The sequence below is a fragment of the Paenibacillus sp. Marseille-Q4541 genome (assembly GCF_018310695.1).
Classification (GTDB): Bacteria; Bacillota; Bacilli; order Paenibacillales; family Paenibacillaceae; genus Paenibacillus.
In genome coordinates, this window is sequence record NZ_JAGXCY010000005.1 from 57,672 (window position 1) to 115,342 (window position 57,671).

General features: G+C 42.1%; 58 protein-coding genes (2 of these 58 cut by a window edge). 43 read left to right on the top strand and 15 right to left on the bottom strand.

Annotated elements, in window-relative coordinates:
• Nucleotides 1-1,487: the 5' portion of an ABC transporter ATP-binding protein gene (locus KFT32_RS08150; RefSeq protein WP_211746654.1), read on the bottom strand. 304 nt of this gene lie to the left of the window's left edge; only the first 1,487 of its 1,791 coding nucleotides appear in the window; it begins with the start codon at nt 1,485-1,487; its stop codon lies off the left edge, out of view.
• Nucleotides 1,480-3,216, bottom strand: coding sequence for an ABC transporter ATP-binding protein (locus KFT32_RS08155; protein WP_211746655.1), 1,737 nt, complete (start codon nt 3,214-3,216; stop codon nt 1,480-1,482). Before KFT32_RS08155 ends, KFT32_RS08150 begins: the two co-directional genes overlap by 8 nt.
• Before the next feature lie 329 nt (nt 3,217-3,545).
• On the opposite strand from KFT32_RS08155, the gene KFT32_RS08160 reads away from it, so the two are divergent.
• From KFT32_RS08160 to KFT32_RS08235, 16 genes are all read left to right on the top strand, one after another.
• Entirely contained in the window at nt 3,546-5,039 is a 1,494-nt protein-coding gene (locus KFT32_RS08160) for an alpha-N-arabinofuranosidase (RefSeq protein WP_249435749.1), read from the top strand.
• Between the two features lie 9 nt (nt 5,040-5,048).
• Nucleotides 5,049-5,345, top strand: coding sequence for a DUF6171 family protein (locus tag KFT32_RS08165; protein WP_211746656.1), 297 nt, complete (start codon nt 5,049-5,051; stop codon nt 5,343-5,345).
• Nucleotides 5,346-5,485: 140 nt separating this feature from the next.
• Entirely contained in the window at nt 5,486-6,067 is a 582-nt protein-coding gene (locus tag KFT32_RS08170; RefSeq protein WP_211746657.1) for a DJ-1/PfpI family protein, read from the top strand.
• Between the two features lie 64 nt (nt 6,068-6,131).
• A complete protein-coding gene (locus tag KFT32_RS08175; protein WP_211746658.1) occupies nt 6,132-6,584 on the top strand; it encodes a DinB family protein in 453 nt (150 codons plus the stop codon).
• A 200-nt stretch (nt 6,585-6,784) separates the two neighbouring features.
• The gene (gene thyX / locus KFT32_RS08180; protein ID WP_211746659.1) at nt 6,785-7,510 is read left to right on the top strand and encodes an FAD-dependent thymidylate synthase; all 726 of its coding nucleotides are present in this window, start codon (nt 6,785-6,787) and stop codon (nt 7,508-7,510) included.
• A gap of 38 nt (nt 7,511-7,548) precedes the next feature.
• Nucleotides 7,549-7,971: a GNAT family N-acetyltransferase gene (locus KFT32_RS08185; protein ID WP_249435750.1), complete on the top strand. Its 423-nt coding sequence runs from the start codon at nt 7,549-7,551 to the stop codon at nt 7,969-7,971.
• 50 nt (nt 7,972-8,021) lie between these two features.
• Nucleotides 8,022-8,252, top strand: coding sequence for a hypothetical protein (locus KFT32_RS08190; protein ID WP_211746660.1), 231 nt, complete (start codon nt 8,022-8,024; stop codon nt 8,250-8,252).
• A gap of 162 nt (nt 8,253-8,414) precedes the next feature.
• The gene (locus KFT32_RS27425; RefSeq protein ID WP_211746661.1) at nt 8,415-8,747 is read left to right on the top strand and encodes an SdpI family protein; all 333 of its coding nucleotides are present in this window, start codon (nt 8,415-8,417) and stop codon (nt 8,745-8,747) included.
• Nucleotides 8,748-9,082: 335 nt separating this feature from the next.
• Nucleotides 9,083-9,919, top strand: a complete 837-nt coding sequence (locus KFT32_RS08200; RefSeq protein WP_349304881.1) for an inositol monophosphatase family protein — start codon at nt 9,083-9,085, stop codon at nt 9,917-9,919.
• A 69-nt stretch (nt 9,920-9,988) separates the two neighbouring features.
• Nucleotides 9,989-10,465 (top strand): NUDIX domain-containing protein, encoded by a 477-nt coding sequence (locus KFT32_RS08205; protein WP_211746662.1) that lies wholly within the window; start codon nt 9,989-9,991, stop codon nt 10,463-10,465.
• Nucleotides 10,466-10,706: 241 nt separating this feature from the next.
• Nucleotides 10,707-11,408, top strand: coding sequence for an SAM-dependent methyltransferase (locus KFT32_RS08210; protein ID WP_211746663.1), 702 nt, complete (start codon nt 10,707-10,709; stop codon nt 11,406-11,408).
• Nucleotides 11,409-11,545: 137 nt separating this feature from the next.
• Nucleotides 11,546-12,202: a ribonuclease H gene (gene rnhA, locus KFT32_RS08215; protein WP_211746664.1), complete on the top strand. Its 657-nt coding sequence runs from the start codon at nt 11,546-11,548 to the stop codon at nt 12,200-12,202.
• 71 nt (nt 12,203-12,273) lie between these two features.
• On the top strand, nt 12,274-13,056 hold the full coding sequence (locus KFT32_RS08220; RefSeq protein ID WP_211746665.1) for a Cof-type HAD-IIB family hydrolase: 783 nt from the start codon (nt 12,274-12,276) through the stop codon (nt 13,054-13,056).
• Between the two features lie 175 nt (nt 13,057-13,231).
• Nucleotides 13,232-13,450 (top strand): hypothetical protein, encoded by a 219-nt coding sequence (locus KFT32_RS08225; protein ID WP_211746666.1) that lies wholly within the window; start codon nt 13,232-13,234, stop codon nt 13,448-13,450.
• A gap of 176 nt (nt 13,451-13,626) precedes the next feature.
• Entirely contained in the window at nt 13,627-14,115 is a 489-nt protein-coding gene (locus KFT32_RS08230) for an NUDIX domain-containing protein (RefSeq protein ID WP_211746667.1), read from the top strand.
• A gap of 106 nt (nt 14,116-14,221) precedes the next feature.
• Nucleotides 14,222-14,854: a LysE family transporter gene (locus KFT32_RS08235; RefSeq protein WP_211746668.1), complete on the top strand. Its 633-nt coding sequence runs from the start codon at nt 14,222-14,224 to the stop codon at nt 14,852-14,854.
• On the opposite strand, the gene KFT32_RS08240 is transcribed toward KFT32_RS08235, so the two are convergent.
• Complete coding sequence (locus KFT32_RS08240) at nt 14,835-16,262, bottom strand: amino acid permease (RefSeq protein WP_211746669.1); 1,428 nt, start codon at nt 16,260-16,262, stop codon at nt 14,835-14,837. The genes KFT32_RS08235 and KFT32_RS08240 overlap by 20 nt on opposite strands.
• A gap of 178 nt (nt 16,263-16,440) precedes the next feature.
• Here KFT32_RS08240 and KFT32_RS08245 point away from each other — a divergent pair, with 178 nt between their 5' ends.
• The 4 genes from KFT32_RS08245 to KFT32_RS08260 all read left to right on the top strand — a co-directional run bounded on the left by KFT32_RS08245 (nt 16,441) and on the right by KFT32_RS08260 (nt 20,191).
• On the top strand, nt 16,441-17,310 hold the full coding sequence (locus tag KFT32_RS08245) for a GNAT family N-acetyltransferase (RefSeq protein ID WP_211746670.1): 870 nt from the start codon (nt 16,441-16,443) through the stop codon (nt 17,308-17,310).
• A 20-nt stretch (nt 17,311-17,330) separates the two neighbouring features.
• Nucleotides 17,331-17,753, top strand: coding sequence for a VanZ family protein (locus tag KFT32_RS08250; protein ID WP_211746671.1), 423 nt, complete (start codon nt 17,331-17,333; stop codon nt 17,751-17,753).
• 207 nt (nt 17,754-17,960) lie between these two features.
• Entirely contained in the window at nt 17,961-19,418 is a 1,458-nt protein-coding gene (locus KFT32_RS08255) for an N-acetylmuramoyl-L-alanine amidase family protein (RefSeq protein ID WP_249435751.1), read from the top strand.
• 125 nt (nt 19,419-19,543) lie between these two features.
• Nucleotides 19,544-20,191 carry a hypothetical protein gene (locus tag KFT32_RS08260; protein ID WP_211746673.1) on the top strand — a complete coding sequence of 216 codons (648 nt, stop codon included), beginning with the start codon at nt 19,544-19,546 and terminating at the stop codon, nt 20,189-20,191.
• Between the two features lie 62 nt (nt 20,192-20,253).
• Here KFT32_RS08260 and KFT32_RS08265 read toward each other — a convergent pair whose 3' ends face one another.
• The 4 genes from KFT32_RS08265 to KFT32_RS08280 form a co-directional block, all read right to left on the bottom strand.
• Nucleotides 20,254-21,888: a type 2 periplasmic-binding domain-containing protein gene (locus KFT32_RS08265; protein ID WP_211746674.1), complete on the bottom strand. Its 1,635-nt coding sequence runs from the start codon at nt 21,886-21,888 to the stop codon at nt 20,254-20,256.
• 70 nt (nt 21,889-21,958) lie between these two features.
• Nucleotides 21,959-22,828: a carbohydrate ABC transporter permease gene (locus tag KFT32_RS08270; protein ID WP_211746675.1), complete on the bottom strand. Its 870-nt coding sequence runs from the start codon at nt 22,826-22,828 to the stop codon at nt 21,959-21,961.
• Nucleotides 22,829-22,843: 15 nt separating this feature from the next.
• Nucleotides 22,844-23,806: an ABC transporter permease subunit gene (locus KFT32_RS08275; protein WP_211746676.1), complete on the bottom strand. Its 963-nt coding sequence runs from the start codon at nt 23,804-23,806 to the stop codon at nt 22,844-22,846.
• 397 nt (nt 23,807-24,203) lie between these two features.
• A complete protein-coding gene (locus KFT32_RS08280) occupies nt 24,204-25,400 on the bottom strand; it encodes a MalY/PatB family protein (RefSeq protein WP_211746677.1) in 1,197 nt (398 codons plus the stop codon).
• A 97-nt stretch (nt 25,401-25,497) separates the two neighbouring features.
• Between KFT32_RS08280 and KFT32_RS08285 the strand changes: the two genes are divergently transcribed.
• The 4 genes from KFT32_RS08285 to KFT32_RS08300 all read left to right on the top strand — a co-directional run bounded on the left by KFT32_RS08285 (nt 25,498) and on the right by KFT32_RS08300 (nt 27,984).
• Complete coding sequence (locus KFT32_RS08285; RefSeq protein ID WP_211746678.1) at nt 25,498-26,574, top strand: undecaprenyldiphospho-muramoylpentapeptide beta-N-acetylglucosaminyltransferase; 1,077 nt, start codon at nt 25,498-25,500, stop codon at nt 26,572-26,574.
• Between the two features lie 102 nt (nt 26,575-26,676).
• The gene (locus KFT32_RS08290) at nt 26,677-27,153 is read left to right on the top strand and encodes a DinB family protein (RefSeq protein WP_211746679.1); all 477 of its coding nucleotides are present in this window, start codon (nt 26,677-26,679) and stop codon (nt 27,151-27,153) included.
• Nucleotides 27,154-27,174: 21 nt separating this feature from the next.
• Nucleotides 27,175-27,468 carry an antibiotic biosynthesis monooxygenase family protein gene (locus tag KFT32_RS08295; RefSeq protein ID WP_211746680.1) on the top strand — a complete coding sequence of 98 codons (294 nt, stop codon included), beginning with the start codon at nt 27,175-27,177 and terminating at the stop codon, nt 27,466-27,468.
• A gap of 57 nt (nt 27,469-27,525) precedes the next feature.
• Nucleotides 27,526-27,984 (top strand): GNAT family N-acetyltransferase, encoded by a 459-nt coding sequence (locus tag KFT32_RS08300; protein WP_211746681.1) that lies wholly within the window; start codon nt 27,526-27,528, stop codon nt 27,982-27,984.
• Between the two features lie 117 nt (nt 27,985-28,101).
• Here KFT32_RS08300 and KFT32_RS08305 read toward each other — a convergent pair whose 3' ends face one another.
• Complete coding sequence (locus KFT32_RS08305; protein ID WP_211746682.1) at nt 28,102-29,187, bottom strand: Gfo/Idh/MocA family protein; 1,086 nt, start codon at nt 29,185-29,187, stop codon at nt 28,102-28,104.
• Between the two features lie 232 nt (nt 29,188-29,419).
• Here KFT32_RS08305 and KFT32_RS08310 point away from each other — a divergent pair, with 232 nt between their 5' ends.
• From KFT32_RS08310 to KFT32_RS08325, 4 genes are all read left to right on the top strand, one after another.
• Nucleotides 29,420-31,147 (top strand): ABC transporter ATP-binding protein, encoded by a 1,728-nt coding sequence (locus tag KFT32_RS08310; protein WP_211746683.1) that lies wholly within the window; start codon nt 29,420-29,422, stop codon nt 31,145-31,147.
• 581 nt (nt 31,148-31,728) lie between these two features.
• Complete coding sequence (locus tag KFT32_RS08315; RefSeq protein WP_211746684.1) at nt 31,729-34,620, top strand: 2-oxoglutarate dehydrogenase E1 component; 2,892 nt, start codon at nt 31,729-31,731, stop codon at nt 34,618-34,620.
• 6 nt (nt 34,621-34,626) lie between these two features.
• Nucleotides 34,627-35,886, top strand: a complete 1,260-nt coding sequence (gene odhB, locus KFT32_RS08320; protein WP_211746685.1) for a 2-oxoglutarate dehydrogenase complex dihydrolipoyllysine-residue succinyltransferase — start codon at nt 34,627-34,629, stop codon at nt 35,884-35,886.
• 107 nt (nt 35,887-35,993) lie between these two features.
• Complete coding sequence (locus KFT32_RS08325) at nt 35,994-36,524, top strand: YfiT family bacillithiol transferase (protein ID WP_211746830.1); 531 nt, start codon at nt 35,994-35,996, stop codon at nt 36,522-36,524.
• 77 nt (nt 36,525-36,601) lie between these two features.
• Here KFT32_RS08325 and KFT32_RS08330 read toward each other — a convergent pair whose 3' ends face one another.
• From KFT32_RS08330 to mnmL, 4 genes are read right to left on the bottom strand one after another with little or no spacing between them, the layout of a single operon-like run.
• Nucleotides 36,602-37,537, bottom strand: a complete 936-nt coding sequence (locus tag KFT32_RS08330) for an alpha/beta fold hydrolase (protein WP_211746686.1) — start codon at nt 37,535-37,537, stop codon at nt 36,602-36,604.
• A gap of 44 nt (nt 37,538-37,581) precedes the next feature.
• Nucleotides 37,582-38,562, bottom strand: coding sequence for a type I phosphomannose isomerase catalytic subunit (locus KFT32_RS08335; protein ID WP_211746687.1), 981 nt, complete (start codon nt 38,560-38,562; stop codon nt 37,582-37,584).
• Between the two features lie 56 nt (nt 38,563-38,618).
• Nucleotides 38,619-39,203, bottom strand: coding sequence for a tRNA 5-(aminomethyl)-2-thiouridylate-methyltransferase MnmM (mnmM, locus tag KFT32_RS08340; RefSeq protein WP_211746688.1), 585 nt, complete (start codon nt 39,201-39,203; stop codon nt 38,619-38,621).
• Between the two features lies 1 nt (nt 39,204).
• Complete coding sequence (gene mnmL / locus KFT32_RS08345) at nt 39,205-40,158, bottom strand: tRNA modification radical SAM protein MnmL/YtqA (RefSeq protein ID WP_211746689.1); 954 nt, start codon at nt 40,156-40,158, stop codon at nt 39,205-39,207.
• A 304-nt stretch (nt 40,159-40,462) separates the two neighbouring features.
• Between mnmL and KFT32_RS08350 the strand changes: the two genes are divergently transcribed.
• Entirely contained in the window at nt 40,463-40,660 is a 198-nt protein-coding gene (locus tag KFT32_RS08350) for a hypothetical protein (protein ID WP_211746690.1), read from the top strand.
• 150 nt (nt 40,661-40,810) lie between these two features.
• The gene (gene trmB / locus KFT32_RS08355) at nt 40,811-41,542 is read left to right on the top strand and encodes a tRNA (guanosine(46)-N7)-methyltransferase TrmB (protein ID WP_211746691.1); all 732 of its coding nucleotides are present in this window, start codon (nt 40,811-40,813) and stop codon (nt 41,540-41,542) included.
• A gap of 72 nt (nt 41,543-41,614) precedes the next feature.
• On the opposite strand, the gene KFT32_RS08360 is transcribed toward trmB, so the two are convergent.
• Both KFT32_RS08360 and KFT32_RS08365 read right to left on the bottom strand, forming a co-directional pair.
• A complete protein-coding gene (locus tag KFT32_RS08360; RefSeq protein ID WP_349304882.1) occupies nt 41,615-42,748 on the bottom strand; it encodes an MGDG synthase family glycosyltransferase in 1,134 nt (377 codons plus the stop codon).
• 55 nt (nt 42,749-42,803) lie between these two features.
• Nucleotides 42,804-43,331: a phosphatase PAP2 family protein gene (locus KFT32_RS08365; protein ID WP_211746693.1), complete on the bottom strand. Its 528-nt coding sequence runs from the start codon at nt 43,329-43,331 to the stop codon at nt 42,804-42,806.
• 560 nt (nt 43,332-43,891) lie between these two features.
• Here KFT32_RS08365 and KFT32_RS08370 point away from each other — a divergent pair.
• The 9 genes from KFT32_RS08370 to KFT32_RS08410 all read left to right on the top strand — a co-directional run bounded on the left by KFT32_RS08370 (nt 43,892) and on the right by KFT32_RS08410 (nt 52,339).
• Entirely contained in the window at nt 43,892-45,130 is a 1,239-nt protein-coding gene (locus KFT32_RS08370; protein ID WP_211746694.1) for a glycosyltransferase family 2 protein, read from the top strand.
• A gap of 264 nt (nt 45,131-45,394) precedes the next feature.
• The gene (gene infC, locus KFT32_RS08375) at nt 45,395-45,889 is read left to right on the top strand and encodes a translation initiation factor IF-3 (RefSeq protein ID WP_211746831.1); all 495 of its coding nucleotides are present in this window, start codon (nt 45,395-45,397) and stop codon (nt 45,887-45,889) included.
• 30 nt (nt 45,890-45,919) lie between these two features.
• Nucleotides 45,920-46,120, top strand: coding sequence for a 50S ribosomal protein L35 (rpmI, locus tag KFT32_RS08380; protein WP_160032822.1), 201 nt, complete (start codon nt 45,920-45,922; stop codon nt 46,118-46,120).
• Between the two features lie 75 nt (nt 46,121-46,195).
• Nucleotides 46,196-46,555 carry a 50S ribosomal protein L20 gene (gene rplT / locus KFT32_RS08385; RefSeq protein WP_211746695.1) on the top strand — a complete coding sequence of 120 codons (360 nt, stop codon included), beginning with the start codon at nt 46,196-46,198 and terminating at the stop codon, nt 46,553-46,555.
• Between the two features lie 443 nt (nt 46,556-46,998).
• Entirely contained in the window at nt 46,999-48,030 is a 1,032-nt protein-coding gene (locus KFT32_RS08390) for a BMP family lipoprotein (protein ID WP_211746696.1), read from the top strand.
• Between the two features lie 137 nt (nt 48,031-48,167).
• Nucleotides 48,168-49,706, top strand: coding sequence for an ABC transporter ATP-binding protein (locus KFT32_RS08395; protein ID WP_211746697.1), 1,539 nt, complete (start codon nt 48,168-48,170; stop codon nt 49,704-49,706).
• The gene (locus tag KFT32_RS08400) at nt 49,699-50,778 is read left to right on the top strand and encodes an ABC transporter permease (protein WP_211746698.1); all 1,080 of its coding nucleotides are present in this window, start codon (nt 49,699-49,701) and stop codon (nt 50,776-50,778) included. The genes KFT32_RS08395 and KFT32_RS08400 overlap by 8 nt, the downstream gene beginning before the upstream one ends.
• Nucleotides 50,779-50,780: 2 nt before the next feature.
• A complete protein-coding gene (locus KFT32_RS08405; protein WP_211746699.1) occupies nt 50,781-51,755 on the top strand; it encodes an ABC transporter permease in 975 nt (324 codons plus the stop codon).
• Between the two features lie 152 nt (nt 51,756-51,907).
• Nucleotides 51,908-52,339 (top strand): hypothetical protein, encoded by a 432-nt coding sequence (locus KFT32_RS08410; protein WP_211746700.1) that lies wholly within the window; start codon nt 51,908-51,910, stop codon nt 52,337-52,339.
• A 3-nt stretch (nt 52,340-52,342) separates the two neighbouring features.
• Here the strand turns inward: KFT32_RS08410 and KFT32_RS08415 are convergent, their stop codons facing one another.
• The gene (locus KFT32_RS08415) at nt 52,343-52,795 is read right to left on the bottom strand and encodes a GNAT family N-acetyltransferase (protein WP_211746701.1); all 453 of its coding nucleotides are present in this window, start codon (nt 52,793-52,795) and stop codon (nt 52,343-52,345) included.
• A 577-nt stretch (nt 52,796-53,372) separates the two neighbouring features.
• Here KFT32_RS08415 and ilvB point away from each other — a divergent pair.
• The 4 genes from ilvB to KFT32_RS08435 form a co-directional block, all read left to right on the top strand.
• A complete protein-coding gene (gene ilvB / locus KFT32_RS08420; protein ID WP_211746702.1) occupies nt 53,373-55,118 on the top strand; it encodes a biosynthetic-type acetolactate synthase large subunit in 1,746 nt (581 codons plus the stop codon).
• Nucleotides 55,119-55,121: 3 nt separating this feature from the next.
• On the top strand, nt 55,122-55,604 hold the full coding sequence (gene ilvN, locus KFT32_RS08425) for an acetolactate synthase small subunit (RefSeq protein ID WP_249435753.1): 483 nt from the start codon (nt 55,122-55,124) through the stop codon (nt 55,602-55,604).
• A gap of 278 nt (nt 55,605-55,882) precedes the next feature.
• Entirely contained in the window at nt 55,883-56,875 is a 993-nt protein-coding gene (gene ilvC / locus KFT32_RS08430; protein ID WP_211746703.1) for a ketol-acid reductoisomerase, read from the top strand.
• 115 nt (nt 56,876-56,990) lie between these two features.
• Nucleotides 56,991-57,671 carry the beginning of a 2-isopropylmalate synthase gene (locus KFT32_RS08435; RefSeq protein WP_211746704.1) on the top strand. The gene runs 861 nt beyond the window's last position, so only the first 681 of its 1,542 coding nucleotides appear in the window; it begins with the start codon at nt 56,991-56,993; its stop codon lies beyond the right edge, outside the window.

Genomic DNA, 57,671 nt, shown 5'->3' on the forward strand with positions numbered 1-57,671 from the left:
CCGTGACTTAGATTACTTCCTTCTGTGCTTAGTAGCGTTTCATATCCCATGGGAAGGCGCTTTATAAAGTTGTCCGCATTCGCGAGCATAGCTGCCTGTTCTACTTCCTGATCAGTTGCATCCAGTTTGCCGAAGCGGATATTTTCTCGAATCGTTCCAGAAAAGACATGCGCGTCCTGAAGCACCATCCCGATGAGTCTGCGGAGGTGGTCTTTGTCGATCTGCCGTATATCCTCGTTATCGATCGTGATGACTCCATCCTCAATATCGTAGAAACGGGTTAATAGATTAACAACAGACGTTTTGCCAGCTCCCGTAGGTCCAACGAGTGCGATTTTTTCGCCGGGCATTGCCTCAAAACTAATGTCTCGTAAAATGGGCTTTTCGGGTTGGTATTGGAAAGATACATGGTTAAAGCTTACGGCCCCACGAGTTTCAGTCACTCGTTTTCCGCGATCTCCCTCGTACTCAGAAGGCATATCCATAATTTCAAACACCCTTTCTGCACCAGCGACAGCAGATTGAATCATATTGTACTGGTTAGCGAGTTCGGAAACAGGACGGCCAAATTGACGAGAATAACTCAAGAAACTGACAACTATGCCGACCTTGGTCAAGTCTTGAAAGACGAGCCAGCCACCGACAGCAGCAATGAGTGCAAAGCTGAGATTATTAATGACATTCATGAACGGTCCCATCATGCCAGACATCATTTGTGCCTTGATTCCAACTTGGTTTAGTCGCTCACTAATCTCCCTGAAGCGATGAATTTCTTTTCCTTCTTGGCGATACAGTTTCACGACTTTTTGTCCGCTAATGGTTTCCTCAATCATACCGTTCAGTTCCCCAAGATGCTGCTGTTGATCTTTGAAGTATTTTCTTGTGAACTTGGCAATGTTCCTAGTTGCTACAAGGGCAAGCGGAATACTAAGGAGAGCCACGAAGGTGAGCGGTACATTTAAACTAATCATGATGACAAGTGAACCTACTAGCGTAATGATACTGTTCAATAGCTGGGTAACACTCTGATTAAGTGTATTAGAGACATTTTCAATATCATTGGTTGCGCGGCTCATCAGTTCACCATTACTGCGCTGATCAAAAAAAGGGATGGGCAGTTGCTGGTATTTAGCGAACAGGTCTTTTCTCAAGTGAAGAACTGTTTTCTGTGAAAGGCCTGTCATGACATAGGCTTGCACCCAAGTCACTAGCGCACCGATTACGTGAATACCAAGCATGATGAGGCAGATTTTAATAAGTCCTTCATAATTTCTAGGGACGATATAATCATCAATTGTTACACCAATAAGGTAGGGACCCATAAGAGCAATAAGAGAACTTAGTATAGTGAAAACATAAACCATCAGCAGCGCAGAACGTTGTCTATTCAAGTAATTCCATACTCGTCTTATGGTAGCTCCTGTGTTTTTGGCTCTTACTTTAGGCACTTGATGCATGGGACCGCGGGCGGGACTCTGGTTAGACATGAGAGGTATCCTCCTTACGCTGCGAACGATAAATATCTTGGTATACCGAACTCGTACGCAAAAGTTCTTCATGTGTACCTTTTGCAGCCATAACACCATCACTCAGGACGAGAATGAGGTCGGCTTTTGTTACCGATGATATCCGCTGTGCAATGATTAGTTTGGTCATCCTTTTTGCCTCTGTTTCAATCGCCTTTAAAATTTTAGCTTCTGTCTTTAAATCTACGGCGCTGGTGCTATCGTCAAGAATCAGGATCGAAGGCTCAGTAACCAGTGCTCTGGCAAGTGAAATCCGCTGCTTCTGTCCACCAGACAGGTTCACCCCTTTTTGACCGAGGATCGTGTCATAACCTTGCTCCAGTTGTTCGATAAAAGAGGCGGCTTCGGCAGCCTTCGCTGCAGCAACAATTTGATCATCGGTAGCGGAGGGGTGTCCGTAACGAATATTATCTTTGATCGTTCCGCTGAACAGAATGGCTTGTTGCATGACCACTGCAACCTTGCTTCTAAGCAGATCAAGATCATAGTCCTGCAATAGAACACCATCTACCCGAATTTCTCCACTATGTACTTCGTATAGTCTTGGAATCAGATGAACAAGAGTTGTTTTACCAGCACCTGTAGCCCCTAGTATCGCTACCGTTTGTCCAGGTTCTGCTGTAAAACTGATATCTCTTAGGACAAGATCATCCGCACTATTACTATAAGAGAAGGAAACATTCGAAAATTGAACAGAACCTTCATGAGATGCAGGAACATTTTCAGGATGAAGAGGGTTTACAATTTCGGAATGGGTATTCAGGACTTCATTTACGCGATCTGCAGATACTTTAGCTCTCGATACGAAGACTAGCATGTTGCTTAGCATCAGCATCGACATCAGAAGCTGGGTCACATAGTTAATAAAGGCAATCAGTTTGCCGATCTCAAGACTGCCCTCAAAATACTGCAGACCTCCAAACCACAAAACTGCAACGATACTTGCATTCAAAACGAGTGTCATTAGCGGCATACTGAGTGCCATAAGCCGATTTGCACGAATCGCTGCTTGAGTATAGTCTTCATTTGTCCGATTGAACCGCTCTTGCTCATAGTCCATTCTAACAAATGCTTTAATGACCCGAACGCCAGAAAGGTTTTCTTGAAGCACGGTATTAACACTGTCGAGCTTGGTTTGCATTTTGGTGAACAAGGGAAAGGAACGCTTTGTTAGTAGATATAGAATGAAAAAAAGTACAGGTACGGAAACAAGCAAGACTGTTGTTAGATTCGGACTTAGCAGAATGGCCATGATCAAGCTTCCGATAAGTAGTAGCGGAGTTCGGACAAAAGTCCGCAGAATCATCTGCACAAAAGTTTGTAGCTGCACCACATCATTCGTTAAACGGGTAATAAGGGAACCTGTCTTTCGTTCATCCAGATTGCGAAAAGAAAAAGACTGTATTTGTTCGAATAAACGAATCCGAAGGTCTTTGCCAAAGTGCTGCGAGGCGATACTCGAAAATATTGTACATCCAGCTCCGCCAAGCAGACCGATGAGTGCAACTCCGATCATGAGAAGGCCAGTTTCTCGAATATGGGAAAGATCGTTTTTCATAATTCCTTCGTCTACGATACTTGCCATAAGTCTTGGTTGTAGCAGATCCATGGAAACCTCCAGCAGCATAAGAAGAGGGGCGAGTAAACTAGCTAATAAATAAGGCTTAAGAAATGGGAACAGTTTCGTCATTAGGACAAGGACACCTTTCAGTAAGTGATATGGAGATATTCGTGAAAGTCAGGCTTGTTGTTAACTTAAATGTAGGATGGAAAACTTGTCAATTGATTCCTTCCGGAACTTGTTTGTCTTAATTGGTAATGGAGTTAAACTGATGTTTATATGAATTAATGTTTTTATTATTTCTATAAAATCACAAAAAAGCGTTTACACGGATATTGTAATAGGTTTATTATGTAATTATTGAAAAGTGATTAAATAGAATTTATATTATGATTAATTCATTAGTTTTAGAAAGATATGGGAAACCACTACATTTCATTCATCCGGAGGTAATCATTATGGTTAAAGTTGTCGTACATACGGAGACTCGCAAAAGCAAAATCAACAAAAATATTTACGGGCAATTCTCTGAACATCTAGGACGCTGCATTTATGAAGGAATATGGGTTGGAGAAGATTCGCCGATTCCCAATACCGATGGAATACGTAATGATGTTATAGAAGCGTTGAAACAATTAAAAGTACCTGTTTTGCGCTGGCCAGGTGGCTGTTTTGCTGACGAATATCACTGGGAAGATGGAATTGGCCCCCGTGAGAATCGTCCACGTATGCTGAACACGCACTGGGGCGGCGTTGAAGAAAACAATCATTTTGGTACCCATGAATTTATGCGTTTGTGTGAATTGATCGGAGCAGAACCTTATATCTGCGGAAACGTCGGCAGCGGTACGGTTTACGAAATGCAGCAGTGGGTGGAGTACATGAATAACGGCGGTCAGTCGCCGATGGCGAGTCTTCGTGCGGAGAACGGGCAAGAAGAACCGTGGAATGTAAAATATTTTGGCGTCGGAAATGAGAGCTGGGGTTGCGGAGGAAATATGCGCCCTGAATATTATGCAGACCTGTACCGCAGATATTCGACTTATGTACGTAATTACAGTTCCGAGCCAGTATATAAAATCGCCTGCGGCCCGAATACCGCTGATTATCACTGGACCGAAGTTCTCATGCGCGAAGCTCATCATCTCATGAACGGGCTAAGTCTTCATTATTACACGACAGGAACGGGACTATGGGAGAAAAAAGGCAGTGCAACAGGATTCTCAAGTGAGGATTGGTTTACTACATTAAAAGCAACCCTTTACATGGAAGAACTGATTGTGAAGCACTCAGCCATTATGGATAAATATGATCCTGAGAAAAAAGTGGGGCTGATCATTGATGAATGGGGAACTTGGTTTGACGTAGAACCAGGAACCAATCCTGGATTTTTGTATCAGCAGAACACACTTCGAGATGCGCTCGTAGCGGGAATTAACCTCAACTTGTTCCACGAACATGCAGATCGCGTACAGATGACGAATATTGCGCAGATCGTGAACGTGCTACAAGCGATGGTTCTAACTGAAGGCGCAAATATGGTACTGACACCTACGTATCATGTTTTTGATATGTACAAAGTGCATCAAGATGCCGAGCTACTCGAAACTCATTTTGTCAGCCCATCCTATACGATGGGAGCGGAGGAGATTCCACAGCTTAGCTTATCTTCTTCTGTAGACAGTACAGGTCATATTCATGTATCTGCCTGTAACCTTAGTCATGCGGATGCTCTGAACATTGAGCTTGATCTTCAAGGTTTGGTGAAAGCGGCAGTCAGCGGTCAAGTGCTGGTTTCTCCTAATGAGCTGGATGCGCATAATTCATTCGACAACCCGAACCAAGTTGCTCCGAAAGTGCTGGAAGGAATTGTAGCTGAGCAGGGAAGTGTGAGCTTTACTTTGCCAGCTGCTTCTGTTGCAGTACTTACCATTGTGCCAGAGAAAGGCTAAGGAAGAGGAATGACGACAAGGTCAGATAACGAGTGCAAAGGTTGCACGGCGAGTGTGCATGTCAGCGAATCTCAACTGGCTTCACTGGAATATGAAGCATCATTGAATTCATCAGCTTTATCAGATGGAAGTATGTCGGCTCAAGCTATTCAAGAGCTGTACAAAGAACGATTAGCGATATGCCGTACATGTGACGGGTTTAAGTATGGTACGACATGCAAATATTGCGGATGTCTGATTCCCCTCAAAGCCAAGGTAGCTGATGCCACCTGTCCGTATCCTTTTGAACCTAAATGGATTAGATAGTAGAGGCATGGTATCCGTTGAAAAATGCATCTTCCTTTTATTAAGGGGGGTGCTTTTTTCACATGAAATCACTTCCAAATTATTTTATAATAGAGAGAAGATTCAACTGAAAGATTCCTATTAGAAGAGAGGCGCTTCCTATGAAAATCGCTTTTGTAGTCTTTGACGGGATTACGTTTCTGGATTTTGTCGGGTTTTATGATGTTATCACGAGACTTGCCTATTTTCCTGAAACGAAGGACACGACATGGGATATATGCGGATTGCAGGAGGAAGTAACGGATGAACTTGGGTTGACACTCAAGGTAACTAAGGTAAAGCCCGATCTCTCGGCCTATGACATGTTGTTTATACCTGGCGGCATGGGAACAAGAAAGCTTCAGTATGATGATGAATTTATCGAGTGGCTTAAGCGTGCAGAAAATGTGAAATTTAAGATCTCTGTATGTACAGGTTCGTTACTGCTTGGAGCCGCAGGTTTTCTTGCAGATAAGCGGGCAACGACACATCCGATGCAGTATGATCTACTTGTACCTTACTGTGCGGAAGTGGTGAAATGCCGTCTTGTTCGAGATAAAAATGTATTTACCGGCGGTGGCGTGGCCACATCGATTGATCTGGGACTGTATGTCGCCGGTCTGTTCTTAGAAGACGAAGATATACAGCATATTCGCCAGCAAATGGATTACCCGCATCGTCATCACGATATTGTTACGATTTGATTATTATTTATGAATGAAGTAAATAGCACGCTACCTGTTTCCCAAATAAAGGAGGCGATAGTTCTTGAAGATGCTATTTGAATATAACTGGCAAGTTCGTGAGGACTGGTTCAACTGGTGTGAGCAAGTCGATGAAGAAGAGCTTACTACGATTCGGGAAGGGGGACTTGGTAGTATCCTTAGGACCTTGTTTCATATCGTAGATATAGAACAAGCTTGGATGCGTGGGCTTCAAGGAGTTCCTGAGTTTCATTATTCTTATGATGATTATCCTTCCTTAGCGGCGATAAAAGCATTATCGGATCAGTGCCGACCGGATGTACAGCGAATGGTTCAACATTGGTCACATGATACCGACCAGAAAATGTTTTTCAATTTCACTTATGCTGAAGTGGTCCGCCACGTTATCGCTCACGAGATTCATCATATAGGACAACTATCTGTTTGGTCACGTGAGATTGGGCGTAAACCGGTTAACGCAAATTTGATTTTACGAGGACTTACCTTGTCGCTTTAATGTAGTAAGGATCAGCTGGGTATCTGACTGATATGTCCATCAGGCGTCGGAAATAGAAAAAATGAGGGAATGCTTCTTTTGTGTATGCAAAAGAAGCATTTTTGATATGGATACCGGACAGATCTATTGGCAAACGGATGGACACATTTTTGGGAAATACAGTAAAATAGTGAGATTAGAATAAAAGGGGTGGAATCAACATGTCTTTTGAAAAAGTGCTGGATAAAGGGTATGTTCGTCTGGTTAATCATATGGGTTCGGATCTCACAGTAGCCAATGCAGCTAGAGTGTCCTATGCCAAGGAATCCGTAGAATTGACAGAGAGAGATAGAAAACTGATTCGGTTTCTTGCTAGAGAAGGTCATACCTCGCCATTTCGTCATGTAATGGTTCAATTTGAAATTTATGCGCCGCTGATGGTAGCAAGACAGTGGTGGAAATATATTATTGGCTCAAGCCATATGGAAGGTACGGGAGATAGTCTAGAAGCGTGGAATGAGTCCAGCCGCAGATATATAACGGAAGAACCTGAATTTTATATTCCTTCTCATAGTGAATGGAGAGGAGCGCCTGCACATTCAAAACAAGGGAGCGGAGAACCACTTCCTCAAGAGCAAGGAGAGAAACTGAGCAAGGAGTTAATAGAGTATATAGAAATGGGTATGGATAAATATGAAGCTGCTCTTGAGGCCGGTGTATGCGCAGAGCAGGCTAGACTATTTCTCCCTTCCTACGGCATGTATATCCGCTGGTATTGGACAGCGTCTTTGCAATCGGTGTGTCACTTCTTAAATCAACGGCTGATGCATGACGCCCAGAAGGAAATTCAAATGTATGCAAAAGCGGTACTCACCTTAAGTGAACCTTTATTTCCAGTTGCGGTGAGTGAAATGGTGAATGGTAAGGAAGAAGCTTTGATAGGATAAGATAGCACATTGATTGACCATAGGGGGAGGCCAAGATATTGGATTATCGGGAGATGGATGCAGGAGATTATGAACCTTGCATTGCTTTGTGGAGAAGGACAGAAGGCATGGGGATCAGCAATGCTGATTCCAGGGAAGCCATAGAGGATTATCTTGCACGTAATAAAGGATTTAGTCATGTAGCGGTACAGGATGGAAATATCGTAGGAACCTTGCTTGCTGGTCATGATGGAAGAAGAGGTTACCTATATCATTTGGCGGTGGAATCAGACTACCGTGGACAAGGGGTAGCAAAAACGCTCGTGCACACATGCCTTAACCGATTGAGGGATGCAGGCATAGAGCGCGCTCATATTATGGTAATTGGTACGAATGAGGGCGGTAGAGCATTTTGGTCGAATCTCGGATGGATTCAACGGGGAGATATTTTGCTATTTTCCAGTGATACGAATGTGACATAGATTCACGGAAGGAATGAACTTATGCAGCCTTCATTAGAGTACGAGGCTGTTTGAACAGAATGTACTATCCTGGCAAACTGAAGAGTCTTGCCTATACGCTGAGTCAGATGACGATCAAACCAGATAACGCAGAAGCTAGAATGATGAATCTATGGCAAGTACAGGGCAAAGAATCAATAGATATACTGGTCGACTTAATTAAAGATACTTTTGATCTGATTGAATTGCATAGAGTGGATATTATGGTTACTCAAGCACGTCAGGAATTTGAAATACTATGAAGTAGAGGATAATCTGATTGCGACGATGGGGGATGACGGTGTTCTAGATATGCGTTATCATCATGTATGAACAAGAAGTTTAATGCTAGATCTTCTACCAAATGAAAAGGAATTCCGAAGTGTGATCAGATGATCGTAAAGTTGGATTGAGGAGGGGAACCTATGGATTTGGATAATTTGGTAGTGTTCAGCTTTGTAGGGATCGTTTTCGTTATCATCGGTGTGGCAATGAAATGGAAACCTCCGAAAAAAATAAACAGCTTTTACGGGTATCGTACAAATCGTTCAATGAGCAGTCAGCGAATGTGGGAAGAAGCCAATCGTTATAGTGCGATGTGGATGATCTACGTAGGGATTTTTTTTATTTTCATCGGATTTATCGTAGCTAAGTTTGTTCAGGATATACAAGGTCTAGGGATTTTGGTAGGTGTATTCCTGACGGTGCATCTTTTATTATATGTAATGGTAGAGCGAAGGCTGAAGGAGTTAGAATGAAGCGTATGTATAAAATCGCTTTCATTTTATAACTGAAATTCATCTAAATACGAACATTTATATAATGTTTAATTTTAATGTATGTATTTAATAAATGCGAAAAAGAAGCTTTGTACTCCACTTAGCTTCTTTTTTTATCCATAAAAAACATAATATAGATTATTTCAGGAGGAAAATTGAAATTCGTAAAAAAAATCTTTCGAAAATCAAACTATTTGATCGCGAAGCTTGTTATTATAGTACTGACGTTGAATTTTGTTCATTTATGTATAGAAATATTGATATGATAAGTAAACTAATCGCGATTTCTAATATGGTGATGAAATGAGGTTTGCATGAATTATATGGATGAAAAAGTCATGCAGCAGGCACGTAAGGTGGCAATCCTAGCAGCACAGGAAGCCGGAGCTATCATCCGCGAACATTTTGACAAAAATGTGACAGCAGAAGCAAAAGACGAACATGGCGATATTGTTACTTATGTAGATTTGCTTGCGGAAAAGGTCATATTGAGCAGAATCAAGCAGGCATTTCCCGATCATCAGCTGATTTCAGAGGAAAGTGGCAACAATAAACTAATCTGCGACTGGTTGTGGATGGTTGATCCGCTCGATGGGACGAATAATTATGCGATTGGGCTTCCGGTTTTTTCTTGTTCAATTACGTTATTGTTTCAGAAAAAACCTATGTTAGCTGTTATTTATGAGCCCATGGTAGATCGTCTATATGTTTCTATTCGCAATCAGGGTGCAACGTGTAATGATGTGCTAGTACACATGGGAGAAGAAGCAAGAACGTTTACAAAAGCTACGGTAGGGTGGATTCAAGGCCATATAGTGCAAAATGACGACAGAGCCGTTCGGTTAAGACAACACGTGGATATACATACGAGACGGATGATGCGTCTATTCGCACCAACCTTGCAGTGGACAATGCTGGCAAGAGGACAGCTAGATGCAATTATATTGTACAACTCAGAAGGAGAGGATCTGTATTCCGGAATTTTGATGGTTCAGGAAGCAGGTGGCGTTGTTGTTCAGTATGATGGACATCCTTTTAAGGAGATGGAATCGGCTCCTTACCTCATCGCTTGCCACCCACATAAGCTTGACTATTTTATGAACATGGTAAGAGAAGGATTAGGGGAAGCTATTTCTGGACCTGCCAATTGAATGAAGTGATTTAGTGTATACAAGATAAAAGTAAAATGAGCATTGGACTGTATTTAAGGAGGAATAGTGATGATGATATCCTACAACCATGAATCCATCGAGTATCACACAACTACAGGGGGGATAATTATTCAGGATGGCAAAATTTTGTTACAACGAGAACAAAATCAGCCGTATTGGTTTTTGCCTGGAGGCAGTGTCGAAGCAGAAGATACACCTGAATATACGATTGCCAAAATGATATATGAACAGCTGGGTGTACCTGTAATTAGTGAGCAACAAGTATGGATGATTGAGAATATCGTCGAATTGCCGTTGGGTCCTAACATGCGGGTGCATGAGACGGGAATGTTTTTTGTTCTTGAACTCCCCTATCCACACCCAATCTTCAAGAAAGATAGTGAGTTCTTGGGCACAAATAAGAACTACATATATAAATGGATTGATCTGCATCTCCTTGATCAGCACCTGGTCGTTCCGGGATTTGTAGTTCCTGAACTGCATGTGCTTGAAGTAGGTAAGGGTGTAAAGCACATCGTGAGCTAGGGGTACCCTTAAGCTTCATGTGTTATTAGAAATTGAGCAGAGCGTTATCAAGTCCTTCTCCCTTATATATATGAGGGAGAAGGACTTTTTTCGTTAGAGAGAATTAGTCATATTTACAGGAATTGTTATAAGAATGAAGAAATAAGATAATAGCTTCACGTCTTGAATCCATAAATATAGGAGAGCTGAGCTGAGTAGAGTAGAGTGGTATTCATTTTAATGAGAGTGAGCTGAGAATAGGATGGAAGTCAAAAAAGGGCTTGAACTGGATCGAATTATTTTTATTGGACGTACTTTCGAGGAGTACTGTTCCATGTTCCACATTACACCGGAAGAAATAGCGTCGCTGCGGATTTTGGATTGTCCAGGAGGAGCTTGTTCTTTTACGGCTACGGCTAACAGTCAGGGAGGACGGGTCGTTTCGGCGGACATAGCTTATGCTTATCCATCTCAAGAGCTATACGAGAAGGGGAAACGCGATATAGATCATGCCATTGATCAAATGTCCAAAGTGAAAGATCGCTATGTATGGAGCTATTTCTCGGATTTGCAAGAGCTCTCTGTACATCGAAATGAAGCTCTTGAACTCTGTACCCATGATATGATTGAACATCCGAACTGCTACGTAGAGACTGAGCTTCCTAGCCTGCCATTTACGGATCAGCAGTTTGATCTTGTATTATCGGCCCATTTTTTGTTTATGTACAGCGATAGACTTTCTCAGGCGTTTCATCTAGCAACCCTCACGGAGCTAATGCGCGTAGCTAGACAAGAGATTCGAATATATCCTATTACACAACTGGATGGAGACAGGTCTTTTCTAGTTGAAACGATCATAAATTATGCGAAGCAGATGGGCTGGAAATCAGAAATTATTCCTATTTCGTATGAGTTTCAGCGGGGTGCGGTTCATATGCTGAGCCTAACGAATGCAAATGAATAGTTAAAATATGACGACACCTGAACCTTTATATTCAGGTGTTTTTTTATGAGAGAACATCAGATGACTTTGCATCTTTTCCTTTGAAAAGGTATTGTAGAAAGTAATGTGAATGGTATGTATGGAGGGAATCAGGGAATATGGCAAAGCAAAAGTATTATGTGGTTTGGGAAGGCAAGACTCCCGGAATTTATACAAGTTGGCCAGCATGCCAGCAGCAGGTAAACGGGGTCAATGGTGCCAAATATAAAGCCTTCGAATCCAAAGCCGAAGCGGAAAAAGCCTATACTACCGGCTGGAAGGGCTACTGGGGTCAAGGCGGATCACAGAAGTCTGCAGGAAGTTCCAGCTTCCGTAAGGTAGCTGCTGCAACTACGGATTCGATTGAACCAGTAGACTACAACAGCATATCGGTTGACGTGGGAACCAGAGGGAATCCAGGACCTATGGAGTATAAGGGTGTTGATACGAAGACAGGAGAAGTGTTGTTCAGTGTCGGACCTATTCCTAATGGTACCAACAATATCGGTGAATTTCTTGCCATAGTTCATGCGCTAGCCTACCTTCAAGAGCAAGGAAGCGACAAGACGATTTATAGCGATTCCGTTAATGCAATGAAATGGGTTAGACAGAAAAAAGCGGCCACCACACTCAAAAAGGATGCTTCAACCCGTCAAATTTGGGAATTGGTAGATCGTGCGGAAGAATGGCTCAGAACCCATACGTATCGTAACAAAATCGTGAAATGGCAAACAAAGCTATGGGGAGAAATCAAAGCAGATTACGGAAGAAAGTAAATGTACACGGACCATACTGGAGAATGTTAAAGAGATCGTGACATGGATTGAGATAATGGAGGGAATTGATTATGACGTATAAAGCTGTATTTTTTGATATCGATGGAACGTTAGTGAATGATGAGAAGGTCATTCCACAAGACGCAGTAGAAGCTGTAAACCAGCTGAAAGCACGTGGGATCGATGTGTTTATTGCGACGGGAAGAGCACCCTACTATATTACAAAATATTTATCTCAGCTTGACCTTGATTCATTCATCTGTCTGAACGGGTCTTATGTGGTCTATAAAGGAAAGCCAGTCTATGAGGCTTCCATTGCTACTTCTACAATGGAGAAACTGGAGAATACGGCTCTAAGCCACAATCATCCGATTGTAATGCAAGGAGCAGAGGCGAGCTTTTCGAACGTGGAGCTTCATGACTTTATTGCAGAATCTTTCCAAACCCTTCGTGTCGAGGTCCCGGGTTATCGAACTTCTTACTGGAAGGAAGCGCCGATCTATCAAGCGCTGCTCTATTGTCAGGAGCATGAGGAACATCTGTACACTTCGGAGGAATCCGGTTTTCAAGATCTTCAGTTCGTTAGATGGCATCCCTATGCAATGGATGTAATTCCTGCTGGTGGATCCAAGGCAAAAGGTATTGAAGCGGTGATCAAGCACTTGGGTATTACAAAAGATGAAGTTGTTGCTTTTGGAGATGGGCTCAATGATGTGGAAATGCTGTCTTATGTGGGACTAGGGATCGCAATGGGAAATGCCAACGATGAAGTTAAATCATATGCGAAACATGTTACAAGCTCCGTAGATGAAAGCGGAATTCGCAAAGGGCTGGAGTATGCTGGCCTGCTGTAACAGAAATATGGGTTCATAAGTCGAAATTTATATGTCTTGATAATCCATTCAGTTAAAATACACAATGTTTACAAAGGGATGATCTGCAGATCATCCTTTTTTGCTATTTTTTTAAAAGGACTTCTGTCTTGTATATAGATTCACATAAAAAAATACAGAACAGGAGAACCAAAACATGAAAAAACGGATATATATGGTATTATTGGTAGTGTGCCTATGCTTTTTTCTACAAGATAAACTGGTTCAGCCTCAGGAATACCTGAATGATCAAATGGAACAACAGTTCAGAAATGCAAATAGAGATCAATTGGAACTGGCCTTATTTACTCGGATCAGCAAGATACCAGATTCCATCAGGTATTCAGATCATTACAGCATGTTTGTGTTTGTATAAGGCAATAAAGCAGTAAAATATATGAACGTACCTAGAGAAATAGCGAGTTTTGCAGTGAACGATAAGGAGGAAATTCGATCCTCGGAGGCTGTGTTTAGGAAAGATGCAGACACCAACCTGTTGGTACTTGAGAACCGTAAGATGAATCGGGAGTTTTCCTGTGAGGAGGGACGTCCATGTTTTATGTTAATGCGAGAGCTTTTATAGAAAGAGAAGGTAAACAAGGAACAGAGCTGGTCATTCAAACACGTAATAAGCCAGGGGAGGAATCTCTGGAACTTCCAGGAGGACGGATTGAGCAATATGAGTCTGTACACAAAGCGTTAATCAGGGAAGTGGAAGAAGAAACCGGACTCCTTGTTAACCGCATTGAGGGCGCTTCCAAAAGGATAGATACATCAGGTATCAACCCGGATTTCGAGGTCGAATGTATCGAGCCTTTTTGTGTGTATCAGACATTGAAAGGTCCTATTGATTCCATTGGTATGTATTTTATATGTAAAGCGGAAGGGAAGTTGCTCGAACAAGGTGATGAAACTACGGGAGCCGTATGGAAAACGGTGCAAAGTCTTCGTGCCATGATGGAACAAGATCCGCTGCAGTTCAGTGATGTAGACCGTGCTGGCCTTAAATACTACTTAAAGCACAGAGTTGTCCGGGATTAAGTGTCCCCCCGAATGTTCTGCGCCTTTCTTTTTCTGTCGTACATGCCTTCTCTACTGAATAAGATGAACTAAGGGTTGTCTTTTTATTCAAGGAGGAGGAGGCGTTATGATTACAAGTGTTTTTCTGGGATACATACTGCTGGGCGTATCTCTTGCTGCACCCATCGGTCCACTGAATGCGGCACAGCTCAATATTGGCATCAGGCGTGGTTTTTTTCATTCCTGGTTTTTTGGACTTGGCGCTGTGCTCGCTGATATGGTGTACATGCTTCTAGTTTATTTAGGAGTGGTTCATTTCCTGGAGGCCCCGTTTATTCAAACATTTCTATGGTTGTTTGGTTTTTTTGTACTTACCTACACAGGAATAGAGAGTATTCTGAGTCGTGGTCAGATTAAGGAGACGGAGCTCAATGAAAGAGAGCCTTTGGGTAAATCATTTTTGTCCGGCTTCTGGATGTCACTGTTTAATCCGATGTCGATCCTCTTCTGGCTTGGTATATACGGATCGGTTCTTGCCAAAGAAACCGGCTCAGGCAGTTTATGGCATCTCATCGTATTTAGCTCCGCTATCCTGCTTGGTATCTTTATGTGGGACCTGACGGTCGCCACGATGTCCAGTTTCTTTCGCCGTTATCTGAGTCCTGTTCTTTTAAAAACCATTTCTGTCGTTTCTGGACTTTCCTTACTTGGCTTTGGGCTGCATTTTGGTATACAGGCAATTAAGGTTTTATTTTTTTGACGGTTCCAGGAAAGCGATGCCTGTTTAACTTTAAATTTTGGATGAGTTTTCGGTCAGGTTTTACTCGTTTGTTCCCACCTGATTTCCATACCTTTTTCTGCATATACAAGGTCACTATGCCAATACAAGCAATGAACAGAAAACTGATCCAAAATCCCGGTCTGCTCGCTTTATGAAACAGTGTTCCTGTTACAGCCAGCAGAATTAGAGTAAGACCCGTATATTTTTTGACTTTCCCAAACGTCGTCATTTGTAATAGTTTGCCTGATGTAACAAGAATAAAGGACCAGTTGTACAGCAGCATAAGCCCTGCAGCGGTTGTAATATACTCATAGATGGTTTCGGGCACGAGCAGTGCTGTCACAATAGAGATGATAAGTAACACTGCGTTTAATCCATACGCATAAATTGGGAAGCGTTCCTTCACTTTTCTAGCGAAAAGGGGAGGGGCGTCTTTGTCTTGAGCAAGGGTGACCAGCATGGTTGTAACAGCATAGAGAGATGCAACCATCGTTGAAAATCCGGCTACAATAAGCACACCGTTGAACAGGTGGGGAATAAAAGGCAGTTTATAGGTTGCCAGAGCCTGCACAAAAGGACTTTCTTTGGTTCCATAACTTTGCCAAGGAGCAATAGTAACAACAAGAAATAAAGACACGATATAGATCACGGCAAGCAAAATAATCATAATTCTGCCGGCTTTGGGAGCCTCTTGTGGCTGCTTCAGGCGAACGGCCATCAGTCCCATCACTTCCACTCCTCCATAAGCGTAGAAGGAGAAGAGTAAGGCTGACCATGCGCCAGTTATCCCTGAAGGGAATAAGGCTTGAATGGAGAGCGGAGCATTCGGTTTGATACCGCCGGATAACCAGCCAAATAATCCAGCTGCTCCAAGCGCGATGAACATGAAGATCGCTGCAATTTTAATAATGGCTGCGGCACTTTCCAGCGGATCAAACAACTTATTGCCTATCATAATGACGATGAGTCCAAGCAGTGCATATCCAGCTGCAAACACCCACATGGGGATTCCAGGAAACCATAACCTTGTGAAGAGGGATAAGGCTGTCAGTTGACTCCCCATGATGAGCAGTTCCGAAGAAAAATAGCCCCATCCGCTGCTAAAGCCTGCCCATCGTCCGTAGGCTTGTTTGGCATAGGACCGAAATGAACCTTGTTCCGGAGAAGCAGCAGTCATGCTGGCGAGTGCATTAAACACACAGTAAGTACCTAAGGCAGCTAGCAAAAAAGTGAGCAAAACGGAAGGTCCGCCTACTTGTATGGCAAGAGCAGAACCTAAAAAATAGCCTGTCCCAATCGTACATGCGACGCCAAGAAGAGAAAGCTGCCACCATTTCAGATCCCCTTTATTTTGAGAGGTAATATTATGAATTTTATTATTGCCCATCTTTGTTTGTACCTCATTCATGTCATATTTTCATCTAGATTAATATAAGAAAGGCGACATAAAATGATACATACATATTTTGTTATAAAATGTTTAGAAAGAATTGGCAAAATATTGGTCTTGGACTATGATAGAACAAAGGCGAAAGTGAGCAGAAAAAAGAGGAAGGTGTCAGAACATGCGGAGACATGTATTGGATGTACCTGTTGCCGAGCGCTTGGAACGTTCCGAAATCGAATATATGACAGACCGAATGAGGGCAATCGAGGAACGTCAGGGAAATCCAATGGGAATCGAGATTCGTTTTTTTGGAGAAGCTGTCGCTTTTTATAGTAGGGAGATGCCTTGGCCGCAGTTTAATACAGTGAAAGGGATTGGCCTGCAAGAGGAGCCCCATCTTACCGAAATTATTGACTTCTATCGTTCAAGAGATCGTAATCCGCATATGGAGTTAACGCCTTTCAAGTCAGAACCAACTTTGTTGAAATCTCTTGCTGGGCACGGATTTTTCCAATCTTCCTTTCACTCTACTTTGTACGCTGTATGTGCTGAAGAAGATCGAACTTATGAGTTTCCAAAGCGTTCTTTGCACAAGGAGTTATTACAAAAGGAAGTATTACAAATTAAAGAAATTCATCTAGATCAATTTGATGATTATGCCACTGTCCACTGTTTGGGTACAGGCTTACCGATCTCTGGTAAACAGCATGTTGCAGATAACAATCGTATCCTTCATGGAAGACAGGGCTGGAAATATTACGTAGCATATGTGAACAATGAACCAGTTGGTTCAGCAGCATCATATATAAAAGGAGATACGGCTTCACTAACTTTTGCAGCCACATTGCCATCCTATCGAAACAGAGGAATTCAGTCGCTGCTCATCGAGCGGAGAATGAATGATGCAGTTCAGGCTGGATGCTCTCTCATTGTAGGACAAGCCACGTACCTATCTTCGAGTTTCCGCAACATGCAGCGTGCTGGAATGCAGCTCGGCTACACAAGATCCACATGGAGCAGCCTTGAGCCTCTTAATGGTCTCTTATAGAGAGAAAGGAGGCGTAGTGCATGCAGAGACAAACTTTCATTCGATGTATACTCTTTCTTTACCTGGTAATGTTGGCATATTTTATGTTTGCTGGGTTTCATCGCTCTGTTCATAGCAACTATCGTTATAATCTGATTCCATTACATACCGTCTCAGCCTATGTGAGGAACCTTGGTCCAGGCAATATGGTAGACACAGCAATAAATCTCATTGGAAATATCGCTGTTTTTATTCCGCTCGGTTATCTTCTTCCAGCTTCGATGTTTCGCCCATGGTCTTATGGAAAGTTTATATTGTTCTTTGTCTGCTTTATCTTTCTACTAGAATGTTTGCAAACCATACTAAGAGTAGGAACGGGAGATATTGATGATCTTCTGCTGAATGTAATAGGCGGATCGATAGGATATATCATTTTTCGCCAAAGGCTAAATGCAGAGGTTTAGATTACGACAATAATTTATCTATTCAGAAAAAAGGTGCAGAAACCGATATAAAGATGGGAATTTTGGGTTCATTTTTATGACAGATTGGAAAAGAAAAGGTCACTAAGTCGCAACTATTATAGGAATTTCGCGTTCATTATAGTATGAATGTAAAAAAATGTAGGATGCCGGTGAGTTTACTAGACGACCAAAAGGATGTGTGAGAGTTTGAAGAAGATTGTTCTATTCATGTTGTTGTTTGTAGGGTTGTGGGTGATTCCTGGACTCAGTCATGCAGATGGTGGACAAGCTAAAATTTATCTAAATGATAAGCAGCTTGGTACGACGGGGGATGCAAAAGTCGAGATTGTGCAAGGTTCAGTCATGATTCCGATCCGAATGGTGGCAGAAGAACTTGGCTATGCCGTAAAGTGGGAACAAAAAACAGGGACAGTTACAATTCAACAAAATGGCTCTTCTATTAAAATGGTCGTAAATGATAAAAATGCTACCGTAGATAATAGTTCAGTGAAGCTGGATAATGCGCCAATACTTCGAAGTGGAACTACTTTAGTACCTTTGCGCTTTGTCGGTGAACAGTTCGGTATGAAGGTAAGCTGGAATAATACGACGAAGACCGTTTATCTGCAAGATGAAAGCGGATCAGGATCAGGAAGTCAACCTCCAGCGGGCTCTAACAACCCGGATGAAGGCGATGGAGGTTCTGTAACGAATCCTAGCGGCTTAACGGAAGTCAGCGGAATAAGCTTTAGCGAGAATCGTCTTCTTATTGCTGCTAGTGGCAAAGTAACACCTAAAGTGTTTACCATGACAGGTCCAGATCGAATCGTCGTTGATATTCCTAATACGAAATTCAGTACTACTTTTGGACAAGATCTGAATCAGCAAGGATCAGGAAAATTACAAGTGACAGGATACCCGGTGGTATCGCAGATCAGATACTCGCTCTTTAGTGACAAACCTTCGACGGTGCGCATTGTTATCGATTTGAATCAAGCTTCTGGATACAATGTGACACAAGAAGGGACAGGCCTGTTGATGGTGGATTTGAATACAGATACGACGCCTGCACCAAATCCAAGTGAACCGGGAACAACCCCACCTACAACAACACCTCCTGTGGGTGGAGGTGGGAAGAAAATCATTGTCCTCGATGCGGGTCATGGAGATCATGATTCAGGCGCAGTGGGTGCCGGAGGCAAATTGGAGAAGGATTTGAACCTTAGTCTAATTCTGAAAGTAGAGCAACTACTGAAAAAAGAGTCAGGAGTAGATGTCATTCTTACGAGAAATGATGATACTTTTGTTACCCTTACTGATCGGGCTAAAATTGCAAACGATTTGGGTGCAGACGTCTTCATCTCTATCCATGCCAATTCAGCTGCTGCATCTGCGAGTGGAACGGAGACTTATTATTACAAGAAGCAAGATAAAGCGTTAGCTTCGATTATTCACAAGCATTTGGTAAGTGCAACTGGCTTTAAAGATCGAAAAGTAAAAGAGGGTTCCTTGTCGGTATTAAGAAATACGAAGATGCCAGCTGCACTGCTTGAAATTGGATTCCTATCCAATAAAGCAGAAGAAGCGGCCATGTTTAAAGAAGATTTTCAGAATAAAGTCGCTCAAGGCATTGTTGATGGTATTAAAGAATACTTGAACTTATAATGAATGACCGTTTATTGATTTCCACTTAGTGGGTCTTAATAAACGGTCTTTTTTTAATCCATCAATTAATTTACTATAATTTTCCGGTTTCCTATATAATGAAATAGATTACACAAGGAGGAGAGGTGCAGTTCTTGGAACATCATTTGATCTATGAAGAATCCTTTTGGGGACATGACGTTCGCTTAAGACATATTACACAAGGTTCCAATACGCTCGTGGTTTTCTTTCCTGGGCAAAATTATTCTTGCGAACTGCCTGTTCTGCACTACGCTGTTCAAAGTGCTACCTCTCAGGGTATGGATGCCCTGATCCTGGAGTATGGATACCAGAGTGCGCGTGTGGCACTGGAAAGAGAACATCGTTCTATCCTTGAAGATGAAGTATTGCAGACCGTTAGACGCTGGAGTGAGGGGTATGAGCAGCTTGTTTTTGTAAGTAAGAGTCTCGGTACCTTGCTCGCCGGATATACAGCGAAGCATCTCTCTAATCGCAACATTCGTCATCTGTATCTAACACCGCTCGATAGTACATTAACGTATATGCAGCATTCTGCTGGAATGGTTATTTACGGGACCAAGGATTCTTTGTTCAGTGAAGAGAGCAGAGCGAAGCTTGTTTCCTGTCCTGATCTGAAGATCTATAAGGTACCTGAAGCGGGCCATGGTCTAGAAATATCAGATCCGAGAAAATCTGCTGAACTGATGTCTGGGCTGGTTGAAGAATACATTCGTTTTTTTAGCTCCCTAGTAGAAGAAACTTATCATTCATAAAATATAAAAAAAGAGAGTGAGCCAAGGTTTTTTCTTGGGCTTCACTCTCTTTTTTATGGTTATTAACGAGCTTGGTAACGATCGTAAGCATCTTGGTAAATTTTAGTTACTTCTTCAATGCCCATTCCTTTAATCGTTTCTACAAACGTATCATAACTGGTGAGTGGCTCAGAACCTAGAACGAATTTAGTAAGCATTTCATCGATATAGGTATTTACCTGACCCATAATTTGTGCTTCTTTTCGTGCTTCATCTTCCGTTTTGCGAAGGGTTGGCAAGGCTTTAGAATAATCTGCTTCCATCCACAGCTTATTCGCTTCTTTCTGCTGGTCAAACGTCATCAGTGCATCGAGGTAACGAGTATCTTGATTCATAGGCCCATCCATAATGGATAAGGCATAGCCAGCAAGTGCCTGATCATAAGTGAGGCCATTTGGGTTTTTAAGAATGGTGTCTGTAAATGCAATGGAATCACCATTTCGGGTATAGCTTTCATTCTCAATCCCAAAATTGAAGAGATCATGACCTTCAGGACTGTAGTTATAGTCCATCCACTGAACGATCGCTTTCAGCTTATCTTTGTCAACAGAAGAAGTGATGGCTTCACCGTAAGTTAACACTTTGGTATCAAACCGGAATGTACTTCTGGATACACCGTCCTTGTCTTTAGTCCAAGGAGCTCCGACTAGATTGAAGTTAGGATCTTTTTCCGCCATCATATTAAGATATTTCGCCATCCCGCTAAAGACACCGCCATAGTAGGAACCAGCTTGATTATTCGTAATTTTGTAATCAAAAGCTTTACCATCGTTGGTCATGACTTCAGGATCGATAAGACCTTCTTCATACCATTTTCTCATTGTCGTTACGAAATCTTTATACCCTGGTTGAATAGGACCGAATTCCACAGTATCGCCGTTCAGCTGAAAGGAGCCGAGAACACCAAAGGCAGGAGTGAAATCAAGCAATTTGCTCATGTTGCCCGGACCCCAGTTGGCTGTAAAAGGAAGTTCATCTTTTTTACCGTTACCATTTGGATCTTGTTCTCTAAATGCTTTAAGTACAGTGTACCACTCGTCAATTGTTGTAGGCGCTTTCAGGCTTAGTTTATCAAGCCAATCCTGGCGAAGAATCAACCCTGTTGTCGCATTCAGTTTAACTGCATCTGTACGCAAGTAAGGGAACATAAAGATCGTACCGTCATCAAGAGAAATTTGCTTACGAACTTCTTCATCTTCGGCGATGATTTTCTTCAAGTTTGGAGCGTAGAGATCGATATATTCATTCAGTCTTACAATTCGTCCATCAGCGAGTAACTTTTCTGGTCCGCCGGATACATCAGCCCAGTTGTAATAAATAATATCAGGAAGCTCGTTACCGGTGACAAGAAGATTAAACTGATCCTTCTGTTGACCGAGCGGAGGATGAGTGAAGTTCACTTTTATACCGGTACGTTTTTCTTTCTCTTGATAAGCTTTTACATCGGAAAATCCATTGCCTGAAGCAATCTTTCCATCATTAGCTCTCCAGTAGTTGATCGTCAGTGGTTCTGTTACTATCGGTAGCGAAATCTCTGTAATAGCCTGCTCGCCTTCTTCAGGCTTTGGACCTTCAGTACCATTCGAACCATTACATCCAGCAAGTAACCCTGTTGTCAATACCATCCCAAGCATTAACGATATGACCCTCTTTTTCATATAAACCCTCCTTAACAATCTATAGGATAAAGCAGTACCTGCACCAAATGAACAATGCAAGTACCTGGCTCTATTCTTTAATGGCTCCAATGAGTGCACCTTGAACAAAATACCGCTGAATAAAAGGATATACGAGTAGAATCGGAAGTGTGGAGACAATGATCGTGGCATACTTGATGTTTTCTCCTATCGCAAACCCGGTATCGTTCGCAGACCCCATGGCCTCGGTACTATTACTGAGCAAAATATCTCGAAGAACGATTTGAATCGGATATAGATCTTGAGATCTTAAGTACAAAAGAGGGCCCATAAAATCGTTCCAGTGATCCACGGCGTAATAAAGTGTCATTACTGCCAGAATGGGTTTGGACAAGGGGACGACGATCTGAAACAAAATCCGAAAGTCATTCGCACCATCGATTTTGGCTGACTCAATTAAGGCAAGTGGGATACTCATAAAATTCGTTCGCATGATGATAAAGTTGAACGTGCTAATCGCTGCAGGCAAAATCATGGCCAGTCTCGTATCCAGGAGACCTAAGTTTTGAATCAGCAAGAAGGTAGGGATCATCCCGCCGCCAAAAAACATCGTAAAGGTAATCAGCTTCATGAAGAAGCTGCGCCCGTACAGATCTGGCCTGGAGAGTGCATAGGCTGCAAGTGTGGTCATTAGCAAGTTCACAGCCGTACCGACAATGACATAGAACAACGTGTTCATGTAGCCGCTGTATATTTTGGGATTCTGGAATACTTTAGAGTAGGCTTCTACAGAGAATCCTTCAGGGAGCAGCATAAGTGACCGACTGGCTAACAACTGCTGCGGATCACTGATAGAAGAGTTGAAAATGTAAAGCATAGGGTAAGCACATAGCAGCACGACTAGAATCAGCAGCAAGTAATTCACAACGTCGAATACATTTTCGCCAACGGATTTTTTCATATTATGTTCACCTCTCTACCACAGACTGGTTTCATTTGCTTTCCGGCTGATGTAATTGGCACCAAGCAGTAAGGCAAAATTGATCACGGAGTTAAACAAACCAATTGCAGTCGAGTAGGCCTGATCACCAAGAAGCATCCCTTGCCTATATACAAAAGTGGAGATAACATCGGATGTTTCGTAAGTAGCTGCGGTTTGCATAAGCAAAATTTTCTGGAAATCGGCATTCATAATACTGCCCATCCGCAAGATTAGCAAAATGATGATAGTAGGCATAATGCCGGGCAGCGTAATATGCAATAATTGTTTCCATCGACCTGCGCCGTCCATTTTGGCTGCTTCATACTGCTCACTATTAATGCCGGCAAGTGCTGCAAGGAATAGAATAGAGGCCCATCCTGCGCCTTGCCATACGTTGGAGAGGATGTACATAGGACGAAACATGTCTTTATCGGTAAAAAACATCATGGGCTCGTAGCCGAAAAATCCACGGAAGATATTAAATAATCCCCCGTCAAGAGATGAGAAAGTTTTCAGCATACCAACAACAACAACCACGGAAATAAAGTGAGGAAGGTAGCTGACGGTTTGTACGGCGCTTTTAAAATACTTGTTCCGTACTTCATGCAGCAGAAGAGCCAAAATAATAGGAGCAGGAAAACCGATGACGAGACTCAGCACGCTAAGAATAAGGGTATTGCTCATCAGTCTCCAGAAATTATAGCTTTCAAAGAACATGGTGAAGTTATCAAAACCGATCCAGTTCCCGCCCATGATGCCTTTTGCCGGGCTATAGCCGCTCTGAAATGATAAGAGGATCCCATACATGGGTCCGTAACAAAAAATAAGATAGTACGCTAGGACAGGAATGAGCATTAAATAAATGTACTTATTACGGTGCCATTCTCTTTTTAGAAAATGCAAGGTTCCTTTACTTCGAACAGCCTGTTTCACAGCCAAGGGATTATTCATTCCCATGGTTTTGATTCCTCCCCTTCAAGTGCATATGATGAATTTGATATGAACACTTTTAAAATATCTGTGAACATCTGTGAATGTCTGTGTTGTAAACAAAATACTACTGAATAAGCGCTTTCATTGTCAATCTTTATTTTTAATGTATTTTATTTACTTTAGATTTCTATGTTTTACATTTATCTAAATTCTACATTGAAATGTTTAAAAAACAGTGTTTTTTAAAGGTATTTCTTAATTATCAAGAGTGCAAAATAGTGAAATGATCGCAAAAAAGTGATATTTAGCATAAGAAGAATGTAAAATAAAATGTCCGAAAAAAAGAAAAAACAAATAAAAAAGAGTGGAGATTCGTCATGCGACGGATTTCCACTCTTTTTATTGAATAATTCAGATGGGTCTAACGAGCCTGTAAAGCCTCTTTTAATTTGTGCATCGCTTCTTCAAGCAAACTTTTAGGGCAAGCCACATTCATGCGCATAAAGCCTTCCCCATGTTCTCCAAAATCGGTACCGCTGCTAAAGACAAGACCGGCTTTATGAAGCAGGAATTGATACAGCTCTTTATGTGGCATTTGTAATTCCCGGAAGTCAATCCACAGCAGATAGGTAGATTCGGGAATGACGACTTTTAATTCAGGGAGATTCGTTTGAATATAATCGGCCACATACACCATATTGTCATAGATATATTCGAGTGTATCTGTCAGCCAAGGTTCTCCTTCACGGTAAGCCGCTTCTGTTGCAGCAATACCGAAAATATTCATGGAAGAGAGGGCATTCTTATCTAGCACTTTCTTGAACTTTTGACGAAGCTCATCACTTGCAATGACTACGTTAGACGTATGCAAACCTGCGATATTGAACGTTTTGCTTGCCGCAGTACAGATCATGGAATGCATCTTCGCTTCTTCTGATATCATAGCGTAAGGAGTATGAAGACCACTCTTGAACACGAGGTCGGCGTGGATCTCATCAGAAATAACAATTAGATTGTGCTTGACAGCGATCTCCATAACGCCTTGCAGTTCTTCTTGGCTCCACACACGCCCAACCGGGTTATGAGGGCTGCATAGAACGAGCAGTTTCGCTTTTTCATGCTGCGCTACTTGTTCCAAATGCGCTAGATCCATTTTATAATGGAGCTGATCATATAGTAACGGATTTAATACGAGCTCTCTTCCATGATTTGAAGCAAGCTTATGAAATGGCCCGTAAACAGGAGGCTGGATAATAATGTGATCGCCGGGCTCTGTAAAGGCTTCAACAGCCATATTCAGGGCCGGTACGATACCAGGTGTATACACAAGCCATTCTGGACTTACATTCCAGCCATGACGTTTTTGCATCCAGTCTGCAATGGACTGCTGAAAGGAATTGCTAGGCGTTGCATACCCGAGTATTCCATGATCAACGACTTCTCGAACAGCACGTAGTACGGGCTCCGGCGCGGTAAAGTCCATATCTGCGACCCATAGAGGGATTGCTTCCTCAACACCAAAAAGGGATTGAATCCCATCCCATTTTACAGAACGTGTCTCTTTACGGTTAATAAGGCGATGAAGCGGGTGATCCTTGTTATTTTTGTTTGTATCCATAATTTGGTTTCCTCCGAAACAATAAATAAACAGCACGAACAGTAATTATTATCTAATAAAGTAGGATTTTACGCAATGTGACAGGAGTGAGGCATAGGTGAAACATAGAAAGATTGTTTTTACCGGAGGTGGATCTGCCGGGCATGTGACAGTGAATTTGGCACTCATCCCATATTTTCTGCAAAAAGGGGATGCAGTTCATTATATTGGTTCCAGGGATGGGATCGAAAAAGAGCTGGTTCAGTCTGTGGAAGGTGTAACTTATAAAGGAATCGCAACAGGAAAGCTGCGTCGTTACCTCAGTATTCAGAATTTGAAAGATCCCTTGCGAGTACTAAAGGGAGTAGGTGAGGCCTATCGATACCTAGGAGAAGTAAAGCCCTCGATTGTATTCTCCAAAGGTGGATTTGTGTCGGTACCTGTTGTTCTGGCAGCTTGGATGCGAAAAATACCCGTTGTCATTCATGAATCTGACCTAACCCCTGGTCTTGCGAACCAAATCGCGCTTCCATTTGCTACGCATATTTGTACAACATTTCAGGAAGCCGCTGGACATTTGAAAGGCAAGAAGGCTATCCATGTAGGAGCGGTCGTCAGAGATGAACTCCGGCAAGGGGACAAGGAGCGAGCCAGACGGTGGCTCGGGTTTGAAGAAGGGAAACCTGTCCTTCTGTTTATGGGAGGAAGCCTTGGTGCCAAAAAGATGAATGATACTGTCCAAGTCATTGTATCCAAGCTTACGGAAACGTATCAGATTGTACATCTCTGCGGCAAAGGACAAGTGAACGAAGGAATGAATTCGATAAAAGGATACAAGGCGTTTGAGTATTTACAGAAGGAGCTTCCAGATGTACTTGCTCTTGCGGATCTGGTGATCTCTAGGGCAGGCTCGAATGCGATATTTGAATTTTTGTCCCTGAACAAACCAATGCTGCTCATTCCTTTATCCGAGAAAGTTAGCAGGGGAGACCAGCTCTTGAATGCAAGATCTTTTGAGACATCGGGATATGCAAAAGTTTTATTAGAGGAGGATTTATCAGAAGAGACTTTGTTACAATCCATTCTTTTACTTGATCAAAATAAAGAAAAGATTCAATCGAGGATGCTGGAATATGAGAGACAAGATGCTGTGGCAGAAATCATCAAAATCATAGAAAGTTCGCGTTTAGCCTAACCCATATTTTTATGGAAAAGCAGGGGTTTTCTTGTATTTTGCCGAATAAGTCAGAGGTATCATCTATCTGAATCTATTTTTCTTGCGAGGGGATGAGAAAGAGTGAATACGGTACAAAAGAATTCCTTGATTGGGTCCTTTCATGAATGGCATGACTGGTTCCGTAAATGGAGTATGGAAAAGGATACGCCTTGGGACACGCCGCTGGCAGTGGGGAAATGGACTGTTCGTGAACTGGTAAGCCATATGATGCGTTGGGATCGATATTTTTGGGAAGGTGCCATCTCTTTGATTGCTTCGGGGGAAGAGAAACAGCTCCAAATCCAACATCTGGATTTTGATATATTTAATGAGGCTGCTCGCGAATATGCACATACGATCAGTATAGAGGAGCTTGTGCAAGAAACGCTTCATTACCGGGAGCAGATTATTCGAGCTCTACATGAGTTACCTTGCGAGGACTGGACAAAAGAATATAGAGGGCTTGATGGTGAGCCTTTTACGATACAAAGTTATGTTGAAGATTTTATATGGCATGACCGCCATCATATGAAGCAGCTCGAAGCTTTCACTAATTAAACATACAAGGAACGATGAGAAATGATTCTAGAAAGTGCTATGCTGCATATTACCAAGGGGAATGAATCAGCATTTGAACTGGATTTTGCAAAGGCATCGTCCATTATTTCAAATATGCGTGGGTATATTAGTCATGAACTATATAAGTGTATGGAGACCGATCATCAGTATTTGCTGCTAGTCCGCTGGGAAACGCTCGAGGATCATACAATAGGGTTCAGAGGTTCGGAAGGTTACCTGGAATGGAAACAATTACTTCATCACTACTATGATCCTTTTCCAAAAGTAGAGCATTTCGAGCAAGTTCATTTGTAAACGATAACAGAATGATCAAAATTTCATTTAATCTTATTGCACCAAGGGGGAACAGATATGGAGTTCATCATCCGTCCGCTGCTGAAGGAAGAGGCTGTACCTTATGAGATCCTACTTCTTGCTGACCCGTCTAAAGCTGTGGTAGATGAATATATAGATCGTGGACAGGTTAGTGTAGCACTTGTCCAGGATGAGCCTAGGGGGATCGTGGTCTTGCTTCATACAAGGCCAGAAACCTATGAAATTGTAAATCTTGCAGTAGAAGAACAATGGCAGGGCAAGGGGCTCGGGAAAGCGTTACTTAGATATGCAGTTCAGCAAGCGAAGGATCAAGGAGCTAAAACAGTTGAAATTGGCACAGGCAATTCCAGTCTGGATCAACTGGGATTTTATCAGCGGGAAGGATTTCGAATTACCGGAATTGACCGTGATTTTTTTGTAAGACATTATAGCGAGCCGATTGTGGAGAATGGTATACCTTGCGTGGATATGCTTCGTCTGTCCAAGGAGGTGTAGCGTTATATTTATTTCTATATTAATTATTATTGGTGTTAGACAATTGAAACAACGGGATGATCAGATATGAAAAAAGCCATCTTATCCAAATAGGACAAGATGGCTTTTTATTTACACTTAAACATCAGGTATTTCAATAGTGACTTCTTGCTTGGCTGCCGAGGAACGAAGGACCCCGTCAATAATAGCCTGGTTGTATAAAATTTGTTCACCCGGAATGGGCGCTGGTAAACGTTCCTGAATCGCTCTTGCATAATCAAAAATTTTGGCATGGAACAGATTGATCTGGTGGTGCTGGATCGGAAGTGGGCTTTCTGTATGATGACCGGCAATATCATGGTATAGGGTCATACTGCCTACTCTGCCCTCCCATCCGCCGCTCCACGGTCCGCTTCCAGCAGGAGTGACTTTAAGTCCCGCATCAGTGCCTAGGAACATGGTGGGTCCAAGTGTATCCATATGCATAGCCCAGGAGATTTTGTAGCTGAGCAAGATATCGCCCTCCAGCCGTACCATAGCTGCTCCAAAATCTTCTACGTTAAACATATTCGCTTCAGGATGATACTTCGGATTGGTACCGAAATAATTGGAGGTATAGGCTGACACCGTAAGCGGCTTCGGATATCCTAGTGCATGAAGGACCATATCAAGAGAATAGCAGCCAATATCCGCCATAGCTCCTGCACCCGCGAGATCTTTTCTTATAAAAGTACCTCCTGGCATACCGCGTCTGCGGCCACCACCTGCTTCAGCAAAATATACTTTTCCAAGCTGACCGTCCTGTATCAGACTACGAATTGCCTGCATGTTTGGATCATACCGTGGTTGAAATCCGACAGAAAGCATCTTCCCAGTCCGTTTTGCGGTTTCCACCATTTCAATCCCTTGATCAAGGGTAACTGACATCGGTTTTTCCACCAAGACATGTTTACCTGCATTAAGAGAATCGATAGTAATACTGTGATGTGAGAAGTTAGGTGTACAGATACTGACCCCATCCAGATCCAGTTCGAGCAGGTGGAGATGATCATCATAAGCTTTAGCCATGGGAAGATTGGTCTGATTTATGAATAAGGATGCCTTTCCAGGGATAATGTCCGCGACAGCTACAACTTCGACATAATCAAGTTGTTTGTATGCCTCCGCATGAGCTCTTGCAATACCGCCGCTTCCGATGATTCCGATTTTTATTGTGCGTTCCAAGCATCATTCCTCCTTTGATTGAGACGATTGAATGAATTTATGTCTTGCTTTATGGTTACCACATTGAGGGAGAATGAAACTAAGGTTTCCCAGTTTAGATTCAACTTAACTTCATTACGTTTGCGACGAAAACGGAAAAAGTCAATACAGTTCCGGCTTAAAAGCCTTTACAGATTGAAATAAGTGCGATTATAGTAAAATTTATACATAAAATAAGGGAATGAGTGATTACATGCTTCGCCGATTCTTTTCGTACTACAAGCCATACAAACCACTGTTTATTCTTGATTTCGTATGTGCTGTCATTGCAGGCTTAATGGAGCTAGGTTTTCCGCTCGCAGTAAACTACGTTGTAGATAAACTACTGCCGAGCGGTGACTTTGAAACTATTTTATACGCTTGTACAGGGCTCCTGACCATCTATATCATTACTGCTTTTCTTCATTTTGTAGTAACGTACTGGGGACATATGCTCGGTATAAACATTGAGACGGATATGCGCAGCCGGATGTTTGATCATATTCAAAAGCTGTCATTTCGTTTCTTTGATAACAATAAGACAGGTAATTTGATGTCCCGAATTACGAATGATCTAATGGAGATCGGGGAGATGGCCCACCACGGCCCTGAAGATTTATTTATCGCGGTGATGACATTAATTGGGGCTTTCGTTTTGATGCTGAATATTAACTGGAAGCTAGCGGTGATGACCTTCATTATTGTTCCTGTCGTCATTTGGCTGGCACTATATTTCAATACAAAAATGACCAAGGCATTTCACAAAATGTACGGCAATATTGCTACCTTCAACTCCCGAGTTGAGAATACGGTTGGTGGTATTCGCGTGGTTCAAGCATTTGCCAACGAAGGGTTTGAGAAGGAACGTTTTTCGAAAGACAACGGTGAGTTCCGACTTACCAAATTGTTTAGCTACAAAATCATGGCTCAGAATATTACGATCAGCTACATGCTGACTCGTAGCATTAATCTGTTTGTTCTGATCTGCGGTGCCTGGTTTATTATGCAAGGAGAACTTACTTCAGGTCAATTTATTGCCTTCTTGTTGTTAACCAATGTATTCTTTCGCCCTATCGATAAAATTAATGCCATCATCGAGAGTTATCCTAAGGGGATTGCCGGTTTCCAGAGATATCTGGAACTGATGGATACGGAACCGGATGTTAAGGATCGTGAAGACGCGGTAAAAGCTCCTGAATTTCATGGAGATATTGAGTACAAAAACGTATCCTTTGCCTATGATGAACAATCCCAAGTTCTATCTGGGATCAATCTTAAGATTCGTGCGGGAGAGACGGTTGCCTTTGTAGGACCCTCAGGTGCGGGCAAAACGACGATATGCAGTTTGCTTCCAAGATTCTATGAGGCAACACATGGATCAATCTCTATCGATGGAATGGATACGACTCGTATGACGCTAGCTTCCCTCCGTAAGCAAATTGGTATCGTGCAGCAGGATGTCTTCCTTTTCTCGGGGACGATTAGGGAAAATATTGCATACGGTAATCTTGATGCCGATGATAACGAAATCTGGAGAGCAGCTCAACATGCAGAGCTGGCAGATACGATTCATCGAATGCCGGAAGGGCTGGATACGGTAATTGGCGAGCGAGGAGTGAAATTGTCGGGGGGGCAGAAGCAGCGACTGGCTATTGCTCGTATGTTTTTGAAGAACCCGAAAATTCTTATTCTGGATGAGGCTACTTCGGCACTCGATACAGAAACAGAGGCTGCTATACAAGAATCATTAACAGAACTTTCCGAAGGAAGAACTACGCTTGTCATTGCTCACCGTCTTGCGACGATCAAGAACGCAGACCGAATTGTCGTTGTAACGGCCAATGGAATTGAAGAGCAGGGATCACATGAAGAACTTCTTCATAGGAATGGTGCATACAGTAGACTCTACACGGCTCAATTTGGTCAACAGCTGCAAGTATAAATTACATTGAAATCGTGAAAAGTGGATTAATACAAAGGATAAATAAAGCCTCTTCAATAATAAGAGGCTTTATTTTTTGTTTTCTGACGCGTATTTTGGTAGTATTTATATTTGGTGCTTATGTATCTAATTTAGATTCATCTAAAAAATGCATCGATTACCTTTAAAATTGGAAATGCTCTTCGCTGCAAATGTTTATAGAATAAGATTAGAAAATAAAACCATCCATTTTGGATAGGCCGAGAAATTAAATGAGGTGACCGCCTGGGGCGAACATGAACATCCAGATTACATCTGCTTTATGAAAATAAGAAACTCGCTGAGTTTGTATTGCGAGAGCCCGTAATTCATGACTTTGTAGCAATGTAAAATAAGATGAGAATGACCGAAGAGCGATTCATTATTGAGTAGGCATGCGAAGATGAAGAAAACATCGATTTACATGTCAAGATTCTCTTATTTTATTTAGGCTGATTCATATTCATTTAATATTAACTATTTATAATACGTTTTAATTGAGTGTATTTCATATGGTATTCCGTCCTGGAACAATCCAAAATAATTGACGGAGGGAACATTTCATGGCTAACGAAGATGGCAGTATGCAAAGCCCTTGGAAAGCTTATTACGGACCTAACATGGGTTATGTTCAAGAACAGTACGAACTTTATACAGTAAATCCGGATTCAGTCGATGCTGAGTACCGCACGCTTTTTCAGCAGTGGGGCCCACCTCCTGTAGAAGAGCTAACAAGTTCTAAAGAGTCTGGGAGTACAATTGCTTCCGGAGTAGCAGACATTCATCTTTTACAGAAAGCGGTTACAGCGGGGAAGCTCGTTCAAAATATTCGCAGATTTGGTCACTTAAAAGCGGATATTGATCCTCTTGGCATAAGTGAGGAAGTAAATACAAATCTTCTTTCTCCTGAGCAACTTGGACTCAGCGAACAAGATTTACGATCATTGCCTGCTTCTATTATTTGGGAGAATGCAGATGCGACCACAAAAACAGCTTTGGACGCTATTGCGCGTCTGAATGAATTATATACAGGTCCGATTGCCTTTGAATTTTCTCATATTCAGGATGAAGAAGAACGTAAGTGGCTTAATGAATATATTGAGTCTGGAAAAGTACAGGCAGAGCTAACAGAAGAAGAACGAAAAGCGCTATTGAAACGTTTGGTGCAAGTGGAACAGTTTGAACAATTTTTGCACAAGACTTTTGTAGGTCAGAAGTGGTTCTCTATTGAAGGGAATGACATGCTTGTTCCGATGCTGGATTCCTTCATTGAAACGATGACTGATGCTGGTTCAAGCCATATTTTAATGGGTATGGCACATCGGGGGCGTCTGAATGTACTTGCACATGTTCTTGGGAAACCTTATGGTAAAATCTTTTCCAAATTCCATCACGCAGTGAACAAGGATCTTGTCCCTTCAGAATCATCTTCAGGTGTTAACTACGGTTGGACTGGAGATGTGAAATATCATTTAGGAGCTACTCGTTATGTCAAAAATGGCGAGACTGTTCAAGCCAAAATCACGATGGCAAATAACCCGAGTCATTTAGAGTATGTAAACCCGGTTGTTCAAGGTTTTGCTCGTGCTGCTCAGGAAGATCGTCGTGAGTCTGGTTATCCTAAACAGGATGTATCCAAAGCTGCTACGATTTTGATGCATGGTGACGCTGCATTCCCTGGTGAAGGTATCGTGGCTGAGACTTTGAATTTCAAAGCACTGAAGGGATACCAGAATGGTGGAACTCTTCATGTTATCGTAAATAACCGCGTCGGATTCACGACGGACAGCGATGATTCGCGATCCACGCTTTATTCTAGCGATCTAGCTAAAGGATATGAAATTCCGATTGTACATGTCAATGCGGATGAACCGGAAGCATGTATTGCTGCAATGAAACTAGCATCGGAATACCGCAATCGTTTTAAGAAAGACTTTTTAGTAGATCTGATTGGTTACCGTCGTTACGGTCACAACGAGACAGATGATCCGGAAACGACACAACCTGTTGTCTATGCAAAAGTTAAAAAGCACGCTCTTGTAACGGAAATCTATTCGGAGCGTCTTGTTAAGAAAGGACTTGCATCAGATCTTCTGGCACGGTATCGTGCTGAAGCTCAGAATGTCCTGAAACAGGCATACGAAGAAGTGAAGCAAGGGAACGTAAGTCATGAAGAAGTTCATGACAAAGTTGATGCTGGTAGCAAACAGCTGGATAAACCAGAAAGAATGACGAGCACTACGACTGCGGTACCTATAGAGAAACTTCGTGAAATAAATGCGGAACTATTAAAATGGCCGGAAGGCTTCAAAGTATATCCGAAATTGCAAAGAATTTTGCAACGTCGTCTGAATGCACTGGACGAAGGAGAAAAAGTAGATTGGAGTTTGGCTGAAACACTTGCATTTGCATCCATTCTTACCGACGGTAAGCCAATTCGGATGACGGGTCAAGATGCACAGCGTGCAACCTTTGCACATCGTAATCTTGTGCTTCATGATGCAGAGACGGGTGAAGAGTACAATTTGCTTCATCGTCTGCCGCAAGCCAAAGCTTCCTTTGCTCTTCATAACAGTCCTTTGTCAGAAGAATCTGTTGTTGGTTTTGAGTATGGTTATAATGTGTATTCACCAGAGACATTGGTAATCTGGGAGGCACAATTCGGTGATTTTGCTAACTGTGCTCAAGTTATCTTTGATCAGTTTGTATCTTCTGGCCGTTCGAAATGGTCCCAGAATTCAAGCCTGGTGATGTTGCTCCCTCATGCTAGTGAAGGGCAAGGACCTGAGCATACGAGTGCAAGACTGGAACGTTTCCTGCAAATGTGCGCGGATGATAACTGGATTGTTGCGAATCTTTCAAGTAGTGCGCAATATTTCCATCTGCTACGTCGGCAGGCTGCATTAACAGAAACGGATGATGCTAGACCGCTTGTGTTAATGTCGCCAAAGAGTCTTATCCGTAATCCTAGAGTGGCATCACCAGCGAGTCTGCTTAGCCAAGGTAGCTTCCAGACTGTAATGGAACAGCCTAACCTAGGCGTTCAATCAGACCGTGTTGAGCGTGTCCTCTTATGTAGTGGTAAGATTGCTATTGACCTGGAAGAAGCCATTGAGAAGGATAAGGAACAAGACTGGTCTTGGCTCCACATTATCCGAGTAGAACAATTATATCCTTTCCCTGAACAGGAAATTAAACGTATTCTAGCTAGATTCCGCAACCTGAAACAATTAGTATGGACTCAGGAAGAGCCTAAAAATATGGGAGCTTGGACTTATATGGAACCTAGACTGCGTGCTCTTGCTCCAGAAGGCACCAAGGTAGAATATGCAGGACGTGTTGAGCGTTCAAGCCCGGCAACGGGATTCCAGCATGTCCATATACAAGAACAACAGCAAATTTTGGCTAAAGTATTAAAACAAAATTCGAAGAAAAACATTCCACTGGGGAGGTAGCTTGCTGTGAGCGAAATTAAAGTACCGGCTATGGGAGAATCCATCACGGAAGGGACAATATCCAGATGGGTCGTTAAAGAAGGAGATTCTGTAAGTCAAGGGGATGTACTTCTAGAAGTTGAAACAGATAAGGTAAACATCGAAATTAGTGCAGAAGAGAGTGGTGTGATCACCAGTATCTTGCATCAGGAAGGAGATACGGTGCAAATTGGGGAAGCAATTGCGTTGCTTGAAGCGGGTGCAGGTGCTAAAGAATCAGCGGCAACTTCAGCACCAGCTCCCGAAGCTCCGGCTCCAGCAGCTCCAGCGCCAACACAAGCTCCTGTGAAAAGTGAGCAAAAGGATGTTGGCGGAGAGAATGGAAGCCCGAAAGCTTCGCCATCTGCACGCAAACTCGCTCGTGAACGCGGTATTGATCTTGATCAGGTACAGGGTCGCGATCCTATCGGACGCATTTACCAAGACGATGTGAAATCTCACGGTTCGGTGCCAGCAGCTCCTGCAGCAGCTCCTAGTAAACCAGCTAGTGCTCCAGCAGCTCCAAAAGAACAAGCAAGCTTTAGTAAACCAGTAGATCGTCAAAAAATGTCTCGCCGTCGTGCGACCATTGCGAAGAGACTTGTAGAAGCACAGCAAACGGCTGCGATGCTGACTACATTTAATGAAGTAGACATGACTGCTATACTGGATGTCCGCAAACGTCGTAAAGACAAATTTAAAGAAAAGCATGATGTAGGTCTCGGATTCATGTCTTTCTTTACAAAAGCTGTTGTTGGTGCTCTTAAGCAGTATCCAACCGTCAACGCGGAAATTGATGGCGATGATATCATTCTTAAGAAATTCTACGACATCGGTATTGCGGTATCTGCGAAAGAAGGACTTGTTGTCCCTGTCGTTCGCGATGCGGATCGTTTAAGCTTTGCTGAAATTGAGCGTAACATCGGGGAACTAGCTTCTAAAGCTCGCACGAACACATTGTCGCTGAACGAGTTGCAAGGAGGAACATTTACGATTACCAATGGTGGCGTATTTGGATCTCTCCTGTCTACACCAATTCTAAACGCTCCTCAAGTCGGTATCCTGGGCATGCATAAGATTCAAGTACGTCCTGTAGCTATTGATGATGAGCGTATGGAGAATCGTCCAATGATGTACATTGCGCTTTCTTATGATCACCGAATTATTGATGGTAGCGAAGCGGTGCGCTTCCTTGTAGCAGTGAAAGAGCTGTTAGAAGATCCTGAATCACTGTTGCTCGAAGGATAATTCTAATAAATATAGAATAAAAAGAAGGACAGGCGTGCATATCACTTGCAAAGTCGTGTCCTTCTTTTTTTATTATTCGACCGAGGAGGAGAAACTTAATGATGACAATTGAGGATTTAAGATACCCGATTGGACAGGAAAAACTAGATCCTGTTAATGATGCTAATCTTAAAGAGTGGATTCAAAATATAAACTTGCTTCCTCAGAAGCTCAAAGAGGCTGTGAATAATTTGTCTGAGGAGCAATTAAACACCCCTTACCGTCCAGATGGGTGGAACGTAAGGCAAGTCGTTCATCATGTCGCAGACAGCCATATGAACTGTTTCATAAGGTTTAAACTTGCTTTGACGGAAAACAATCCAACAATACGACCTTATGAGGAAACATTGTGGGCAGAACTACCTGATGCTAAAAGTGAACCCATTGATTCTTCTTTAAACATTATTGAAGGGCTTCATACACGATGGATCATTTTGTTGAATTCGTTAATGCCTGAAGATTTTAATCGGACATTCTATCATCCTGGTTCACAGAAGACCTTAACACTAGGAGAATGTGTTCGCCTTTATTCCTGGCACAGTCTTCACCATACTTCCCATATTACGTCTTTGAGGGAACGAATGAATTGGCAGATGTAGAACATGTGGAAATAAGAAAAAGCCTTGTTTGGCGATTTGAATGATGAGTTCAATGGCCAGCAAGGCTTTTTCTTGAATTATTCAGAGGTAGGCATATGACGAAGAAGCCAATCCGCAACATGCTCTTCTACTTCTTTACGATTGATTTCGTGAAGCATCTCGTGTCGTCCTTCGGGGTAAATTCGGTACTCCAAATCCTTTATCTCAAGGTTCTTATACATTTCCACCAGATTAAGGACTCCTTTGCCATTCATGCCAACGGGATCCTTCCCACCGGAAAAGATATATACGGGTTTATCTTTAGGGATGTTAGCCAAATGATGAGGAAGATGAATTTCCATGAGCAGTTCGAAAAATCCTCGATAGAAACGAGCAGTACATAGCGAGCCGCATAGCGGATCATCTATAAACTTCTTTACTTCATGTACGTCGTTTGATAACCAGTCAAACGGAGTGACAGCAGGGCGGAAAGATCGGTTAAATCCACCAAATACAACTGCATTCAGAAGTAGACTGCGATGTTCCTGACCTTGCATAACGCTTTGAAGGAGAGCGATACGCTGACCAAAACCTAAAAGCCCTCTTTTTCCATTCGTACCGGATAAAATATAACCCTCATAAATATGAGGTCCTTCATACATCAATTTTTGTGTGAGAAATGACCCCATACTATGTCCTAGTAAGAAGACGGGCAATCCGGGATGTTCTTTTTGTATGAGCTCACCCAGTTCACCCATATCTTTGGTCATCCACTTGAAGGCATCGGGTCCACCATCTCCTAACATCCCTTGATCTATGGCGGTTTTTCCGTGTCCGCGATGATCATTGGCGTAAATGATGAACCCGTGTTTGGTCAAGCAATCGGCCAGCTCTTCATAACGCTTTGCTGTCTCAGACATTCCATGCGCAATCTGTACAATCCCCTTAACTGGCACTTCATCTTCTGGAGTCCAGCGGTAGACAAAGATATTGACTTCGTCACTATCCAGCATTTGAAAAGTGTATTCCTGCATGACCCATTTCTCCTTCCAAGGTGAATGAAAATAGGATTTATATATTAGGGAAGATAAGACCGCAATACGGTTGTATTACCTTCAAGTTTGTAACTTCCAAGGTTAGAAGGGAGTAGGTAACATTGACCTGCTTCCAAATCAAGGCTAGAATTATCTCCATTTTCGCCCCAGATTAATTGACCGGATCCTTCACAAATAACGAGGATTGTAAAGCTATCTTCGCTTGTAGTGAGGTTCCAAGAACCCGACACGATTCCTTTTTCAACGACAAAATAAGGGCAAGAAGCAAGGGTCAGCCATTCACCTGGAACCGCCTGATTTGTCTTCATAGAAGTAGCACCCGTATTCTTGAACACGGTTACGTTAAGTGAATCTTCAACATGAAGTTCACGAGGTTTGCCATCTAGACCAGGACGATTATAATCAAAAATCCGGTAAGTTGTATCCGAGTTTTGTTGGATTTCAGCAACTACGACACCTGCACATAATGCATGAACGGTACCCGCCGGGATAAAAAAGGAATCACCAGCCTCAACGGACACTTCTTGTAGTGTATCCATAACGGTACCATTTTCCAGTGCATCACGGAGCTCATCATGAGTTACATTTTCCTTTAATCCGTAAATAATCTTAGCATCCGGTTTTGCATCAAGGACATACCACATTTCCGTTTTGCCAAGTTCTCCTTTTGGAAGACCAGCATAATCATCGGTTGGATGAACCTGGATGGATAGATCATCATTACAGTCCAGCAGCTTGATCAGCAGGGGGAATCGGCCGCCTTGTTCTGATACGCCTTTCGTTCCAAGCCAATTTCGACCATAGGTTTCTCTTATTTCGTCAAGACCAGAGCCAGCTAAATCTCCGTTAAGCACTTTCGTTGTCCCATTCGGATGGTCAGCTATCATCCATCCTTCACCAATATGTCCTTCAGGAATCGCAAGGCCAAATTGTTCTAAAGCACGACCGCCCCATACTCTTTCTTTAAATTCGGGCTGAAATTGCAACGGATAAGGTTTTTGCATGATTATTCTCTCCTTAAGATATGATATTAGTCGCTTTGTTACCCACTTAAATTTTGTTATTTCTTCTCAATTGCAATGAGATAGGGGGAAGTAGCACGCTGTAACTGCCTGTATGTAACTGCTTGTCCAATCTTAACTGGAAGTTTGCTTGCCCATTCACTGACAGCATGAGCTTCTTCGTCTCCACCTTTATGACCAGGATATAAGACAACGGTCAAAATTCCTTTTGGTCTAAGTAAATCAAGGGATGCTTCCAGAGCCGTAATCGTGGTATCTGTAAGCGTAATAACAGAAGGATCAGCTTGATCCACCGGCAAATATCCGAGATTGAACATGACGGCTCCTATGTGCCCATGTAAGTGAGAGGGGATATAAGATTTCATATCCCCATGGCTTTTTTGTAACAAAGTGACTGGTGCAAGTGTTGCTTGATCGGCAACCCCCGCAAATCTGCTGTCAGCGAGCTTCAGGGCTTGCTCCTGGATATCGAATCCATAAATATGACCCTTTGCCCCAACGGTACGTGCCAGGAATAAAGTATCTGCTCCTGTACCGACCGTCGCATCAATAGCTGTGTCCCCATAGCGCAGCCTGTCCGCTGTCCAATTATGTGCACAACTTAGAACAGAAAGGAAGCCCATATTAAGAATTCCTCCAGTATTTCCCTTGCCAAGTATTACGAGCTTTTAGCTCTGCGTCAATACCATTTAATACTTCCCATTTTTTTTGGGACCACATAGGACCGATCAAAAGATCTCTTGGAGCATCTCCAGTCAGTCGGTGGACTATCATTTCTGGTGGCAAAATTTCAAGTGAATCAACAATGAGCTTTACATATTCGTCTTGTTCAAGGAAACGAAGTAGACCTGCTTCATATTGTTTGACCATCGGTGTCTTACGCATCAAATGAAGGAGGTGAATTTTTATCCCTTGGACATCCATGTTTGCTACGGCACGAGTTGTATCTAGCATCATTTCATGTGTCTCTTGTGGAAGTCCATGAATGATATGCGTGCATACCCGAATATTGTGTTTTCTGAGTTTTGCTACTGCGTCTTCATAACATTTCGTATCATGCGCCCGATTAATGAGCTGAGATGTAGATTCGTGAATTGTCTGAAGCCCCATCTCTATCCAGAGGTAGGTGCGTTCATTGAGCTCAGCAAGATATTCTACGACGTCATCAGGTAAGCAATCCGGGCGCGTTGCAATGGATAAGCCAACCACGCCAGGCTGTTGTAAGATGACTTCATAATACTCACGAAGCTGTTCTACGGGAGCATAAGTATTGGTGTAGGCCTGAAAATATCCAATGTATTTAGCATTCGGCCACTTTTGATGCTGGCGATCACGAATGGTATCAAATTGGGTAACCAAATCGTTTCTTCTCGATCCAGCAAAGTCGCCGGAACCTCTTGCACTGCAAAAAGTACATCCGCCTTTTGCAATTGAACCATCACGGTTTGGACAAGTAAAACCAGCATCAAGCATGACTTTAAATACTTTATTGTCAAATTGCTCCCGCATCTCATAGTTCCAAGTATGGAATCGTTTGTCTCCCCACTCCAGTGGTGAGGGTGCTATTGGTAAGTTCATTAAGGTGACTCCTTTATTAACTTTTTTCTGCTGTATATGAAAATTTACGTGATTTTTAGGTACAGATTCAGCTCAATCATAACTTTTCCTATTGTAACAAAAAGCTTTGTAAAAAGGGAATTCTCTCTATTTAAAAGGATAAAATTCACAGACAAATTTTAAAAATAAAGCGCTTACCTATTGAAAACCTTACACAGTAGTGTTATATTATAACTAAGGTCAGGACCTTGAAATTGTTGCTTACTATTCGCTAGAATTCATACTTTTTGTTCGTCTCGGCCATACTAATAATGAGGTGATTAACATGAATTCAATAAACAAAGCAGGACAAAACAAAGTCACGGTTGAGCTAACAGCGGATGAGGCACTAGCACTTACTGGAGTTAAATTTAATGGCAATCCTCAAGTGGAAGCCGTAGCTAAGAAAAAAATACGTAAAGCCTTCGAAAAGACGTTTGATTTTTCTACCCAAGATAAGGTAGACTATGAACTGTTAAAGTAGTTGGACCCCAATTCCAAATATATGAAAAAGGGATCATACTCCGTGCCATTTGGGTACAGCGTGTGATTCCTTTTTCTTTTATCTTTACTTTTTAGTGATATTTAGGCACAATTAATGCCGATGAATTTTTTTATATAACGGAGGAGAGACATGCGTTTAAGGGGCAGAAAAGGGATTCGTGAAAGTTTAGAGGAGCAACAGGACCTTGTTATTCTGAATCCTGCTGATTATAAAGGAAAATGGTCCGAGTTATTCGGTAATGACCGGCCAATCCACGTAGAGTTTGGTATGGGGAAAGGCCAGTTCATCAGTCAGATGAGCTATCGTAATAAGGATGTCAATTACATTGGAATCGATATGTATGATGAGCTCGTTCGTCGTGCAAGTGACAAGGCAAGACTGGTTTGGGAACCGGAAGGTGTAGAAACTCCTCCTAACCTGAAATTGGCACTGGCAAATATTGAAGATATCCTTGATGTTTTTGAGAAAGGCGAAGTCGAGCGGATCTATTTGAATTTCAGTGATCCATGGCCAAAATCAAAACACGCGAGAAGACGACTTACCCATCCGCGTTTTCTGGACAAGTATAAAGAAGTATTGAATAGTCTCGGTCAAATCCATTTCAAAACAGATTCCGAAACTCTTTTTGAGTTTTCACTGAATTCTTTTGCGGATTATGGTCTTCAGATGACCAATGTTTCCCTCAATTTGCACCGTGATGAGATCAATGAAGAACATGTGATGACAGAGTATGAGCAGAAGTTTATGGGTAAAGGAATGAATATTCACCGCGTAGAGGTTATTATTGGTGAGGAAGCATTGGCACAATACAATGAAACTCGTTTAAAAAAGTATCGTTTAACTGAAAATGCAAGCAAATAACTTTTGTTAATTCTTCGGAATATTTATTGGCTTGTCTTCATAATTTAAAAAGTAAACAAATAAAAGGTGCCTTCATGAAGGCACCTTTCTTGTTTCTACCATTTCTATAATGCTCTTTGCACTCTGCATGGGATGGAATTTTTCAATTTCCAGCACGTGGCGCTCTCTTTTTTCGACAATGGTTTCGTATTCGCTGAGAAGACGAGTCATCCATTTTTCGACAACTTCTAAAGTTGTTATCGGTTCTCCCAGACCTTGGTCCGTGAAATATAGACAATTTTCTTCTTCCTGACCAGGCAGGGGATTATGAAATAACATTGGAATTCCTTTTGCGAGTCCTTCGGAACAAGTCATTCCTCCAGGCTTCGTTACAAGTACGTCGGATACTTCCATCAGCTTGTCTATCTCTCTTGTAAAACCCATGATATGGATATTGGGCTTCTGATAGAGTGGATTTTGTTCCATGCTTGACCGAGCTTTGTCATTATTCCCGAGTACATAGATTAATTGAATATCTTGCTGCCACTTAGCAAGGTACTCATTCACAATTTCATCGGTCATGAGCCCCCAGCCGCCATCCATCACAAGTACAGTAGGCATATTTTTAAGCTTAAATTTGATGCGGATGTCATCACGACTTGGATGCTCCCAAAAATTAGGGTGAACGGGTATACCGGTCACCTGAATTTTATCCATTGGGACACCACGATCTATAAGCTTAAGTTTTACTTCTGAGGTAGAAACAAGATACCGATCGACTTCTGGACTGATCCAGGTACCATGAACATCATAGTCCGTGATGACGGTGCACAGCGGCACCTCTACTCCGAGCCTTTTCAGACGAGCTATAACTGCACTAGGGATCGGGTGAGTACAGACAATGATATCAGGTTTAAGCTGCCTTACAATGCTTCTCGTGTGCGTGTAAAACAGCCGATGCAGTGCGAGCGTTGCGAATCGATTAATAGGTTTTTTATACTGTTTTCGATACATAAGTGCAACAAGCTTGGGTTGTTTAGTAATTGTACTTTTGTAAGCATTTATAATGAAGGGCGCAACATGTGGGTTGAGAAAGCTCCCTAATTCAAGCACTTTCGTCTGCACATCAGATGAGAGTTTTCTTAAACTGCTCGAGAGCGCGTATGCTGCTTGAGTATGTCCTGCTCCGAAACCTTCAGATAATAACAACACTCTTTTTTTGGTCACTCTCAGCTCACCTGTTCCTTGCTCTTTGTTTTCTGTCATTCAAAGATACTAAACATTATGGCCAAAATGCAACCGTCCCGAATGCAACTGAAGTTCCAATGACTGCTCCGGCTAGAACGTCAGAAGGATAATGTAACCCGAGATAAATTCTTGAAAATCCGACAATACTCGCGATAGGCAGCAAAGCGATTGTCAAACCAGGCGCTATCATCATAAAAGGTACAGTGACTGAAAAGATTGCGGTAGTATGACCCGACGGAAAAGAATGATCTGACAAAGGATTGCGAAAAGTATTCGTACCTGGCATTGCAAGATAAGGTCTAATTCTTGGATAAAGTTTCTTTGCCGCAGCAACCGGAATATGGCTAATCGCTAAGGCTGCACAAGCCATATAACCAGCTTGCTTCCATGGTTCTGGTGCAAACAATGCAATGAGAAGAGAAACTGCTATTGTAAAAGTCGCCCCGCCCATATGAGTTAAGTAGTATAGCCGAAAATTCAGAAAACGGTTATGAAGACGTCCGTTAATCCACATAAAAATTTTCTGTTCAAATGCTTGTAGTCTTACGAAAAAACGGCTCATAATAGCATCCCCCTGCATCAATTGCGTCCACAATGAGTATTCACTTTTTAGTTTATCATATTTTTTAATGATATCCTTTTCAATAATAACCCATGTATACCTTACAAAAAAACAGTACTTTTGACTTTGCTTGAGAAAAAAATATAAAATGATTCAAGAGACCACTTCTTGTTTAAAAAAGTTAGAGTTTTGTTTAAACATTCTTTCTACTTTTTGCGTTTAAGATTTAGATCATATTCCTACATTTAGAAATAAATAAAAATGGAGTGTGAACGGATCAAATAAAAAACGTGTAAACGGATGAAAATAAGACCTAACTGCTATGAATGAAGGCTTGATGTAGTTCTTGTAGCGAAATTAGCCCAAAAGAACGCTTAATTGACATCATGCTGTCATTTGGGGATTTTGACAAAACATCAGAAAGCATACAAAATCGAGTAGGCAGTCAAGAATAGTGGTGAAGATATAAAAAATGAAACAAAAAGGGTCATGTACTGCAAAAAAAAGAATGTGCGTAAAAAAAGAGATGCTCACATTAAAGAGGGGGTAGCAGAGAACAAATGTTTAATACGATATTTGTAACGTTCCAAGTCATCTTGGCGTTTCTTGCTGTGTATCAGTTTAGTTTTTCTCTGTTCGGTTTGATTAAAAAGAAAAAGAAACAACAGTTTCCGCCGAACAAGTCATTTGCTGTTTTAGTTGCTGCTCACAACGAGGCACAAGTTATTGGAGCTTTGCTTGAGAATATGAAAAAGTTGGATTATCCGAAAGAGTTGTACGATGTCTTTGTTATCTGTGACAACTGTACGGACAATACCGCTGAAATTGTTAGAGCGCATGGAATGAATGCGTGTGTCAGAGTGAATCCAGATCAACGTGGTAAAGGGTATGCGATTGAATGGATGCTGAAGGAACTTTGGAGCATGCCTAGACAGTATGATGCCATTGTTATGTTTGACGCTGACAACCTTGCAGCTACTAACTTCTTGAAGGAAATGAATGATGACTTGAACCGCGGTGCTCGCGTAATTCAAGGATATATCGATACAAAGAATCCAGAAGATTCATGGATCACAGCTGCTTACGGTATTTCTTATTGGTACATTAACCGTCTGTGGCAGTTGTCTCGTCACAACCTGAATATGGCTAACTTTCTAGGTGGTACGGGAATGTGTTTTGAAAGCAAGTTGCTTAAAGATATGGGCTGGGGAGCAACATCCCTTGTAGAAGATCTTGAATTTACAATGCGTGCTGTTGAACGCGATGTATATCCAGTCTTCAACTACGATGCAAAGGTATTTGATGAGAAGCCACTCACATTTAAAGCATCTGCTAGACAACGTCTTCGTTGGATGCAAGGTCACTTTACGGTTGCAAGAAGATATTTCTTCCCGCTTATTTGGAAAAGTATCAAACAAGGCAGCCTTGTCAAATTTGACCTAGCTATCTATAGCGCGAACGTTTATGTAGTATTGCTGACTTTTATCATGACAGCAATCAGCTTGGTAGATATTACGCTGTTTAAAGGTCCGAACATTACGAACATCTATGGGTACTTGCCGATATGGCTAGGATTCTTGGCTATCCTTGCAAACGTCGTGACATTCTTGTTGTCTCTTGCACTGGAGAAGGTAAAGGTGAAGAAGGTATATACATCACTTATCTTGTTCCCGATTTACCTGTTATCTTGGTATCCAATAACGCTCTACGCGTTCTTTACTCAGAACAATAAACAATGGAGCCATACTCAGCACACTCGTGTTGTCCGCTTGGAAGAGATGCAAAGTAAACAAGGTTAAAATATAATTAGATTTATGCTTGACCATGTAAATGCATTGTGTTATAGTAATCAAGTGATTGTTTTGACGGAATCATAAGCAGAAGGTACGACTTCTCACCTGTTCGGCATGGAGCTGACTGGTACGATCCCAATGATTTATGAACTTGATTTTTCATGAAGAATTGTTGATTGTTCAGGGATGTCGGTAGCCTACCGGCATCCCTTTATTTTTCGTATGGTATCGATTACGACATGGAGGTGGACAGTTATTAGTAAAGAACACATGATTAATGATGAAATTCGCGCGAAGGAAGTTCGCTTGGTTGGAGCTGAAGGAGAGCAAATTGGTATTACGCCAATTCGCGAGGCATTGCAGATGGCTGCAGATCTCAACTTAGACTTGGTGAATGTAGCACCGCAGGCAAAACCGCCGGTATGTCGCATTATGGACTACGGTAAGTTCCGCTATGAGCAACAAAAGAAAGAAAAAGAAGCACGCAAGAATCAAAAGATTGTGGACATCAAGGAAGTGTGGTTCCGCTCTAACATTGAGGAACACGACTACCAAACAAAACTTCGCAATGTAGTTAAGTTCTTGAAGGACGGCGACAAAGTGAAGTGCTCCGTCCGCTTCCGCGGACGTGAAATCGCCCATGCGGATATTGGCCAAAAGATTTTGGAACGCGTTAAAGTAGAGGTTGCTGAAATTAGCAGCATCGAGCGCCAACCTAAACTGGAAGGTCGAAGCATGATTATGATTTTGGCTCCGAAAGCCTGAGCCAGTTAAACTTGGAGGAGGAAATACAAAATGCCTAAAATGAAAACTCACAGCAGTCTGAAGGGTCGTTTCAAAATTACTGGTACTGGTAAAGTGAAACGTTATAAAGCATACAGAAATCATTTGCTTTCCCACAAATCCAAACGCACAAAACGCGTTCTAGCTGGCAGCCCTGTTATGGCGCCTGGAGATGTTAAACGTTTGAAACAAGGTTTGGCTAACCTGAAATAGTCATGATTCCGATTTGCTGCATCGAAGCAGCAACTCAACTACTACACACTTATATTTTCTGGGAGGTCTTTTAATATGGCAAGAGTAAAGGGCGGATTCGTTGTTCGTCGTCGTCATAAAAAAGTATTGAAACTTGCTAAGGGTTATTTCGGTTCTAAACACCGTATTTTTAAAACAGCTAACGAACAAGTTATGAAATCGATGGTATACGCATACCGTGACCGTCGTACAACAAAACGTAACTTCCGTAAATTGTGGATCGTTCGTATCAACGCAGCAGCTCGCATGAACGGTTTGTCTTACAGCAAATTCATGCACGGTTTGAAACTCGCTGGAGTAGACATGAACCGTAAAATGCTCGCTGATCTTGCAGTAAATGATATTACTGCATTCAACTCTTTGGCTGTTGTAGCTAAAGAAAAAGTGAACGCATAAGTTTAATAACAGATTGCCGCCGGATTCGGCGGCTTTTTTATGGAAAGAACCTGGTTAATTGCATACATGAACTAGGTCTTCTGTCTTAACACTAGCAAGAATCTCTTTACATAGTCATTTGAATAGTACAAATAATACATGAAGAATCAGGTTGTAAAAGTTACTTATATGGTAAGAAAAGTAACATATATCTTACGTTAACGTGTTAAATTACGAAAGTAAAAACGTTTACATTCCTTTTTTTTCTTAAAATCTTTAAATTAAGTGATGAAATTGCTGGATTTTAAAAGGGGATGATTGTATAATCACTCCTAGTAGGACAGTCCTATTGAATTTCACAATTCGCTTAAACTGGCGATGTTTCGACGGCTTTTGATGTGAGACAAGCAGTGAAAGAAGTGAAAGATCAAGAAGGCAATATTTTAAGGGGGAACAATTCCAAGATGAAGAAAGTATTGAGTTTGTCTCTGAGCATGATCCTTGCAGCATCCGTTGTACTTGCCGGTTGCGGTAATGACAACAATTCCAATTCGCAAGGTAGCGGTGGAAACGAAGGAGCAGCAAAAACATCGGCGAAAATCGGTATGGTTACTGATGTTGGTGGCGTAAATGATAAATCCTTTAACCAATCTGCTTGGGAAGCTTTGGAAGCTGTTAAAACTGAATCAGGTGCAGAAGTTAAATATTTGCAAAGTAAATCGGACAGCGAATATAGCACAAACCTGAACGAGTTCGTACAAAACAAGTATGATCTGACTTGGGGAATTGGTTTCCAATTGGCAGAAGACATGAAAAAAGTAGCGGAACAAAATCCAGATGCACATTTGGCAATTATTGATAGTGTTGTTGATGCGCCTAACGTGAAGTCTGTTACTTTTGCAGAAGAACAGGGTTCTTACCTCGTAGGTGTTATTGCTGGTAAAATGACTAAAACAAACAAAGTTGGATTCGTAGGTGGAATGGATAGCCCACTTATTAAAAGATTCGAAGTTGGATTCAGAGAAGGCGTGAAAGCTGTCAATCCTGAAGCTAAATTCGTTCCAACTTACACAGGTAACTTCGATAAGCCCGACCAAGGTAAAACAGCAGCAGCTACCCTTTATAACGATGGCGTAGATATTATTTTCCATGCAGCTGGTGCAACTGGAACAGGCGTATTTAACGAAGGTCTTTCCCGTAAAAAATCAGGACAAGATGTTTGGGTAATTGGTGTAGATAAAGACCAATCTATCGAATTTGGTGACGAAATTACACTGACTTCCATGATTAAAAAAGTAGACGAAGCGGTTAAAAAAGTTTCCCTTGAAGTAGTAAACGGTACATTCAAAGGTGGAGTTGAAGAGCTTGACCTTGCTGATAACGGTGTAGGCGTGGCTGAAACATCTTCAGCTAACGTTCCTGAAGATGTGCTGAAACTCGTTGATGAGTACAAAGAAAAAATCATCAGCGGTGAAATTGTAGTTCCTAAAGAATAGTTGTTCATGTATTCTGTTTTCCTTGTGAAAATATGGATGCTATGTAAATAAGCGTAACGACAAGGCTGGTTATTAGAACTAGCCTTGTTGTCACGTCTAGGACCATTACTAATAAATTTCTATATAAGGGTGATCTCATGGGTGCAGCAACTCCTGTCGTAGAGTTAAAGCAAATTACTAAACGCTTCCCAGGCATTGTAGCCAACGACTCCATTAGCTTACAGCTGCACAAGGGTGAAATCCATGCGCTGCTAGGTGAGAATGGTGCCGGCAAATCAACGTTAATGAATATTGTATTCGGATTGTATCAGCCTGACGAAGGCAGCATTGAAGTGAATGGCAAGCCTGTATTGATTGATAGTCCAAATAAAGCGATTGAACTTGGAATTGGGATGGTCCATCAGCATTTCAAGCTGGTGCAACCTTTTACTGTAGCTGAGAATATTATACTGGGCTCCGAACCGAAAAAAGGGCTTGGTATTAACTATAAAAAGGCAGTAGCTGAGGTTAAACGGTTATCTGAGATGTATGGTCTACAAGTAAATCCGAATGCAAAAATTGAAGATATCTCCGTAGGAATGCAGCAACGCGTAGAGATTCTTAAAACACTTTATCGTGGTGCAGAAATTTTGATTTTTGACGAGCCTACAGCGGTACTGACTCCTCAGGAAATTTCTGAACTGCTCATCATCATGAAGAAACTGGTTGCTGAAGGAAAATCGATTATTCTGATTACTCATAAATTGAAAGAAATTATGGAAATATCAGATACGGTTACTATTATTCGCCGTGGTAAAGTAATTGATTCGGTGAAAACTTCTGAAACCTCTCCAAATGATCTTGCCGCCAAAATGGTTGGACGTGAAGTGACTTTCAAGGTTGATAAGAAAGAAGCTGAACCTAAAGAGATTGTTCTTGAAATTAGTGATCTAACTTCTAAAAACAAAGATCACATATCGGTCCTTAATCAATTGAATCTACAAGTGCGAGCTGGCGAAATTGTGGGTATTGCTGGAGTAGACGGTAATGGCCAAAGTGAATTGATTGAGGCTATTACGGGTCTGCGTAAAGTAGATTCTGGTAGTATCAAGTTAAATGGTAAAGAGATTAAAAATGAATCTCCGCGTAAAGTATCTGAGTCAGGTGTAGGCCATATTCCAGAAGACCGTCATAAACATGGGTTGGTATTGGACTTTTCCGTCAGTGAAAATATGGTATTGGAATCCTATTATAAAGCTCCATTTTCCAAAAATGGTTTTCTGAATTTCAAAGAAATAGACAAGCATACCGTGAAACTAGTGGAAGCTTTTGACGTTAGAACACCTAGCATTGAGACAAAATCGCGTTCCCTCTCTGGCGGTAATCAGCAAAAGGCTATTATTGCGAGAGAAGTTAACAAAAATCCTGATTTACTTATTGCAGCGCAGCCAACACGTGGTTTGGATGTTGGTGCAATTGAATTTGTACAGAAACAACTTATTGCCCAGCGTGATCAGGGTAAAGCTGTTCTTCTTATTTCTTTTGAGTTAGATGAAATTATGAATGTCTCTGACCGGATTGCTGTTATCTATGAAGGAAATATTGTTGGTGAAGTACTGCCAGAAGAAACTAATGACCAAGAACTTGGGCTTATGATGGCAGGCAGCATGAAGAAGAGAGGTGCAGCGGGTGAATAACGTACTAAAGTGGTTTACTAAAGACTCGTTTATATACCCTTTAGTGGCTATTATAATGGGTCTTGTCCTGGGTGCACTTGTTATGTTAATTGGTGGTTACAACCCAATAACGGCTTATGGCGCACTTATCGATAAAGTGTTTGGAAGTACTTACAATTTAGGTGAAGCCATCCGTGAGATGACTCCGCTTCTTATGACGGGTCTTGCTTTTGCTTTTGCATCCCGTGCAGGTTTGTTTAACATCGGGGCTGAAGGTCAGTTTATTGTAGGTATGACTGCAGCTACGTTTATTGGTATTAAATTTACTACTTTGCCGGCTCTTATCCATGCTCCTCTTGCACTGATTGCAGGAGCAGTTGCAGGTGGACTTTGGGCTGCAGTGGCTGGTTATCTCAAAGCTAAACGCGGTGTTAATGAAGTTATTACCAGTATCATGATGAACTGGATTGCCTTATATTTGGCGAATCTGGTAGTGAGACAATACTTACTTATGGCTGGTGAGAATCGTTCAGAACAAATTCAGCCTAGTGCATCTATTGCGATCGGATGGCTATCCGAGCTCATGAATAACTCACGAGTACACTGGGGAACATTGATTGCTCTGTTTGCAGCTGTGCTGTTCTATATTTTTATGTGGAAAACGAAGCAAGGTTTTGAACTTCGGGCAGTTGGTTTCAACCATCATGCTGCGGAATATGCAGGTATGAAAGTAAATAGTAATGTGGTAAAAGCCATGTTTATCAGCGGTTTGCTTGCTGGTCTTGGTGGAGCATTTCAAGTTCTCGGCGTATTCGGATATCAAACGGTCTTCCAAGGTTCACCGGGCATCGGATTTGATGGCATTGCAGTTGCGTTGATCGGTATGAATCATCCGTTTGGTGTTGTTTTAGGTGCCGTTTTATTTGGTGGCTTAACCTATGGTTCCTCCGGAATGAGCTTTGCGGCTGACGTTCCTCCGGAACTGATCCGAATCGTTATTGGTTCGATCATCTTCTTTATTGCTGCACAAGGGATTGTGCGCTGGGTACTTAAGCCCTTTAACTCCAAGCGCAAGAAAGAGAAGGTGTTGTAAAAATGGACTTCATAACCCTTTCTGGACAATTGATTAATACGACATTAGTTTTTGCAACAGCACTTGTATTTGCTGCTCTTGGCGGTATTTTCTCCGAACGTTCCGGGGTGACGAACCTCGGGATTGAGGGTTTCATGATCTTTGGTGCCTTTGCAGCGGGTGTAACAACTCATTATGCGCAAGAAGCGGGCATGTCTGGCGGAACAGCGGCACTCGTAGGGCTAGTTGCAGCTGCTGTATTCGGACTTGTGGTATCACTTATTCACGCGGTTGCTTCAATTACTTTCAAAGCAGACCAAATTATAAGTGGTATCGTAATTAACTTCTTGGCAGCAGGTAGCACTTTGTATATGGTGAAATTGCTATTTGATGGTTCTGGGGAGACTCCGCTCATTCAAGGGTTCACGAAGTGGAATCCTACTTTATTCGATGTGAAATTAGCGGAAATTCCGTTTTTTGGGAATGTGTTTATTAATCATTATCCAACTACATTTCTTGCTGTTTTGTTCGTTATTATCGCGTACTATTTCTTGTATAAAACGCCTTATGGACTCCGTCTTCGTTCTGTTGGAGAGCATCCAAGTGCGGCAGATACAATGGGGATTAACGTGACCAAATACAGATATGTTGCGGTTATGGTGAGTGGGGCTCTAGCTGCAATCGGTGGCGCAACACTGACTTTGACTACAACGGGCGTATTTTCTCACAATACGATTTCCGGGCAAGGATACATCGCTATTGCTGCCATGATCTTTGGTAAATGGAATCCAATCGGCGCGTTTGGTGCTGCCTTGTTCTTTGGATTGTCACAAGCCGTTCGGAACTATATCCAATTGTTCGAATGGGCTCAGGCTATTCCCCAGGAAATTATTTTCATGTTGCCTTATGTTCTTACGATTGTCGTTCTAGTAGCAGCGGTAGGTCGCTCTTCTGCACCAGCCGCGCTTGGACAACCTTACGATCCAGGTAAACGATAAGTTAATAGAATGGTCTATGTATGTAAAACCGAAGATGTACACAATGATGTGTACATCTTCGGTTTTTTTTGTACATGCAGGACATAGGAACAAGCAACCTTCGTGGTCTACGAATAGAATATTTTGAATTCTACTCAGAAGGAGGGAGAAAGATGAGTAAATCAGTGAGCGAAAATGAAGCTAAAAAATGGATCGGACAGGAAATTGTAGCCGTACGAAAAGATGGTACACAGGTGTCTGGTAAGCTAGTATCTGTGTCTGGAAATAAACTTATATTAGAACCAGTGGGCGGAAAAGAAGCTGGAACACGGGCAATAATTCCCTTAGTATTGTTTGATCTTCTGGCAATTGGTACTTTGCCTTTTGCAGGTGGCGGATTTGGTGGTCCATTCGGCGGAGGCGGATTTCCGGGCGGTTATAACGGAGGCGGCTATCCTGGAGGTGGTTATCCTGGTGGAGGATATGGCTATGGAGGAAAACCGGGCGGATACGGATTTGGACCCGGACCTGGCCCTGGCCCAGGACCCGGACCTGGGCCAGGTTTCGGCGGAGGCTACGGTTTTAAAAATAAATTTTTCTACTAAACTCTAATAATCATCTAAATTCTTTTCCATCTCATAACAACGGCCAATGTCAATATAACGGATCATTTTGTATCCTGATTTTTGGTAAAATTGAACCGCTTTGTTGTTCCCCTCATCCACCATAACTTTAGATTTTTTACAACCCCGGGATATTCCGAAATGTTCTGCTTTAAGCAAAAGTTCCTTACCATGTTGTTTCCGCTGTTGCTTAGGTGAGACTGCCATCATGTCAATATAAAGCAGGTTACCGTGCATCATAAAGTGTACAAATCCGAATAAATTAGATTCATAGGTGGAAGAAGATACTAGTGTAATCCCTCTGGATAATCTCAGGGGGATTTCAACAATAACTTGATCTATGTCCTGCTTGCTCATGTGTGACAGAGGGACCAGCTGCGTTTTAATGAGTTCCATGATAGCGGTGTCATCCTGCTTAGGTCTCCGATTTCGGATCATGGAAAAAACCTCCTTTGGAGCAAGCTCAAATGATGAAATAGTATATGTTTACACAGCTTGGTCATGTTCTATTTTTTAGGTGAAAACAGTTGATACAGCAAGGATTGTCCAGAATCTGTAAGACATTAGAAAAATAAAGTGTTGACTATTTCCATAAATGAATCATATAATGTTCCTAACATTTAACCGCTATAGTTTATCGGCAATGATGAGGACGAAGTTGTAAGGGCGCTTATGCTCAGAGAGTGGACGGAATTTGCTGCAAGCTCCACCGTAATCCCTTATATACGAGCTCACCTCGGAGCTGTTTTCCTGAAAGGCATTTGCTTATTAGGGAAAATCGTATGTCTACGTTACAGACGTCAGGTAAGAAGAATGGGGTGGTTTATTTACCTTACAATTCTTCTACTTGCTAAGGTCAGATTCTGTGAGGAATCAGACAAAGCTGGGTGGTACCACGGAAGAATCAACCTTTCGTCCCTTGCGAGGCACATATTGTGTCCGCCAGAGACGAAAGGTTTTTTTGTTTTCTAGTATGTTAGTTCAATGTAATCCTTTAGAAGGGGGAGATCTTAGAGTGAATGCACATAATCCTGAAATGCGGTCAACGGATCAACTACGTGAGAAATGGATGAAACCGGAAGTCATTACCGGTTCGGATATCTTGCTACGAAGCTTACTCCTTGAAGGTGTTGAGTGTGTGTTTGGTTATCCGGGCGGCGCTGTACTGTATATTTATGACGCGATGTATGGATTCGAAGATTTCAAACATCTCCTTACACGTCATGAGCAAGGCGCTATCCATGCGGCAGATGGGTATGCTCGTGCAAGTGGAAAAGTGGGGGTATGTATTGCTACGTCGGGTCCCGGTGCAACAAACCTGGTTACTGGAATTGCAACTGCATTCATGGATTCAGTACCACTTGTTGTCATCACAGGAAATGTTATCTCCAGTCTGATCGGCACGGATGCTTTCCAAGAGGCAGATATTACTGGGATTACAATGCCAATTACCAAACACAGTTATCTGGTACGAGATGTAGAAGATTTGCCTCGAGTTATTCACGAAGCATTCCACATAGCAAACACAGGTCGAAAAGGTCCAGTACTCATTGATATTCCTAAAGATATCTCTTCGGCGAAGACTCTTTTCAAACCACAAGTTGAACCTGTACAGATGCGAGCTTACAATCCCAAAGTGATTCCAAACCGGATTCAGTTGGAAAAACTTCATCAAGCAATTCAGGAAGCAGAACGTCCAGTCATTCTCGCTGGAGGTGGAGTCGTTTATTCCGGAGGGCATGAGGCGCTTTACGAGTTTGTCAATCAAACAGAAATTCCGATTACGACAACCCTTCTTGGATTGGGCGGCTTCCCAAGCGGACATGAATTATGGATGGGGATGCCTGGAATGCATGGAACATACACTGCGAATCATGCCATTCAACAAGCAGATTTGCTGATCAATATTGGTGCAAGATTTGACGACCGTGTAACTGGGAAGTTAGATGGGTTTGCACCGAAAGCGAAAATTGTTCACATTGATATTGATCCAGCTGAAATTGGTAAAAACGTTGCTACAGATATTCCGATTGTAGGTGACGTAAAAACAGTTCTGGAAATCCTTAATCAAGATGCAGCACGTGCTGATAAAGCAGATGCTTGGCGGGGACAGATCAAGGACTGGAAAGGCGAGCGACTATATCATTACAAAGATTCAGAAGAAGTCCTGAAACCACAATGGGTTATTGAAATGTTGAACGACACTACAAAAGGCAGCGCAATCGTAACGACAGATGTAGGTCAACATCAGATGTGGGCAGCTCAGTATTATAAGTTTAATCAGCCCCGTTCATTTGTTACATCTGGTGGGCTTGGTACGATGGGATTTGGATTCCCTTCTGCAATTGGTGCTCAGATGGCTCATCCTGATCGGTTGGTCATTTCCATCAATGGTGATGGTGGAATGCAAATGTGCTCCCAAGAGCTTGCTATTTGTGCAATCAACAATATTCCGGTTAAGATTATTGTTATTAATAATCAGGTACTCGGCATGGTAAGACAATGGCAGGAACTGATTTACGATAATCGTTTTAGTCATATTGATCTTTCGGGAAGCCCTGATTTCGTTAAATTGGCTGAGGCATATGGTGTAAAAGGTCTCCGTGCTTCGAATAAAGAAGAAGCTAAGGAAGCATGGGAAGAAGCAATGAATACCAATGGTCCTGTACTTGTTGAATTTGTAGTAAGTAAGGATGAGAACGTATATCCGATGGTAATGCAGGGTTCGACAATTGATCAAATGCTGATGGGAGATGCATAAATCATGAATAGACATACGATTGCCGTGCTGGTAAACGATCAGCCAGGAGTACTTCAACGGGTATCAGGTCTGTTCGGTCGCCGTGGATTTAACATCGAAAGTATAACCGTAGGTCAATCAGAAGAAGTCGGTTTATCTCGAATGGTCATTGTAACGCTTGGAGATGAAAAGTTACTTGAGCAAATCGAAAAACAGTTATATAAATTAATTGATGTAATAAAAGTAGTTAATCTTAGCTCTAATCCTATGGTAGGACGCGAACTTGCACTGATTAAAGTAAAAGCTGATCCTTCTGAACGTCCTGAGGTTATGGGTCTTGTTGAGACATTCCGCGCTTCGGTTGTCGATATCGGAAATACCAGTCTAATGGTTCAGGTTGTAGGAGATACCGAGAAGATTGATGCTATGATTGAGTTGTTGAAACCGTATGGGATCCGTGAATTATCCAGAACCGGAGTCACAGCAATGATCAGAGGGAATGTATAATTATTTTAAATAATGAATTAATAATTGTGATTTTTAATGTTTTAAACAGAATTAAGTACAAAAGACACAGGAAATGATAACTAATTTATTACCGTTTTTTACAAATATATTTTAGTCATTTACCGCGACAAAAAAGCACAGTCCTGAAGAATGAGCGGGGGTTTGAGGGGATCAATACTCAATCACTAGAGATGACAATGGGTAGAAGGAGATAAGTCCCTTGAAACACCCGCTCATTCATGCAGGGTTTCTTTACAATACAAAGGAGGACTTTAACAATGGCAGTTACAACGTACTATGAACAGGATGCAGAACTTAGTGTATTGAAAGGTAAAACCATCGCCGTAATCGGATATGGTAGCCAAGGACATGCTCAGGCACAAAACTTGCGTGACAGTGGACTGAGTGTAGTAATCGGTCTACGTGAAGGAAAATCGTTCCAAACAGCTCAAAATGATGGTTTTGAAGTACTTTCCGTAGCAGAAGCTACAAGTCGTGCAGATGTAGTTCAAATCTTGATGCCGGACGAAACACAAGCTTCTGTTTACAAAAACGAAATTGAACCTAACCTGAAAAAGGGCGCAGCTTTGATGTTCTCTCATGGTTTTAACGTTCATTTTGGTCAAATCGTAGCTCCACAAGATAGCGATGTATTGCTTGTAGCTCCTAAATCTCCAGGTCATATGGTTCGTCGTACGTATGTAGAAGGATTTGGCGTACCTGGTCTGATCGCAATTGAGCAAGATGCAACGGGTAAAGCGAAAGAAATTGGTCTTGCTTATGCAAAAGGTATTGGTTGTACTCGTGCAGGAGTTATTGAAACTTCTTTCCGTGAAGAAACCGAAACTGACTTGTTCGGTGAACAAGCAGTATTGTGCGGTGGTGTAAGTGCGCTTGTAAAAGCGGGATTCGAAACGTTGACAGAAGCGGGTTATGCACCAGAAATGGCATACTTCGAATGTTTGCACGAACTGAAATTGATTGTTGACCTGATGTATGAAGGTGGTCTTGCAAGCATGCGTGACTCCATCAGTAACACAGCTGAATACGGTGACTACGTTACAGGACCACGTGTTGTTACTGAAGATACAAAAGCAGCAATGAAAGCAGTACTGAGCGACATCCAACAAGGTAAATTTGCACGTGACTTCATTCTTGAGAACCAATCAGGTCGTGCATTCCTGACAGCTACTCGCCGTAATGAAGCAAACCATCCGATTGAAGTAGTTGGCGGTCAATTGCGTGAAATGATGCATTGGATTCATAAATAAGATCATATCGTAATTGTGAAAACAACGAACTGAAATATTTCTCCTTAAGCGGCCGTGCTATTTAGCGTGAGCCGCTATAGGAGGTTAAACACATACTTTTTTGGAGGTGCTGGGTGTGCGCAAAATTCATATCTTTGATACAACGCTGCGCGACGGAGAGCAATCTCCTGGCGTCAATCTGAATACCCGTGAAAAACTGGAGATAGCTTATCAGCTTGAGAAACTAGGGGTTGACCGAATGGAAGCAGGTTTTCCGGCTGCCTCCCCGGGTGACCTAGCAGCAGTAAATGCTATTGCAAAAGCGGTGAAAAATTCGACAGTAATTGGACTCTCTCGGTCTCGAGAGCAAGATATAGAAGCAGTTCGGAAAGCGCTTCAAGGAGCACAAGATCCTTGTATTCACCTGTTCCTGGCAACTTCACCAATCCATCGTCAGCACAAACTACGAATGGACAAAGCCCAAGTACTTGATACAGCAAGATCCGCCATTCGATATGCGAAACGTTACTTCTCCAAAATTGAATTCTCGCTTGAAGACGCTGGACGTACAGAGCATGATTTCCTAGTCGAAGTAACGACAATGGCCGTCCAAGAAGGGGCTGCGGTCGTCAACATTCCGGATACAGTCGGTTATTTGTATCCAGAAGAGTATGGTAATATTTTCAGAATACTGAAAGAGCAAGTACCGGATGTGGAAAAGGTTCAGCTGAGTGCTCATTGCCATAATGATCTAGGTATGGCCACGGCAAATACGCTGGCTGCCATTATGAACGGAGCAGATCAGATAGAAGGCACT

What these genes read in the sequence shown, in the direction of transcription:
- KFT32_RS08250 (WP_211746671.1), top strand. Translation starts at nt 17,331, where the DNA reads ATGCAGAGACAAACTTTCATTCGATGTATACTCTTTCTTTACCTGGTA.
- KFT32_RS08200 (WP_349304881.1), top strand. Translation starts at nt 9,083, where the DNA reads ATGAATTATATGGATGAAAAAGTCATGCAGCAGGCACGTAAGGTGGCA.
- rnhA (WP_211746664.1), top strand. Translation starts at nt 11,546, where the DNA reads ATGGCAAAGCAAAAGTATTATGTGGTTTGGGAAGGCAAGACTCCCGGA.
- KFT32_RS08205 (WP_211746662.1), top strand. Translation starts at nt 9,989, where the DNA reads ATGATGATATCCTACAACCATGAATCCATCGAGTATCACACAACTACA.
- KFT32_RS27425 (WP_211746661.1), top strand. Translation starts at nt 8,415, where the DNA reads ATGGATTTGGATAATTTGGTAGTGTTCAGCTTTGTAGGGATCGTTTTC.
- KFT32_RS08370 (WP_211746694.1), top strand. Translation starts at nt 43,892, where the DNA reads ATGTTTAATACGATATTTGTAACGTTCCAAGTCATCTTGGCGTTTCTT.
- rplT (WP_211746695.1), top strand. Translation starts at nt 46,196, where the DNA reads ATGGCAAGAGTAAAGGGCGGATTCGTTGTTCGTCGTCGTCATAAAAAA.
- KFT32_RS08310 (WP_211746683.1), top strand. Translation starts at nt 29,420, where the DNA reads ATGCTTCGCCGATTCTTTTCGTACTACAAGCCATACAAACCACTGTTT.
- mnmL (WP_211746689.1), bottom strand. Translation starts at nt 40,158, where the DNA reads ATGAACTTACCAATAGCACCCTCACCACTGGAGTGGGGAGACAAACGA.
- KFT32_RS08350 (WP_211746690.1), top strand. Translation starts at nt 40,463, where the DNA reads ATGAATTCAATAAACAAAGCAGGACAAAACAAAGTCACGGTTGAGCTA.
- KFT32_RS08395 (WP_211746697.1), top strand. Translation starts at nt 48,168, where the DNA reads ATGGGTGCAGCAACTCCTGTCGTAGAGTTAAAGCAAATTACTAAACGC.
- ilvN (WP_249435753.1), top strand. Translation starts at nt 55,122, where the DNA reads ATGAATAGACATACGATTGCCGTGCTGGTAAACGATCAGCCAGGAGTA.
- KFT32_RS08295 (WP_211746680.1), top strand. Translation starts at nt 27,175, where the DNA reads ATGATTCTAGAAAGTGCTATGCTGCATATTACCAAGGGGAATGAATCA.
- KFT32_RS08280 (WP_211746677.1), bottom strand. Translation starts at nt 25,400, where the DNA reads ATGGATACAAACAAAAATAACAAGGATCACCCGCTTCATCGCCTTATT.
- KFT32_RS08415 (WP_211746701.1), bottom strand. Translation starts at nt 52,795, where the DNA reads ATGATCCGAAATCGGAGACCTAAGCAGGATGACACCGCTATCATGGAA.
- KFT32_RS08270 (WP_211746675.1), bottom strand. Translation starts at nt 22,828, where the DNA reads ATGAAAAAATCCGTTGGCGAAAATGTATTCGACGTTGTGAATTACTTG.
- ilvC (WP_211746703.1), top strand. Translation starts at nt 55,883, where the DNA reads ATGGCAGTTACAACGTACTATGAACAGGATGCAGAACTTAGTGTATTG.
- trmB (WP_211746691.1), top strand. Translation starts at nt 40,811, where the DNA reads ATGCGTTTAAGGGGCAGAAAAGGGATTCGTGAAAGTTTAGAGGAGCAA.
- KFT32_RS08245 (WP_211746670.1), top strand. Translation starts at nt 16,441, where the DNA reads ATGCGGAGACATGTATTGGATGTACCTGTTGCCGAGCGCTTGGAACGT.
- KFT32_RS08315 (WP_211746684.1), top strand. Translation starts at nt 31,729, where the DNA reads ATGGCTAACGAAGATGGCAGTATGCAAAGCCCTTGGAAAGCTTATTAC.
- KFT32_RS08225 (WP_211746666.1), top strand. Translation starts at nt 13,232, where the DNA reads ATGAAAAAACGGATATATATGGTATTATTGGTAGTGTGCCTATGCTTT.
- KFT32_RS08405 (WP_211746699.1), top strand. Translation starts at nt 50,781, where the DNA reads ATGGACTTCATAACCCTTTCTGGACAATTGATTAATACGACATTAGTT.
- KFT32_RS08265 (WP_211746674.1), bottom strand. Translation starts at nt 21,888, where the DNA reads ATGAAAAAGAGGGTCATATCGTTAATGCTTGGGATGGTATTGACAACA.
- KFT32_RS08275 (WP_211746676.1), bottom strand. Translation starts at nt 23,806, where the DNA reads ATGGGAATGAATAATCCCTTGGCTGTGAAACAGGCTGTTCGAAGTAAA.
- mnmM (WP_211746688.1), bottom strand. Translation starts at nt 39,203, where the DNA reads ATGGGCTTCCTTTCTGTTCTAAGTTGTGCACATAATTGGACAGCGGAC.
- KFT32_RS08220 (WP_211746665.1), top strand. Translation starts at nt 12,274, where the DNA reads ATGACGTATAAAGCTGTATTTTTTGATATCGATGGAACGTTAGTGAAT.
- rpmI (WP_160032822.1), top strand. Translation starts at nt 45,920, where the DNA reads ATGCCTAAAATGAAAACTCACAGCAGTCTGAAGGGTCGTTTCAAAATT.
- KFT32_RS08210 (WP_211746663.1), top strand. Translation starts at nt 10,707, where the DNA reads ATGGAAGTCAAAAAAGGGCTTGAACTGGATCGAATTATTTTTATTGGA.
- KFT32_RS08230 (WP_211746667.1), top strand. Translation starts at nt 13,627, where the DNA reads ATGTTTTATGTTAATGCGAGAGCTTTTATAGAAAGAGAAGGTAAACAA.
- KFT32_RS08390 (WP_211746696.1), top strand. Translation starts at nt 46,999, where the DNA reads ATGAAGAAAGTATTGAGTTTGTCTCTGAGCATGATCCTTGCAGCATCC.
- KFT32_RS08365 (WP_211746693.1), bottom strand. Translation starts at nt 43,331, where the DNA reads ATGAGCCGTTTTTTCGTAAGACTACAAGCATTTGAACAGAAAATTTTT.
- KFT32_RS08235 (WP_211746668.1), top strand. Translation starts at nt 14,222, where the DNA reads ATGATTACAAGTGTTTTTCTGGGATACATACTGCTGGGCGTATCTCTT.
- KFT32_RS08165 (WP_211746656.1), top strand. Translation starts at nt 5,049, where the DNA reads ATGACGACAAGGTCAGATAACGAGTGCAAAGGTTGCACGGCGAGTGTG.
- infC (WP_211746831.1), top strand. Translation starts at nt 45,395, where the DNA reads ATGATTAATGATGAAATTCGCGCGAAGGAAGTTCGCTTGGTTGGAGCT.
- KFT32_RS08155 (WP_211746655.1), bottom strand. Translation starts at nt 3,216, where the DNA reads ATGACGAAACTGTTCCCATTTCTTAAGCCTTATTTATTAGCTAGTTTA.
- KFT32_RS08170 (WP_211746657.1), top strand. Translation starts at nt 5,486, where the DNA reads ATGAAAATCGCTTTTGTAGTCTTTGACGGGATTACGTTTCTGGATTTT.
- KFT32_RS08335 (WP_211746687.1), bottom strand. Translation starts at nt 38,562, where the DNA reads ATGCAAAAACCTTATCCGTTGCAATTTCAGCCCGAATTTAAAGAAAGA.
- thyX (WP_211746659.1), top strand. Translation starts at nt 6,785, where the DNA reads ATGTCTTTTGAAAAAGTGCTGGATAAAGGGTATGTTCGTCTGGTTAAT.
- KFT32_RS08160 (WP_249435749.1), top strand. Translation starts at nt 3,546, where the DNA reads ATGGTTAAAGTTGTCGTACATACGGAGACTCGCAAAAGCAAAATCAAC.
- KFT32_RS08300 (WP_211746681.1), top strand. Translation starts at nt 27,526, where the DNA reads ATGGAGTTCATCATCCGTCCGCTGCTGAAGGAAGAGGCTGTACCTTAT.
- KFT32_RS08330 (WP_211746686.1), bottom strand. Translation starts at nt 37,537, where the DNA reads ATGCAGGAATACACTTTTCAAATGCTGGATAGTGACGAAGTCAATATC.
- KFT32_RS08240 (WP_211746669.1), bottom strand. Translation starts at nt 16,262, where the DNA reads ATGGGCAATAATAAAATTCATAATATTACCTCTCAAAATAAAGGGGAT.
- KFT32_RS08410 (WP_211746700.1), top strand. Translation starts at nt 51,908, where the DNA reads ATGAGTAAATCAGTGAGCGAAAATGAAGCTAAAAAATGGATCGGACAG.